This window comes from Micromonospora sp. ZG13 (assembly GCF_059359355.1).
In genome coordinates this window covers 1-57,671 of record NZ_JCADBQ010000010.1, presented here as the reverse complement: position 1 = coordinate 57,671, position 57,671 = coordinate 1, and the positions used below count along the sequence as shown (strand labels likewise).

Below are 57,671 nucleotides of genomic sequence, written 5' to 3'. Positions count from 1 at the left end.
ATCCGGTCGGTCATGCCCGCGTCGTCGACCGGCGCGGTCGGCTTCATCGCGAAGTCCTGCACCCAGGTCATCCGGGTGCCGCCGGGCTCCCGCGTGTACCGCCAGTGGATACGCATGTACTCGAACGGCCCGGTCTCCACCCGCCGGGCGTGGACCTGGCGGGTGGCCGGGTCGGCGGTGCGTTCGCTGACCCAGCTCCACACCGTGCCGTTCTCGTCGGGGTGCATGGTGAGCCGGAACCGCACGGTGTCGCCGTCACGGTGCAGGATCTCCGCGCGGGCGTACTCGGTGAACAGCTCCGGCCAGTTCGCGACGTCGTTGGTGACGTCCCACACCAGCGGCAGCGGCGCGGCGATGAGGACGCTGTTCTCGGTGTGCCCGGGTGTGTCGGCGCGGCGGGCGACCAGCTCGGCCACGCCCGCGATGCTGAGCTGCCCGGCCTGCTCGGGGATCTGCACCTGCCACCGGTCGGCGACCACGGCGGAGAGTTCCAGCAGCGCCAGGGAGTCCATGCCGAGTTCCTCCAGGGAGGCGGCCGGGGCGCGGGCGGCGGCGTCGGCGTCCAGCCCGCAGTTCGCCACCAGGATGTCGGTGATCTCGGCGGTCAGCGGACGGCCATGGGTGACGGTCATCGGTGCCTCCTGTGGTGTGCGTCGGGCGGGCCGGCGAGCAACTGCTCGACCAGGCCGGTGGAGTAGCGGCCCTTGCGGAACCCGGCGTCGTCGAGCACCCGCCGGACGAACGGGATGGTGGTACGGACCCCGGGGCCGGCGACGTCGAACTCGTCGAGGGCGCGTTCCAGCCGGTTGAGCGCGAGCTCCCGGTCCGGGGCCCAGACCGCCACCTTGGCCAGCAGGGAGTCGTAGTGCGGGCCGAACAGGTAGCCGGCGTGCCCGTGCGTGTCGACCCGGGTGAAGGGGCCGCCGGGCGGGGTGAAACGGTCCAGTCGCCCGGGCGTCGGGGCGAAGCCGCGGTCCGGGTCCTCCACGTTGACCCGGCACTCGATGGCCACCCCGTGCGGCCGGACGTCCTCCTGCCGCCAGCGCAGCGGCACCCCGGCGGCGATGTGCAGCTGCTCGTGCACCAGGTCGATCCCGGTGATCATCTCGGTGACGGGATGCTCCACCTGGATCCGGCAGTTGATCTCCAGGAAGTGGAACCGCTCCTCGCCGTCCACGAGGAACTCCACGGTGCCGGCGCCGGTGAACCCCGCGTGCAGGGCGCCGCGCAGGGCGCACTCCGCGATGGCCTCCCCGGTGCCGGCCGACAGCGCCGGCGCGGGGGCCTCCTCCACCAGCTTCTGGTGGCGGCGCTGCACCGAACAGTCCCGGGTGCCCAGGTGCACCCCGTTGCCGTGGGAGTCGCACAGCAACTGCACCTCGACGTGCCGGGCGTCGGTCAGGTACCGCTCCACGTACACCCGGTCGTCGCCGAAGGCGGCCTGGGCGGCGGCGCGGGTGCGCGCGTACGCCCGGGGCAGCTCCGCCGGGGTGGCGACCACCGTCATGCCCCGTCCCCCGCCGCCGGCCGCCGCCTTGACGATCACCGGGTAGCCCACCTCGGCGGCCACCTCCGCCGCCGCGGCGGCGCTGGGCACCGGCGCGACGCTGCCCGGCGGCAGGGGCAGCCCGGCCCGGCGCATCAGCGCCCGCGCGGAGGACTTGTCGGCCAGCACGGCCATCACCTCCGGCGGCGGGCCGATGAACGTCAGGCCGTTGTCGGCGCAGATCTCGGCGAAGTCGGCGTCCTCCGAGAGGAACCCGTAGCCGGGGTGCACCGCCTGCGCGCCCACCTGCCGGGCCGCCTCCACGATCGCGGCGGCGTTGAGGTAGCTGCGCCGGCTGGCCGGCGGCCCGATCCGTACGGCCTCGTCGGCCAGACGCACGGCGACGGAGTCGGCGTCCGCGGTGGAGTAGACCACCGCCGTACGCACCCCCAGCTCGCGGCACGCGCGCAGCACCCGCAGGGCGATCTCCCCCCGGTTGGCGATCAGGACCTTCTCGAACATCGCGGCCCGCCCCTCAGTCCGGATCCAGCGCGACCAGCGGCTGGTCGTACTCGACCGGCTGGCCGTCGGTGGCGAGGACCTCGACGACCCGGCCGCCCCGCTCGGCGCTCACCTCGTTCATCAGCTTCATCGCCTCGACGATGCCGACCACCTGCCCGGGACGGACCAGGTCGCCGACGGCGACGAAGGGCGCGGCGCCCGGCTCCGGGGCGCGGTGGAACGTGCCGACGATGGGCGAGCGCACGGCGTACCGGTCCGGCGGCGGCGCGACGGCCGGCGCGGGCGCCGGGCGCACCGCGTCGGCGGCGGGGACGGGCTCGGCGGGCGTGCCGTGCCACTCCACCTCCAGCACCGTGTCCCCGCCGCGCAGCCGCACCCGCCGCAGCGGGCCAGGAAGCTCGGCGACGAGGTGTCGGGCGTGCCGCCGCAGCCCGGCCAGCACGGCGTCCGTGCCGCGCCCGGCCTCCGCGCCGGCCGCCTGCTCCGGGGCGGGAGGCGACGGCGGGGAGCCGACGGGGCTCGCGCCGGCGTTCACCGGGCACCCGCCCGGGCGCCGAGGCGGGCCGCGCCGAAGCGCCGGAAGCGCTGCCGCCGGCGGCGGACCAGCGTGGCGGGCGGCACGTCGAGCAGCGGCAGCAGCTGTGCCAGCACCGCCTCGCGCAGCGCCCGGGCGGCCGCCCCCGGGTCGTGGTGCGCCGCCGGGGCCGGCTCGGGGACCAGGTCGTCGACGATCCCCAGCCGGCACAGGTCGGGTGCGGTCAGCCGCAACGCGCGGGCCGCCTGCGGCGCGGCGCCCCGGTCGGGCCAGAGGATGGCCGCGCAGCCCTCCGGGCTGATCACCGAGTAGACGGCGTGCTGGAGCATGAGCACCCGGTCGGCCACCGCGAGGGCCAGCGCCCCACCGCTGCCGCCCTCGCCGGTGATCACGGCGACGACGGGGGTGGGCAGCACGGTCAGGGCGAGGATGTTCTCGGCGATGGCCGCCGCCTGCCCCTGTTCCTCGGCCCGTACGCCGGGATCGGCCCCCGGGGTGTCGACCAGGGTGACCACCGGCAGGCCGAGACGGGCGGCGAGGCGCATCAGCCGCAGCGCCTTGCGGTGCCCCGCCGGGCTGGCCATGCCGAAGTTGCGCCCGACCAGCTCGGCGGTGGTGTGCCCCTTCTGGTGCCCGACGACCATGACCGGCCGGCCGTCGAGGCGCGCCAGGCCGCCCACCACGGCCGGGCAGTCCGCGCCGAGCCGGTCGCCGTGCAGCTCGACGAAACCGTCGAACGCCGTCTCCAGGTAGTCCAGAGTGGTCGGCCGGCCGGGGTGCCGGGCCAGCCGTACCGTCTCCCAGGCGTCGCCGGCCGGGCCCGGCGCCGTCGTCGCGGCGGTCCCGCCGGCCGACCGCGCCACCAGCGGTGACGGCTCCTGCCGGGGTACGCCGGTACGGGACGCGGGGCGGCGGCCCGCGCGGGCGGCGGCGAGCAGCGCCACCAGCCGGCCCCGCAGCGCGTGCCGGGGCACCACCATGTCGACCTGGCCGTGCCGGAGCAGGAAGTCGGCGGTCTGGAAGCCCTCCGGCAGGTCCCGGCCGGTGACCTGCCGGATCACCCGGGGACCCGCGAAGCCCATCCGCGCGCCGCTCTCGGCGAGCACCACGTCGGTGTTGGTGGCGAACGAGGCGGCCACGCCCCCGTACGTCGGGTCGGTCAGCACGCTGACGGTGAGCAGGCCGGCCTCCCGCAGCGCGGCGACCGCCTGGCTGACCGTGGCCATCTGCATCAGCGACAGGACGCCCTCCTGCATCCGCGCCCCGCCGGAGGCGGTGACGAGGACCAGCGGCACCCCGTCGGCGAGGGCCCGCTCGGCGGCCAGGGTGATCAGCTCCCCCACCACGCAGCCCAGGCTGCCGCCCAGGAAGCGGAAGTCCATCACCGCCAGCACGCACGGATGCCGCCCGACGGTGGCGGTGCCGCAGACCACCGCCTCGGCCAGTCCGGTGCCGGCGCGGGCGGCGGTGAGCCGGTGCGGGTACGGCAGCAGGTCGACGAAGCCGATCGGGTCGACCTCGGCCGGCCGTTCCGGCAGGGCGGTGAACGACCCCGGGTCGACGAGCTGCACCAGCCGCTCGGGTGCGTCGACGCGGGCGTGCGCGCCGCACTCGGGGCAGACGTCGAGGTTGCGCCGCAGCCGCTTGCGGTACAGCAGGGTGGCGCAGCCGCCGCACCGGGACCAGAGCTGCCCGTCGCGGGGCGCGGTGGCGGTCACGACGGCCGCCCGGCGGGCGCGGCGTCGAAGCGGTAGAAGCAGCGGGCCATCGCGTCGCGCGGCTCCCGCCACGTCGACAGGTACGGCGACACGTACGGCCGCAGCCGGGCGCTCACCCGGGCGAACTCGGGGTGGCCCCGGGCCGCCTCGACGGCCGCCCCGCCCGGCGCCTCCGTCTCCAGCAGGTGCACGTACAGGTCACCCAGCCGGTAGAGCGACCGGTGCGTGACGCCGACCAGGCGCGGCAGCTCGGTCGCGTCGGACTCCGCGAAGATCTCGGCGACGCGCGCCTCGGCGCTCGGCACCACCTTCGCGACGATCAGCGAACGGTCCATGGACCGGCCTCCCTCCACGGCATCCGGCGTCGGTGACGACGGCACCGGCCGAGCCGGACGACTGGCGCCACGATGCGGCCACGGGCGTCACGGCGGCGTCACCGGCGACCGCCGAACGGCGACGCAGCCTTCGTGACGCTGCGTTGACGCAAGCTGTGCATGAGCTGTGCGGCACGAGCTGCACACAGTGGACTCTGTGCAGTTCGGAACGGTTCTCGTGGACGCCGACAGGCAAGCGCGATCCCGCATCGAATATTGACCCAGAGTGACCACTATTGATAATCTTCGTCACGGTCAGCCCGGCGGCCGCGGCGCACGACGCCGTGCCGCGGCGGAGCGATCCGACAGTGGGGTCATGGGCAGCCGCGCCGGGGACAGCAGACGAGTCGGGACGAGCGTTCCGCAGGGGGTGCCGCCGTGGCCGCTGATCCGTCGACGCCGACCACCGGGTGCCGGTCCGACGCCGAGATCTCGCTGCACCTGCTCGGCGGGTTCCGGCTGCTGCACGCCGACGCGCCGGTCGTGGTGCCGCGCGGCCTGCAACGGGTCATCGCGCTGATCGGGCTGCGCCCCGGCGCCACCCGCAGTCACCTGGCCGGCCTGCTCTGGCCGGACGCGCCGGAGGAGCGGGCGCTGTCGTCCCTGCGTACCGCCCTGTGGCGGCTGCGGCAGGACCCCTGCTGCCCGATCATGACCTCCGGCGACACGGTCTGCCTCGCCCCGGTCGTCCGCGTCGACGTCGACGCGCTCGTCGGCACGGCGGCACGGGTACGCGACGGCGACGACCCGTGCGCCGCCGCGGCCCTCGCCGCCGGCCGGCACGACCTGCTCCCCGGCTGGTACGACGACTGGGTGCTGGCCGACCGGGAGCGGCTGCGCCAACTGCGCCTGCACATGCTGGAGGACCTGGCCGGCCAGCACCTGTCGGCGGGCCGCCACGGCGCCGCCCTGGAAGCCGCGCTGGAGGCGATGGCCGCCGAGCCGCTGCGCGAGACGCCGCACCGGCTGGTGGTACGCATCCACCTCGCCGAGGGCAACGCCTTCGAGGCCGTGCACGCCTTCTACGTCTATCGCGACCTGCTGCTGCGGGAACTGCGGCTGGAGCCCTCGGCGGCGATGACCGCCCTGCTCGACGACACCCTCGCGCCCATCCGGGAGGCCACCCGCGAGGCCCCGCCCGGGCCACCCCGGGGCCGTCCACCCGGCTCGCGCCCCGCGCCCACTGACGCGGCGTCACCGGCGCGACGGTCGGTGTGACGGGCAGGTGACAGCCGCCCGGGCACGGTGGGCGCACAACAGTCCGTGGGCTCCGCCATGGTCGCGGAGCACCACCGGCGAGAGGGGTCCCATGAGCCGTCTTCTGATCGTCAGCAGGATCATCCCGGGCGCGGAGGGTCGGGTGGCGCAGATCTTCGCCGAGTCCGACGCGACCGAGCTGCCCGCCCTGACCGGGGTCCGCCACCGGTCCCTGTACTGCCTGCACGACCTGTGCGTACACCTGATGGAGACCGCCGACGTGGCACCGGACGCCCTGGCCGACGCCCGTAACCACCCGCTCTACCGGCAGGTCAACGAGCGGCTCTCCGCGCACACCACGCCGTACCTGCCGACCTGGCGCTCGCCGCGCGACGCGATCGCGGGCTGCTTCTACCGGTGGGACGCCGCCGACGCGACCTCGTCGTCGCATCCGGCCGGCTGAACGGGGCGGTCGCCATGTCGTCCAGACCACCCCACGTACTGATCATCGGGGCCGGCACCGGCGGGCTGTGCCTGGCGCACGGCCTGCGCCGGGCGGGGATCAGCGTCGCCGTGTACGAGCGCTACCGCACGCGCGGCGAGGGGCTGCTCGGCTACCGGGTCGGCATCGGACCGACGGGGAGCCGCGCGCTGCGCGAGTGCCTGCCGCCCGCCCTCTTCGACGTGTACCTCGCCACCTGCGCCCGCTCCCCCCGCTACTTCAACGTCATCACCCAGGGGATGCGCCGCACCGCCTCGTTCACGCTCCGGCCGGACACCGACCCGGTGAACACCGAACGGTCCGTGGCCCGGATGACCCTGCGCCAGGTCCTGCTCACCGGCATGGAGGACGTCGTCCACTTCGACAGGACCTTCACGCGGTACGACCAACGCGACGACGGCACCGTGACCGCGCACTTCGCCGACGGCAGCACCGCCACCGGCGACCTGCTCGTCGCCGCGGACGGCACGCACTCGGCGGTACGCCGCCAGTACCTGCCGCACGCGGTCACCCGCGACGCCGGCACCATCAACATCGCCACCCGGATACCCCTGACCCCGCACACCCGGGGGCTGCTGCCGGAGCGCATCGAGCAGGGCATCTCGCTGATCTTCGGCACCGGCGGGATCATGGGCGTGCTGCACGTGATGGAGTTCAAGTGGGACCGCGACGGGGCACTCAAGCCCGGCGTGGACCCCGCCGACGCCGAACTGCTGCGCGGCTGGCCGGGGCTGCGCCACGACAACACCCGCGACAACATCAACCTGGTCGTGTGGAGCACGGCCCGCCGCTTCCCCGCCGACGTGATGCAGCGGCGCGGCGAGGAGCTGATCCTGCTCGCCCTGCGGCTCACCCGCAACTGGCACCCCCACCTGCGCGAACTGCTCGCCCGCGGCGAGCCGGACAGCGCCCTGCCCATCAAGGTGTCCACCAGCGAACCGGTGCCGCCGTGGAAGAGCAGCACCGTCACCCTGCTCGGCGACGCCATCCACACGATGACGCCGGGACGCGGGGTGGGCGCCAACACGGCCCTGCGCGACGCCGCCCTGCTCTGCCGGCAGCTGCGGCAGGCCGCGACGGGCGACAAGACGCTGCTCCAGGCGGTGGCCGACTACGAGGCCGCGATGGTGCCGTACGGGTTCGCCCGCGTCGCCGACTCGCTCAACCGCAGCGGCACCAACGGCGACGACCGGATGTACAAGCCCGTCGTCGGGCGGCTCGCGCTGCTCGGCGCGCGGGGCTACTTCGGCGTCACCAGTCGGGTGCCCCGGCTGGCGCGCCGGTTCGTCGACGACTTCTACAGCTACCGGGGCGAGGAGGACTGACTGTCCGACGGGGACCCCGGCGCCGCCACGGGTGCCGGGGTCCCCCGCGTACCCGGTCCCGCGGACGACGACCTGACACGTACGCCCCGACGGCGACCCTGCGTCGCCCGCCGGACACCGCCGGTGCGATCCGTCCCGCGCGACGGCGGACATCCGGTCCTGCCCGTCGGCGCCTACGCGCGTGTGCGAAGCTGCGGCGAGTTTTTCTCGCGGGTTTCCGGACGTGAACGATAGGGAGGTTTGCCGTGACGTGGTCTTTCGGGCACTGGCTGATACTGATCGTGGCCCTGGTGGTGGGTGCGGCGGGCGGTTGGTTCTGGCGCGGCCGGCAGGACGCCGCGACCGCCACGCACGGCTCGCCCATGGTGGATGGTGACCCGGTCGCCGGCATGACCGCCGTGGTGGTCGACCCGCCGCCCGTCGCGACCCTCGACGAGGCGCGGCCGGAGGTGACCGTGGATCCCAGGCCGGACGCCGTCGCCGACCGCGTCCCCGCCGCGCCCGGGGCCGACGCCCCGACCGACGCCGACCCGGCGACCGCCCCGTCGGCCACCGTGGTCACGGCCGACGCGTCGCGGGCCGACGACGTCGACCCGGCCGACATGGCCCTGACCGGTGACCCGGTGCCGGCGCCCGACACCGACCCCGCGCCGCCGGCCACCGCCGCCGACGCCCGGCCGGACCACGAGATCGTGCTGCCGGTGGCGGCCGAGGTGACCGGTCCCGTCGACCACCGGCCGGCACGGGAGGCCACCCCGGCCGCCGAGCCGCGGGACGTCCCCGCCGCGACGCAGGAGCCCACCCCGGCCGCCGTCATCCCGACGCCGGCGGACGTGACCGGGCCGGAGACCGCGCCCACCCCCGCCGCCGAGCCGGAGCCGACCCCTGTCGTCGCGGTCGAGCCCGACCCCGCGCCCGCCGCCGCCACCCTCTCCCCGGCCGAGCCGGAGACCGCGCCCGTCGTCGCGGCCGCCTCCCCCGCCGAGTCGCAGCCGGCAGACGCACCGGCCGAGCCGGAGCCGGCCCGCACCGCGCCGGCCGAGCCGGCCACGGCCGTCGCCGTCGAGCCGGCCACGGCCGTCGCCGTCGAGCCGGCCACGGCCGTCGCCGTCGAGCCGGCCACCGCCACCGCTGTCGAGCCGGCCACGGCCGCCGCCGAGGTGGACGTTCCGGCCACGGCGGTCGACGCACCCGTCGAGGCGGAGTCGACGCCGGTCGAGGCGGTCGTCGTGCCCTCGCCGCGCGGCGAGGTGACCGCCCCGCCCGCCGCCGACTCCGACGCCGCCGACGACTTCCGTCGGATCCAGGGCGTGGGCCCGAAGATGGCCGCGGCGTTGCAGGCGGCCGGCATCCGCACGTACCGGCAGCTCGCGGAGCTGGACGAGGCCGCCCTGCGGGAGACGATCCGGGCGGCCGGGCTGCGGGCCGCGCCGAGCCTGGCGACCTGGCCGCAGCAGGCGAAGGTGCTCGCCGGCGCCCCGCAGGAGGCGGCCACCGCCCTGCCGACCCCGGTGGGCGGCACCGACGCCTGACCGGCGTGACCCCGGCCGCCGTACTCGCCGTCGGCGCCGGGGCGGGGGCGCGTACCCCCGCACGATCGAGCCGACATCGCGGCGTCCGTCTCCCGGGCGCCGCGATGTCGTCCTTCCGGCCCGGGGCGCGGGCGGAAGGTGTGCCCGCGTCGGCCGCACGCGTGGTCCCCGGCAGGGCCACCGGCGGGCCGTTAGCCGTTCATCGCGATTGGGTACAACGCCCAGCACCTCGATCCACCACACCCTTGCGGAGGCAGCGATGCGCGGCACGTCGATATTCGGAGTCCTGGTCGTGATCTGGCTGATCATCGGCGCGGTCGCCGCCGGGCAACGCGGCTACTACAACAACGACGACACGAACTGTGCCGAGGCCGGCACGATCCTGGTGACGATCGTGGCCGGGCCGCTCAACTACATCGGCGCCAACCCCAAGGTCGACTGCGAGCTGCCCCAGCCGTCCAAGTAGGACCCACGCCCTCCGGCCCGCGCCCGCTCGGGGCGCGGGCCGCGCCATGTCCGGAGCAGTCCGGGCACTCCCCCCTCCTTTCCGGGCCGTCGTGCCCGCCGCTGTCGTCGCGCTCTCCGCCGCGTCGCGCCGTACCTCGATCCCCTCCGCCCGCCCGGCCGCGCTCCTGGCACCTGCCGGGCAGCACGTGTTGGCGTCGCCGTGGCGGCCCACACACCTCGTAGAGCGTCCTAGGAGGCTGGGGTTGTCGTCCTCGGCGCGCCGCGTGGTGTGGCGGTGCCGATCGACGGTGGCGGTGTGCGGTGCCTGTCGACGGTGGCGGCGAGGTGTCGAGGCGCCGCCACGTGCGGCCGCCGGCGCGGCGCCGCGACGTTTGCCCGCCCCGGCCACGGGAACCGGCGTTGCGCCACCACTGCCGCACGGGACGGGAGCACCGGGATGAGGATCGGCTACAAGCTCGCCGCCGAGGGGTACGGGCCGCAGGAGATCATCCGGCAGGCCGTCCGGGCCGAGCAGGTGGGCTTCGACTTCGTCGAGATGAGCGACCACTTCCATCCGTGGCTCGACACCCAGGGGCACTCGTCGTTCACCTGGAGCGTGCTCGGGGCGGTCGCGGCGAAGACCGAGCGGATCGGCCTGGCCACCGGGGTCACCTGCCCGACCGTCCGCTACCACCCGGCGATCATCGCGCAGGCGGCGGCGACCATGGCGCTGGTCTCCGAGGGCCGGTTCACCCTCGGCGTCGGGGCCGGGGAACGCCTCAACGAGCACGTGGTGGGGCAGGGTTTCCCCAGCGTACGGGGCCGGCACGAGCGGCTCCGCGAGGCGCTGGAGATCATCCGGCTGCTCTGGCAGGGCGGCTACCGGTCGTACGAGGGCAAGCACCTGCAACTGGAGGACGCCCGGGTCTTCGACCTGCCGGAGACCCCGCCCGTGATCGCGGTGGCCGCCAGCGGCCGCTCCTCGGCGACGATGGCCGCCGAACTCGGCGACGGCCTGTTCGTCACCGAGCCGGAGGCGTCCATCGTCGAGCACTACCGGCAGGCCGGTGGCGACGGCCCCCGCTACGCCGAGGTGCCGATGGCCTGGGCGACCGACGACCAGCAGGCCGTGCAGGCGGTGCTGGAGACCAGCCGGTGGATGGTGACCGGATGGAAGGTGATGAGCGAGCTGCCGAACCCGGTCAACTTCGACGCCGCCAGCGCGTACGTCGAGGAGCGGCACGTGCGGGAGCTGTTCTCCGTCGGGCCGGACGCGGAGGCGCACGTGGCGCACGTGCGTGCCTACGTCAAGGCGGGCTACGACCACGTCGTGCTCCAGAACGCCGGCCCCGACCCGGACGGCTTCCTCGACTTCTTCGCCGGCGACCTCGCCGCCCGGCTGCGCGCCCTCGGCTGAGCCGCCCACGCGCCCCGCCGGCCGGCGCCCCCACGACGCGAGAGGGCGCACCCGGCCGCCGCGATCGCGATGATCGACCGGCGGGGCCGGATGCGCCCCGGGCGGCGGGCCGCCCCTGCCGGGACGGCCCGCCGACGACGGGTCAGCGGAAGCAGTTGGCGACCGGCACCCTGCTGCCCTCGCAGTTGGTGGGCTCGTTGTCGATGATGTCGGTCTCGTCGTCGACCCTGACGCGGGCCTTGTCGGCGAAGAGGCCGCCCGGCTTCACGGTGGCGACGTTGCCGGCCACCCGGCTGGAGTAGAGGGAGACCTGGCCCAGCGTCGCGAAGATGCCCCCGCCCGTGGACTTCGCGCCGACGGCGTGGTTGCGCTCGACCTCGCTGCGGCGCACCAGGAGGTTCGACTTCTGGGCGTGGATCCCGCCACCGGAGCCCCGCGCCGTGTTCCCCGAGACGACGCTGTCGTCGAGCGGGACCAGGCCCTGGAAGGTGGAGATGCCGCCGCCGTTGCCCGTGGCGGTGTTGTCGCGTACCTCCAGGCCGCGCAGGAAGATCAACGCGTCCGAGTTGGCGATGCCGCCGCCGGTCTGGGCGGTGTTGCCCACCACCTTCGTGTCGGCGACCCGGGTACGCGCCGAGAAGCTGGCGACGCCGCCGCCCTGCGCCGCGTTGTTGTGCGCGAAGGTGCTCGAGTGCACCTCGGCCGCGCCCCGGTAGTTGGCGAGGCCGCCGCCGTACGCCACGGCGCTGTTGCCCCGGAACTGCGAGGTCTCCAGGCTCAGCACGCCACCGTTGAGCAGGCCCCCGCCCTTGCCCGCGGTGCCGGCGGCGTGGTTGTCGACGAACGTGCTGCCGGCGACCGCCAGGTGCCCGTCGTTGAAGATCCCGCCGCCGCCCCCCTCCGCCGAGAGGGAGGTGCTGTCGACGATCGTGGTGCGCTCGACCACGGCGGAGGCGCCGTGCACGACGTGGATGCTGCCGCCCTCGGCGGCGGAGAGGCCGTTGCGCAGCACCACGTCCGACAGCGTCAGCTCCCCGCCGTCGCGGACGGTGAAGAACCGGAACGCCTCGGCGTGCACGTCACGCACGATGGTCGCGCCCTCGCCCCGGATGGAGATCGGGTGGTAGATGACGGGCAGTCCGGCCCGGTCGTGCTGCGGGTTGCGCGGGGGCGCCTCGGCGTCGCCGGGGTTCTCCGCGCTGTCGGCGGCCTCCCGGGCGTCGCGGATCCCGCCGTCGTACTCGTCGGGCTGCTGGAACGCGTGGGTCAGCTCGTACGTGCACTTCGACGCCAACCGCAGGTCGGCGCCGCCCTCGGCGTTGGCCCGGACCAGCGCCGAGATCAGCTTCGCCGAGTCGCACGGCACCGGGACCTCCGGGCGCTGCCTCTGCCCCGGGCGTGCGGGCCGGCCGTCCGGCTTGCCGCCGCGCCGCTCCTCGCGGGCGTGGTCGCGGTCCTCGACGGCGTCGCCGCGGTGGCCCTCGTCGGAGCGGTCGTCGGCCCGCAGCGCCAGCGCGGGCACGTCCGAGGCGGCGGGCAGGTCCCGGTCGGCGGCCACGGCGGAGACGCCCGTCAGCCCGGCCGCCCCCGCCACCAGGCCGCCCGCCACGAGGCCGCCGGCTAGGAACCACCGCGACCGTCGTCTGGGTGGTGCTGCCCGTCGGCCCCCTTGATTTGTCGTCATCAGGCTTTCCTGCCTCTCGCGCGTGCGTGTCACGGCCGCGTCGAACCGGACGCGGGACGGCTGACGTCGCGACAACCGCCGAAAGCCACGATACGGACGAGAAACGGGCAAGTCCCTTGAACATGAATAAACGTACCATTCGCCTTCACGGGTACGAATGGGCGCGGGCCTCCCGGCGCCGCGGCGGGCGCCGGTCAGCCGCCGACGTGGATGCCGGGCCGACGGGTCGGGTCCGGCTCGGACTTGCGGATGATCTCCCGTACGACGGGCGGGGTGTCGCCACGGCCGAGGATGAGGTAGCGCAACAGGTGCGCCAGCGGGTTGCCCTCCGACCACTCGAAGTGGGCGTGCGGGCGTACGCCGGTGGCGTCGCGCAGCGCCAGCAGGATCGCCGCGATGGCGTTGGGAACCGCCGGGCTGGCGGCCCGCAGCACCCGGAAGCCGCCCACCTGGACGCCGCGCACCCGCAGCACCTGGCTGAACTCCGACGGGTCGACCACGTCGATCTCCAGGAAGAGGATGTCGCCCTCGCCGGGCACCGGGTTCATCCCCCGCTGCGCCCGCTCCTTGACCGTGTACTCCTTGACCGCGCCACCGGCCCGCTTGTGGGCGATGAGGTGCAGCCGGCCGTCGTGCGCCAGCGACTCGGCGATGAACCGGCGGGCCGGCTCGTCGAACTCGATCCGCTCCGTACGCAGCTCGGTGGTGCGGGTCACCCGCGAGACCAGCGAGACGACCACGATGGCGAGGATGAACAGCGCGGAGATGGCGATGCCGTCGGGCTTCGCGACGACGTTCTCGACGAGGGCGTACAGCAGGACCACGGTGAGCACGGCGAAGCCGCCGGCCACGACGCGCTCCCGGCGGCGGGCCGCCGAGATCGTGACCGCCACCGCGGCGGAGACCATCATGGCGAGGATGCCGGTGGCGTACGCCCCCGCCTGGTCGTTGACGTCGGCCCGGAACACCACCGTGATCGCGACGCTGACCAGCGTGTAGACGATCACGACCGGCCGCACGGCCCGGGCCCACTCCGGCGCCATGCCGTAGGTGGGCAGGTAGCGGGGCACGATGTTGATCAGACCGGCCATCGCGGAGGCGCCGGCGAACCAGAGGATCAGCGCGCTGCTGGCGTCGTAGACGGTGCCGAAGCCCTCCCCGAGGCGCTCGTGGGCGAGGTACGCCAGCGCCCGGCCGTTCGCGGCCCCGCCCGGCTCGAACTCCCGGGCGGGGATGAGCACCGTGGTGACGAGGGTGGTCGAGACCAGGTACACCGACATGATCAGCGCGGCGGCGGTGAGCAGCCGGCGGGCGTTGCGGATCCGCGCCGCCAGCCGTGCCTCGCGGTCGGCCCCCGCACCGGCGACCAGCGGCATCATGCTCACCCCCGTCTCGAAGCCGGAGAGCCCGAGCACCAGCAGCGGGAAGGCCAGCACGGCGGTCAGCGCCACCTCGCCGGGGCCGGCACCGGCGGTCAGCGCGGCGGTCCAGTCCGACAACGTCCCCGGGTTCGCCGCGATCCCGGCCAGCCCGTCGGCCACGATCAGCGCGTTCAGGACCAGGAAGACCACGACCAGCGGGACGGCCACCGCGACCGCCTCCCGGAAGCCGAGCAGGAAGACCCCGCCGAGGACGAGCAGCAGCACGACGGTGACCCCGACGGCGACGCCCGTGCCGCCGACGCCCTCGGGCACGTACGGGTTCTCCAGCAGGTGCACGGTGGCGTCGGCCGAGGAGAGGGTGATCGTGATGATCCAGGAGGTCGCCACGAACCCGAGCAGGACCAGCACGAAGATCTTGCCGCGCCAGAACGGCAGCAGCCGCTCCAGCATCGCCACCGAGCCCTGCCCGTGCGGGCTCTCCCGGGCCACCCTGCGGTACATGGGCAGCATGCCGAACAGCGTCAGCGCGACGATGAGCAGGGTGGCCAGCGGGGAGAGCGCCCCGGCGGCCACCGCCGCGATCCCGGGCAGGTACGACAGGGTGGAGAAGTAGTCCACCCCGGTCAGGCACATGACCTGCCACCACGGGTGCGAGCGGGCCTGCCCCTCCGCCGCCTCGGGACCGACCGGCTGCACCCGGTGGGCGAACAGCCAGCGGCGCAGTGGGCTCAGCGGCGCGGCGGGCCGGGTGGGGCTGGCCTGCGCCTCCGGGACGGCGACCGGGCGCCGGGCCCGGCCGTCGGGACGGGTCGGGTCCCGGGCCGCGCGCAGGTCCCGGGGCGGACCGGCGGGCGGCGGGCGGCGACCACGCGTGCGCCGCGACCTCGGCCCGTGCTCGTCACGCATGCCCCGTCCCCACCCTCGGCGGTCCTGACCCGACCGTAGGCGGTCGCCGGCCGCCCGCCCGCCGGAACGGTGAAGCCGGGAGGACTCAGTCGCCGTCGGGCGCGGCCAACGCACGGGCCAGGGCGTCGGGGTCGGCGACGGTCACCGTCGCCCCGGGGTGCCGCAGCCACCCGCCGGGCAGCAGGGCCGGCACCGGCTCGGCGAAGCGGAGGCAGAGCCCGGCGGCGGTGCTGCTGGCGAAGGTGACGCCGGCGTCGGCCAGCGACAGGCGCGTACCGATCCCCCGCCACCAGCGGTACGGCCCGGTGGGCGCGACGCCGACGACGTTGCGCCGGGCGGTGCGCAGCCGCCACGGGCCGAACCGGATCACCAGCTCGGCCGCGTCGACGTCGACCCAGGCCGTCGCCGGCCGCACGCCGACCAGGGCGAGCGCCGGCCGGAACACCGGATTCAAGCGGAACCCGAACCGGCGGGCGCCGCCGGTCATCGCGGGATCGCCCCCACCGGCGCCAGGTGCCCCGCCGGTCATCTCAGGCCGTCCCGCCCGCGCAGGATCCCCTGTCGGTCATCTCGGGACCGTCCCGCCCGCGCCGGATCCCCCGCCGGTCATCGCGGACCGCCCCGGCCGGCAGGGCGGGCCTCGCCCGGGCGGGCGGGGCGGGACGGGGCGGCGGGCCGGGGGCGGGGTCGGGCGGCGGGTCGCCGGGCCGGATCACTCATGGCGCGGGCGTACCCCGTGCGGGCCGGCCGACACCCCCCGGGCCGGCCGACCCGCGAACACCCCGCGCCCCGACCCGGCGTACCCCCGGCCGGTCGGACCGCCTGACCACGGGCCCGGCGCCCCCCGACGGGCGAGCCCTGGTCAGGCGGGGGACGCGTCCCCGCGCTCCGCCGATTGCCGGATGCGAAGCGCGGGGACCCCCCGTCCCGGCTACTGCAGGAACGCCCCGAGGGGCGAGAGCAGCAGCCGGCCGAGCGCCGCGGCGGTCTCGTCCAACCGCGCGCGCTCGCACTCGTGGGCGGCCGGATCGTGCCGGCACCGCCAGATCTTCTGCGCGTTGCGCCAGGCGACGTCGCGGGTGTACTCGACCAGTTCCCCCTGGTACCAGTCGTCGATGTCGCCGTTGAGCATGTCGATGAGCAGCTGCCACCGCTCCAGGTAGCCGCGCCGCAGACCGGGGATCTTGTCCGCGAAGATGTCGTTGATCTTCAGGTAGTCGCGGTGCTGGTCGGTGCCGTCCACCGGCTCCGACTCCAGGCTGTCGAACGTGGTCACCAGCGCGAACGGCAGATCGAAGTTGATGTGCGCGTTCACCCCGGCGGCCGCCGACGGCAGCGGGCGTGCGTCCGGGCCGCGCATCCGCTGGAACAGGCAGGCCCACGCCTTCGGCGTGCCCGGGCTCGCGTCGGTCCACAGCCGCATGGCGTCGAAGTAGCGGGCGGCGAACTCCACGTCCAGCCGGGACAGGAACACCGGGTCGGCGAAGCGGTCGTCGTAGAGGCCGTTCAGCACGCTCTCGGTGATCGTCAGGTACAGCCGGTTGAAGTCGGCCAGCGGGCAGCTCGCCTCCAGCGGAGGCAGCCGGACCAGCAGGTCCTGGAGCTTGGTGAGATGGTCGACGACCGCCGGCACGTCGGCGGGATGATCGGCGAGCAGGTCGACGATGTCCCGATGCACGGGCCCCCACACCGGTTCCGTCATCTCTCCTCCACAGTGGTCCCCGACAGCCCCGTGCCGTCGGCGACGCAGCACAGCCTGCCAGCCGGCGGCAGCCGGCCGGATCAGTAGAACGACGTATCCCCGCCGCGCGTCAGCCGCGCCGGTTGCGTAGGAAGATCGCGCTGGCCTGCACCCGGGTGCGGACGTGCAGCTTGTCGAAGATGTGCGAGACGTGCACGCCGATGGTGCGTTCGCTGATGAACAGCCGCTGGCCGATCTCCCGGTTGGTCAGCCCCTCGGCGACGGCGGCGAGGACCTCCCGCTCCCGGGCGGTCAGCGCCGCCAGCTCGTCGCCGTCCGCGCCGACGGCCGGGCCGCCCGCGGCCGGGCGGTCCTCCAGCGGCACCCGCGCCCGCCCGGCGAGCGTACGGATCTCCGAGGTCAGCGGCACCGCGCCGAGCCCCTGCGCCACCTCGTACGCCTGCCGCAGCAGCTTTGCCGCCGTGGCGCTGCGCTTGCGCCGGGCCAGCAGCGCCTCGGCCTGCCGCAGCCGCGAGTACGCCGCCGGGTAGGGGTGGTGCCGGCGGTCCCACTGCGCCACCGAGCGGGCCCACAGCTCCGGGTCGCTGCTGTCCAGGCGGCTCACCTCGGCGGCGCACAGCGCCAGGAAGCCGTCCACCACGTCGCGCACCGGCCGGGCGGCGTGCTCGCTCTTGCGGGCGACCCGGTCGGCCACCTCCCGCAGCCGCCGTAGCGCCGTCGGGTCGACGGGCACGGCGCGGCTGGCGTGCGCCTCGGCCTCGGCCCGCAGCCCGTGCCAGACCAGCGCCGCGAGGATGCCCACGTCGTCGGAGCGGCTCTCGGTCAGGCCGCGCTGCACCGCCTGCCGGGCCAGGTCGTGCCGGCCCTGCCACATGGCCAGCCCCGCCCGCAGGGTGAGCAGCGGGATCACGTGCCGCGCCCCGCCGCCGGCGAGCACCGTGGCGACCGCGTCCAGGTCGCGGTCGGCGGCCTGGATGTCGCCGTAGCCCACCGACAGCCGGCAGCGCGCCAGCAGCAGTTCCACCGCGTCGGCGCCGGAGGGGCGGTGCCGCAACGCCGCCGCGACGACCTTCTCCGCCTCGGCCCACTGGCCGACCCGGAACAGCCCGTTGGTGGCGATGGCCAGCAGCCGGGTCTCGTACGTGCGGCCCAGGCCGAGCTCGGCCACCCGCTCGGCGCCGCGGCGGGCGACGACGACGCCCTCCTCCAGCACGTTCAGCGGGCCGGTCAGCAGCTCCGCCAGGTGCAGGTACGCGCACGCCACGTCCTCCGGGCGGCCGGCGCGCTCGGCGGTCTCCAACGCGCGGCGCATCACCGCCAGCCCGGCGTCCGGGTCCTCGAGGTAGGCCTCCGAGAAGCCGAGCGCGGCGCTGGCCAGCACCACCTCCGACGCGGAGCCCGGCACCTCGGCGGAGAGCTCCAGCGCCTCCCGGGCCCGCCGGCCCGCGTCGGCGTAGCGGCCGAGGTGCAGCAGCAGCTCGGCCAGGTGCGCTGCGGCGGTGGCCCGTTCCCGAGGGGTGCAGTCGGCGGCCTCCAGGGCCCGCTGGTACTCGGCCTCCGCCGGGGCCGACCGACCGGCGGCGGCCAGGTAGCGGGCCCGGCGGATGTGCAGCGCGCACGCCGACGGGTCGGCGTCGGCGGCGGCCAGCTCCTCCAGCAGCGTCAGCGCCCGGGCGTGCTCGCCGCAGTGGTGGGCGGCCTCGGCGGCGTGCCGCAGCAGGGTGACCCGGTCCACGTCCGGCGCCGCGACGCCCGGCGCGGCGGCCAGCTGCAACGCGACCGACCAGTGCCGGTGCGCCTCGGCCCAGCCGTGCAGCCGCTCGGCCTCGCGGGCGGCGGCCATCGCCGCCGGCAGCGCCCGCGCCGGCTCGCCGGCCAGCCGCCAGTGGTGCGCCAGGCGCGCCTGGTGCAGCTCGGCCGGGGCCGCGGTGAGCGCCTCGGCGTAGCGGCGGTGCAGGGCGGCGCGCTCGGCCGGCAGCAGTTCGTGCTCCAGCACCTCGGCGACCAGCCGGTGCCGCAGCCGGTAGCCGTCGTCCGCGCTCACCAGCAGCCGGTGCGCGACGGCCGCGCGGACCGCCTCGATCACCTCGTCCTCGGGCAGCCGCACCACCCGGGCGAGCAGCCAGTGCTGCACCGGCTCGACGCCGGTCGCCACCGCGTGCACCACGGCGTGCGCGTGCTCCGGCAGCGCGTCCACCCGGGCCAGGAAGATCTCGCGCAGCGTGTCGGAGAGCCCGTGCCTGCCGTCGCGCAGGTCGCGGGCCAGCTCCTCCACCACGAACGGGTTGCCGCCGCTGCGCTGCCACACCAGCTCCGCCGCCTCACCGGCGAGCGGCCGGCCGACCACGGCGGCGGCGAGCTGGTCGGTGCCGGCCCGGTCCAGCGGGGCCAGGTCGAGCACCCGCACCGTACGCAGCCGGCGCAGCTCGGTGAGCACCCGGCGCAGCGGGTGCGCGCCCTGCAACGACTCGGCCCGCACCGCAGCGAGCACGGACAGCTGGAGGTCGCCCAGCCCGGCCAGCAGGTAGAGCAGCAGCTGCCGGGTGCTGCGGTCGACCCACTGGAGGTCGTCCAGGACCAGCACCAGCGGGCGGCCCTCGGCGATCAGGTGCAGCCCCTGCGAGACCCGCTCCAGCAGCGCCCCGGCGCCGTCCGGGCCGGCGGTCTCCTCGGCGAACGTCCGCAGGAGCCCACGGACCGCCGAGGAGGTCTTGGCGTGGGCGCCGGTCAGCTCGACGTCGAGGCGGCGCAACGCCTGCAGCAGCGGGTGCAGGGGCGACGCGTCGCCGATGTCCAGACAGGAGCCGGTGAGCACGAGGGCCCCGGCGTCGCGCAGCCGGTCGCCCACCTCGCGCAGCAGGCGGGTCTTGCCGACGCCGCTCTCGCCGGTGAGGAACACGGCGGCGGTGTGCCCCTGCGTGACGTCGTCGAGCAGCACGGACCGTACCGTCGTCACGAGGTCGGCCCGGCCGACGAGTGGTGCCGTGTCCACGTCGCTGGCCATGGCTCGCAGCCTAGTCACAGGTCCCCGCACCGTTCTACGGGTCTTTCGCGCCTGTGGTACTCCTCGCGTCGACTTTACGACCGAAGGTTGCGCACGGTCGACATACGTCGTTCGGCAGATCCCCCACCGGCCGATCGGTGACAGTGTCCGAGGCGTCGTCAGCCACCGCGGGGAAAGGCGGGTGCGATGCCCATACCCACCATCGTCGCTGGTCCGCAGCGGGTCACCTCGGCAGGCTGGCCGGTGCCGGAGGAGAGACGCCTGGTCACCGTGCTGTTCGTCGACATCGTCGGGTCGACCACGCTCGTCGACCGGCTCGACCCGGAGGACGTGCGGGCCCTGCAACGGGCGTACTTCCACACTGTCGGCGGGGTGCTGCGCCGCTGGCAGGGGGTGGTCGAGAAGTACGTCGGCGACGCGGTGCTGGCCCTGTTCGGGGCCCGCCGCTCCGACGGCTTCGACGCGTACCGGGCCGTGCGGGCGGCACTGGAGATCCAGGGCGCCCTCGACCGGCGGCCGCCGCCCGGGGCGCCGCGCCTGCGGGTCCGGGCCGGGGTGGCCACCGGCGAGGCGCTGGTGGACCTCGCCGCCGCGCGCGACGGCTGGCACGGCGTGGCCAGCGGCGCGGTGATCACCACCGCCGCCCGGTTGCAGGAGTACGCCCCGCCGGGCGGGGTGGCGCTCTGCGCGGCCACCCACCGCGCCACCGTGGGCCTCGTCGCGCAGCACCGGGTGCCGCCGGTGGCCCTGGCCGGCAAGGCGCTGCCGGTCGACGTGTGGCACGCCACCGGCGCGATCCGGCCGGCCCCGGCCCGGCACGAGGGACCCCTGGTCGGGCGGCGGCGCGAGCTGGCCGCCGCCCGGGACCTCATCGTCCGGGCCGTGCGGGACCGCAGCCCGCGCTGGCTGTCGCTGGCCGGTCCGGCCGGTAGCGGACGCAGCCGGCTGCTGCACGAGCTGACCCGGGCGGTACCGACCGTGGACGGGGCGCCGGTGCGGTGGTGCGTCGCGCACTGCCCCCCGTACCCGCAGCCCCTGGCGCCCGTCGCGGACCTGGTGCGCGGGCTCGCCGACCTGCGCGACGACGACGCGCCGGCGACGGTCCGGCGCCGGCTCACCGCCGCCCTCACCGACCTGGTGCCGCCCACCGGCCTGACCGGGGCGGTGTCCGCGCTGGAGGCGCTGCTGGCCGCGCCGGACGAGTCCCGCGCGGCGGTCCGGGGCGCCGAGGTGGCCCGGGAGGTGCTCCTGGGGCTCGCCGCCCGGCAGCCGGTGCTGGTGGCGGTGGACGACCTCGACCGGGCCGCGGTGGCGCTGAGCCACTTCCTGCGCCGGCTCTTCGCGGCGGCCAGCGCGCGGTCGCTGCCGCTGGCGGTGGTGACGCTGCACCGTCCGGAGTGGGCGGACGTCCTGCCCGAGCCCCGGGACCGGTGGCACCGGTTGACGGTGCCGCCGTTGCGCCCGGTGGAGACCGGACGGCTGCTGCGCCACCTGCTCCAGCGGGCCGGGCGGCCGACCACGGCGGTGGCCCGGCTGCTGCCGCTGGTCGGGGGCAATCCGGGGCGGGCCGCCGCGTACGTCGCGTCGCTCGGCGCGGCGCAGTCCGTGCCGGAGGAGGTACGCCGGGAGGTCGACGCCCGGCTGGACCGCCTCGACGGGGCGCGCCGGGCCGTGCTGATGGCCGCCGCGACGGTCGGCGCGGGGCTTCCCGCCGCGACGGTGGCGCGCCTGCTCGACTGGGCGCCCGGGCGGGCCGCCCCGGTGCTGCGCGCCCTGGTCTCGGCGGGTCTGCTGGTCACCCGCCCGGACGGCCGGTACGCCGTCGCCGACGCGGTGGTCCGCGAGGTCGCGTACGCCCGGCTGCCGAGGGCGGCGCGGGCCGCGTTCGCCCGCCGGGCCGGACGGTCGGCGGAGGCGGGCGCACCGCCGGTGCCCGCGGTCGTCGCCGACCCCACCGGCCGGCCGCCCGGTCCGGCGGGGTGTCCCGCGCCCGCGCCGGTGGTGGCCGCTACCGGGCAGCGCGGCGGGGCGGAGCGGGTGGTGCGGCTGCGCGGTTGGACCCCGATCCGGGGTCGCAGCCTGTCGTCCGACCCCGACCGGGTCGTCGTCCCGGGTCGCGCGGCCCCGCCGGACGGTGCGGCGGATGGTCGGGGCGTCGCGGCCGCCGCCCGGCCAGGCGGCTCGGCGCGGCGACAGGGTCGCTGGCGACGGCGCAGCTGGATCCTGCCGCGCGGTACGCCGATCGCGGCGTGAGCGGGCACGCGCCGGACGGGCGCACCTCCCCCACGATCCAAGCTAACAGGGGCCGGAACCGGGCGGTATCGGGCGCCCGGCCGAGTGCGCGGGGCACGCCGGCTGGCTAGGTTCGCCCGATGCCTGTCAAAGAAGTCACCGCCTCCGCCGCCGGCACCTGGACGCTCGGGGACCGGACCGTGCGCCGGATGGGGTTCGGTTCCATGCGGCTCACCGTCCACCCGGACCGGGCGCGCGCCGTGCGCGTCCTGCGCCGGGCCGTCGAGCTGGGCGTCAACCACATCGACACCGCCGCCTTCTACGTCTCGCCGGGCGGACCGCTCGGCGTCGGCACCGGCTCGCCCCGCTACGCCACCGAACTGATCCGCGAGGCCCTCGCGCCGTACCCGGACGACCTGGTCATCACCACCAAGGTGGGGCCGTCCTTCGACGAGGCGAGCCGGCACCGCGAACTGACCCCGTCCGAGCTGCGCCGGGAGGTGGAGGAGAACCTGCGCCGGCTCGGCCGGGACCACCTGGACGTGGTGAACCTGCGGATCGTCCGCAAGCCCGGGCGGGACTCGGTGGCGGAGCGCCTCGCCGCCCTCGCCGAGCTGCGCGACGCCGGCCTGATCCGGCATCTCGGACTGTCCAACGTGCGGGTGGACCACCTGGACGAGGCACGCGACATCGCGCCGGTGGTGTGCGTGCAGAACGCGTACGCCCTCGACGTGAACCGGTGGGCCGACGAGCTGCTGCGGGTCTGCGGCGAGCGGGGCGTCGCCTTCGTGCCGTTCTTCGCGATCGCGGGCGCCAGGCGGGAGGCGGGCACCGGCGACGACCACGACGAGGCCCTCCGGGCGGTGGCGCGCGCGCACGGCGCGACCCCGCAGCAGATCCGCCTGGCCTGGACGCTGCACCAGGGGCCGCACGTGCTGGCCATCCCCGGCACCGGCGACCCCGCGCACCTGGCGCAGAACGTGGCGGCCGGGGCGATCCGGCTCACCCCCGAGGACCTGGCCCGCCTCCGCTGACGCCCGGCCGGCTGGCGTGGCGGGGTGGCGGGATGACGGGGGTGACGGCGGTGACGGGGGTGGCGGGGGCGCCGGGTCAGCGCAGCGACTCCAGGCGCCGCACCAGCTCGTCGGGACCCGGCATGGCGGCGATCTCGGCGCCGACCTGCCGCGCCGCGTCGCGCAGCCCGGTGTCGGTGACGAGCCGGGCCAGGGTGTCGGCGGTGATGTCGCGGGCCCGGGCCGCGATGCCGGCGCCGCGCGCGGCCACCAGCTCGGCGTTGTGCCGCCGGTCGCCCGCCCCGACGGTGGCCAGCTGCGGCACCCCGGCGATCAGCGCGCTGAGGACGCTGCCCGCGCCGCCGTGGTGCACCAGCGCCGCGCTCGCCGGCAGGGCCGCGGGGATCGGGATCCAGTCGACCGTACGCACGTTGCCGGGCAGTCTCCGGCGGGCCAGCCGCGCGTCCGGGCGGACCAGCACGAACTCGGCGTCGACCCGGTCGGCGACGGCGACGACGGCCGGCATCGGCCCGGCGCTGCCGGGGCCGGCGAGGGTGCTGCGGCTGACCAGCACGCGTGGCCGCTCGCCCGGCTCGCGCAGCCAGTCGGGCAGCTCGCCGCCCGCTTCGGTGGCGTAGCGCATCGGCCAGCCGTGCTGACGCAGCACGCTGGGCGGGGCGACGGCGATCGCGGCGGCCGGGGGCGGCAGCTCGGCGAGGCCGTGCCGGCGCAGGGCCGGGCCCAGCCGCGCGAGGGTGGCCCGGGCCAGCTCGCGGCCGTCGAAGAGGGCGTTCTCCTGGCGTACGGCGGGCACGTCGAGCGTCGCGGCGGCGAGGGCCCCGGCCACCGCGAACGGCTCGTGGACCACCAGATCGGGCCGCCACTGCCCGGCGAGGGCGACCACCGCGTCGGCGAGCTGGTCGTTGACCGCGCCGAAGAGCAGCCCGGCGCCCCGGGTGCCGGCGGTGCCGGCCAGCTCGGCCCGGGCGATCAGCGGGTGGCGCAGCAGCACGCGGCGGGCGATCCGGCCGAAGTCGAACCCCGGCGCGACGTCGCGCGACGCCAGGCCGGGCCGCACCGCCCGCAGGCCGTCGGCGGCGGTGGCGACGAGCACCTCGTGCCCGGCGTCGCGCAGCGCGGCGGCCAGCGGCAGCAGCGGGGCGACGTGCCCGATCAACGGCGCGGACACCACCAGTACTCGCACGGCGCCGATGCTAGCGGCGGCGCGGCCCGTCGTGGGGGCACGCGGTGCGGCCCGGCCGGCGGCGAGGGTTCAGCGCGCGGTCGGGGGCAGGGTGCGGCTGCGGCCCCGGAACTCGGCCACCACCTCGCCGTCGTCGCGGGTGACGGTGACGTCGTAGATGCCGCTGCGGCCGTAGCGGGTGCGCTCGGTGGCGTGGGCCGTGAGCAGGTCACCCTCGCGGGCGGGACGCACGAAGGTGATCTCGCCGCCAGCGGCGACGGTGGCCGGCCCGTGGCTGTTGCAGGCGAGCGCGAAGGCGGTGTCGGCGAGCAGGAACAGGAAGCCGCCGTGGGCGATGGCGTGGCCGTTGACCATCGCGCCGGTCACCCGCATGCGGGCCACCGCCGCGCCGGCGGCGGCGTCCACCAACTCGATGCCGAGGCCGCGGGAGGCGACGTCGGCGGCGAACATGTCGTACGCGGCGTTGCGCCCGGCCACCTCAGCCGTCCCGCCGCTGCTCGACGATCCGCCCATCGGCCCGCCGCACCCCCGTCCACAGGCGGTCCCCGCGACCGCCGACCCCGTACCGTACGCCAGCCCGGGCCGTCGCGGGGCGCACCGGTCACGGACGTGCGGACCACCGGGCGCGGCTTGTTGCAACTTCTTGGCAACAAGGTCTGGACGCGCGTCGACTCCGTAACTAGCCTGACCCACATGAGTCCTTACATCACGGATGCGGCGGCCTGGCAGGAGAGCTGGGACCGCCAGCAGGAGGCCTACCTGCCGGACCGGGAGCACCGGTTCACGGCGATGCTCGACGCCGTCGACGCGGTCCGCGACGACGACCGGCCGCGGCTGCTCGACCTGGCCGGCGGCACCGGCACCATCTCCGAGCGGGCGCTGCGCCGCTTCCCCCACGCCCAGGTGACCCTGGTGGACCTCGACCCGGCGCTGCTCGCCCTCGCCCGTGCCTCGCTCGGGGACCGGGTCACCGTCGTCACCGCCGACCTGGGCCGTCCCGACTGGCACGCCGCGCTCCCCCACCGCGACTACGACGCCGTCCTCACCGCCACCGCGCTGCACTGGCTGCCGGCCGAACGGCTCGAACGGCTCTACGCCGAACTGCGGGACCTGCTGCGGCCGGGCGGCATCCTGGTCAACGCCGACCACATGCCCGACGACGCGCTGCCGCAGCTCACCAAGCGCCTGCTCGACCGGGCCCGGGACCGGCGGGCGGCCCGGTACGCCGCCGGCGCCGCGCTGTCCTGGTCGGAGTGGTGGGACCGGGCGGAGGCCGACCCGGCGCTGCGGCCGCTCGTCGCGCAGCGGCGCGACATCTACCCGAGCGGGCACAGCCCGGAGTGGACCCCGCCGGTCTCCTGGCACCTGTCCGCGCTGAGCGCCGCCGGCTTCGCCGAGGTGGGCACGGTGTGGCGGGGCGGGCCCGACGCCGCCGTCGCCGGCGTGCGCTGACGCCGCCGGACGCCCCGCCGGGCGCTAGGCTGACGGGCGCGCACCGGGTCCCCGCCGAGGCACCGGTGGGGAGGACGAGGTGACCGGACCGGATCCGCGGGTCGACCCCGACGTCGACCTGCGCGTACCCGCCGACCGGGGCGAGCTGGCCGCCCGCCCCGGCGCGGTGCTCGGCTCCGTCGCGGCCGGCGGCGCGCTCGGCGCCCTGGCCAGGGCCGGCCTCCAGCACGCCGTCCCACACGCCCCGGCGGGCTTCGCGTGGGCGACCTTCGCCGTCAACCTGACCGGGTGCCTGCTGATCGGCGTCCTGATGGCGGCGCTCGAGCGCTCCGGTGGTGGCCGACCGCTGCTGCGCCCGTTCCTCGGGGTGGGGGTGCTCGGCGGCTACACCACCTTCGCCACGTACGCGGTGGACATCCGGCTCGCCGTCGGCGCCGGCGCACCGCAGGTGGCCCTCGGCTACCTGGCGGCGACCCTGCTCGGCGCGCTGGTCGCCGTCTGGCTCGGCGACGCCGTGACCGGCCGGCTGCTCGACGCCGCCCGCCACCGCCGGCCGGGACCGGGGGCCGGGCGGTGACCGTCCTGCTGATCGCCCTCGGCGCGGCCGTCGGCGCGCCCCTGCGCTACCTCACCGACCGGACCGTCCAGGCCCGGCTCGGCGGCGTCTTCCCGTGGGGCACGCTGACGGTCAACGTGGCCGGATCGCTCCTGCTCGGCCTCCTGGCCGGGCTGCCCGTCGGTCCGACCGCCGGCGCGCTGCTGGGCACCGGTTTCTGCGGCGCGCTGAGCACCTACTCCACCTTCGGGTACGAGACGCTGCGGCTGGCGCGCCGGGGCCGGCGGTTCCTCGCGCTGGTCAACGTGCTCGCCAGCGTGGCCGCCGGCCTCACCGCCGCCGCCGTCGGCTTCGCCCTGGCCCGGGCCGCCACCGGCTGAGCCGCCAGCCACGGCGGCACCCCAGACGGACCGGCGGCCGCCCCACCGCCGGCGTCCGGTGGCGGGCCGATCCGGGCGGGTCAGCGGTCCGGGTCCGGCGGCGCGGCCGGGAGGCGCACGTCGACCACCGGGCCGAGGACGAAGACGGCCGGCGGGGCGATCCGCTCCCGGACGGCCACCGCGCCGATCTCGTCCAGCCGGGCGGTCACGGCGCGCTGGTCGGGATGCCCCGCGTCCTGCACCGCGAGGACCGGGGTGTCCGGGGCCCGGCCGTGCTCGACCAGCACCGCGGCGATCTTGTCGACGGTGTCCACGGCCATCAGCAGGACCAGGGTGCCCCGGGCCCGCCCGAGCGCCGCCCAGTCGACCAGCGAGTCGGGGTGCCCGGGCGGCAGGTGCCCGGAGACGACGGTGACGTCGTGCGCCACGCCCCGGTGGGTGACCGGCACCCCGGCCAGGGCCGCCGCGGCGACCGCGCTGGTCACTCCGGGAACCACCGTCACGTCCACCCCGGCCGCCACGCAGGCCTGCACCTCCTCGTGGCCGCGCCCGAAGACGTACGGGTCGCCGCCCTTGAGCCGGACCACCCGCCGCCCGGCGCGGGCGTGCGCGACGAGGGTGGCGTTGATCGCGTCCTGCCCCATCGACGGCCCCCGGGGCACCTTCGCCGCGTCGACCACCTCGACACCCGGGCGCAGCCCGGCGAGCAGCCCACGCGGGGCGAGCCGGTCTACCACCACCACGTCCGCCGCCTCCAGCAGCGCCCGGCCCCGTACGGTGATCAGATCGTCCGGCCCGGGACCGCCGCCGACGACGGCGACCTGGCCGGGGCGCGGAGCGTGCTCGTGGTGCTCCCCCGGCCCGTGCCGATGCTCGTGCCCGCCGTGCCCGTGACCGCCATGCTCGTGCCCGCCGTGCCCGTGGCCGCCGTGCCCGTGCGCATGACCCCCGTGTCCGTGGTCGTGGTCGTGGTGGTGGCCGCCGACCGGGTCGTCGGGGTGGTCGTGCGGGGTCTGCGGCCGGCCGACCTTGTCGGCGAAGCCCGGCATCAGCACCCGGTACGCGCAGGTGTCGCAGTTCATCCGGATGTCCCCGCGACGCGCCTCGGCGTGCCGTTCGAGGACCAGGTCGGCGAGGGCGTCGCAGTCGCCGATCAGGTCGGCCACCCGCACGTCCAGGTCGGGGTGGGCGGCGGCGAACGCGGCCGACTGGGCGACGATCCGGTCCGGCAGCACCCCGGCGAAGAGGAAGTACGGCGCGACGACGATCCGCCGGGCGCCGAGCCGGCGCAGCCGCTCCAGCACCGCCGGCACCGACGGCTCGGCCAGCGAGACGAAGCCCGGCTCGACGCCGGCGTAGCCGCGCCCCTCCCAGAGCAGCCGGGCCACCTTGGCGACCTCGGCGTTGGCGTCCGGGTCGGTCGAGCCGCGCCCGATCAGCGCCACCCAGGTACCGGCCCGGTCGGCGCCGGCCAGCGCGGCGTCGACGCGCTGCTCCAGAGCGGTGTGCAGCAGCGGGTGCGGGCCCAGCGGCCGGCCGTAGACGTAGCTGAGGCCGGGATGGCGCTCCCGCTCGCGGGCCAGCGCGGCGGGGATGTCGCCCTTGCCGTGCCCGGCGGCGGTCAGCACCAGCGGCAGCGCCACCAGCGAGCGGTGCCCCCGCTCGACGAGCGCGCCGACCGCGTCGGTGAGCGGCGGCCGGGACAGCTCGATGAAGCCGCCCTCGACGTCGCCGAGGGTGCCGGCGGCGCGGCGGCGTACCCGCTCGACGAACGCGATGAACTGCTCGACCCCGGCCGCGCTGCGCGTGCCGTGCCCGACGATGACCAGAGCGGTCACTGCTCCTCCTCCACGTACAGCAGGGCGTTGAGGGCGGCGGCGGCGACCGCCGAGCCGCCCTTCTCGCCCCGGTTGGACACCCCGGGCAGGCCGCTGGCCCGCAGGGCCGCCTTCGACTCGGCGGCGCCGACGAAGCCGACCGGCAGCCCGACGACCAGCGCCGGTCGGGCGTCCAGGGTGATCAGTTCCTCCAGTGCGGTCGGCGCGCAGCCGACCACCCACACCGCGCCCGGGCCGACCCGCTCCAGGGCGATCCGCACCGCCGCCGCCGACCGGGTGATGCCGGCCGCGCGGGCCAGCTCGGCGGCGGCGGGCTCGGCGACCGGGCAGACCGTCTCCCGGCCGGTGATGCCCGCGGCGACCATCGCCACGTCGGTGACCACCGGCGCGCCGGCGCGCAGGGCGGCCAGCCCGCCGGCCAGGGCCGCCTCGTCGCAGACCAGGTCGGCGACGTAGTCGAGGTCGGCGCTGGCGTGCACCACCCGCTCGGTGACGGCCCGGGTCAGCGGCGGCAGGTGCGCCAGGTCGACCCGGGAGCGCAGGATGCGGTACGACTCCCGCTCGATGGGGTGCACGACCCGGCTCACGCCCGCACCTCCGTCGCGGCCACGCCGTAGCGCTCGTCGTAGCGGCGCAGCTTCCACAGCGCCACGGCCCCGGCCCAGGCGAGCACGAACAGGGCCACGACGGCGTATCCGAGCTGCTCGAAGTGCCCGGCGATGCCCGCGTACCCGGACAGCACCGACACGCCGAGATGGTCGACCAGCAGGCCGGCGGCGTAGACGCTGGCGACGAGGGCGCCGACGAGCACCGTGACGGCGGTGGTCGCCAGGTTGTAGTAGAGCCGGCGGGCCGGCTGCCGGTACGCCCACGAGTAGGCGCGGCTCATCAGCAGGCTGTCGGCGGTGTCCATGGCCGACATCCCGGCGGCGAAGAGCAGCGGCAGGGTGAGCAGGGCCAGCACCGGCAGGCCGCCGGCGGCGGCCGTGCTCGCCGACAGGGCGAGCAGGGTCACCTCACTGGCGGTCTCCAGGCCCAGGCCGAAGAGGAACCCGACGGGCGCCATGTGCCACGAGGAGCGCACCAGCGCCCGGGCCCGGGAGCCGAGGACCCGCTGCACCAGCCCCCGGTTGAGCAGGTGCAGGTCCAGCTCCCGCTCGTCCAGGTCGCCGTGGCGCAGCCGCCGCCAGAGCCGGGCCAGGCCGGCCAGCACCGCCGCGTTCAGGGCCGCGACCAGGGCGAGGAAGACGGTGGCGGTGAGGATCGCCACCGTGGCGCCCACCTCGCGCGCCTCGGCCAGCCCCGGCCCGGCGAGATTGGCCGAGGCGAGGCCGACGACCAGGGCCAGCAGCAGCACCACCGCGCTGTGCCCGAGCGCGAAGAAGAAGCCGACGCCGACCGGGCGCCGCCCGCGCAGCAGCATCAGCCGGGTGGTGTCGTCGATCGCCGCGATGTGGTCGGCGTCGAAGGCGTGCCGCACCCCGAGCAGGTACGCCAGCGTGCCGGCCCCGGCAAGGCCGCCGGCCGCGGCGGGCTGGTCGTTCCAGTACAGGTAGAGGCTCCAGCCGGCGACGTGCAGCACGGCGACGGCGAGCACGATGCCGCCGAGGCGTACCCGTTCGGCGCGGCCCCACGGTCCGGCCGGTGGTGCGGTGCTGAGCGCGGTCGAACTCATCGGGTCCCTCCACGTTCGTCGGTGTCCGTGGCGCGGATCGCGTCCACCGGGCAGATCTCCAGGCATTCCAGGCAGCCCGTGCAGCGGTCGGCGCGTACGGCGAGGCCGCCGGGCACCGGCCGGATCGCGTGCGTCGGGCAGGTGAGCAGGCAGGCGCCGCAGCCCTGGCAGGCGCCGATGGTCACGGCCGCCACCGGTACCCCCTCGGGGTGACCATCCGGCCGGCGACGATGCGGGTCTGGCTGCTGCCCACCACCACGACGCTGTACATGTCGACCAGTGCCGCGTCGAGGGTCGCCAGGGTGGCCAGGTGCACCCGCTCGCCGGCCCGGCTGGCGTTGCGCACCACCCCGACCGGGGTGTCCGGCGGCCGGTGCGCGGCGAAGACCTCCAGCGCCGCGCCGAGCTGCCAGTCCCGGGCCCGGCTGCGCGGGTTGTAGAGCAGCGCCACGAAGTCGCCCTCGGCCGCGGCGGCCACCCGGCGGGCGATGACCTCCCACGGCGTGTGCAGGTCGGACAGGCTCAGGTAGGCGTGGTCGTGGCCCAGCGGCGCGCCGAGCAGCGCCCCGGCGGCCAGCGCGGCGGTCACCCCGGGCACGCCGAGCACGTCGATCCGCTCGTCGGCGTACTCGAGGGCGGGGCTGGCCATCGCGTACACGCCGGCATCGCCGGAGCCGACCAGCGCCACGGCGTGACCGGCGGTGGCCTCGGCGACGGCGGCGCGGGCCCGTTCCTCCTCGGCGCCGAGCCCGCTGGCGAGCACCCGGGTGCCGGGGCGCAGCAGGTCGCGGACCTGGTCGACGTACTGGTCGAGGCCGACGACCACGGCGGCGCGGCGCAGCTCGGTCACCGCGCGGGCGGTGCGCAGGTCCGGCGCGCCGGGCCCGAGGCCGACGATCGCCAGCCGGCCGCGCGGGGCGTGCCGGGCGACGGCGACGGTGGCCATCGCCGTCGCGGTCTTAAACACCAGCAGCTCGGCGCCGCCGCCGAGCAGCGCCGCCGCCTCGGCGACGCTGGGGGTGCCGACGGCGGCGCGGACCACCTCGCTGGGGTGCGGCACGTCGACCGCCGCCAGCGCCGCCGCCGGATGCGTCACCAGCGGTACGCCGAGCGCGTCGACGGTCGCCCGGATGCCCGCCTCGTCGGCCTTGATGTCGGCGCTGGCCAGGTGCCGCAGGCTGGCCGGGCTGAGGCCGGCCTCGGCGAGCACCCGCGCCAGCAGGCCGCGCACCTCGTCGGCTTGTACGCCCCGGCTGGCGCCGACGCCGACGACCAGCGACGGGGGCCGCAGCACGGCGGTCCGGTCGTCGAGCGGCACCACCCGGTCGGTGACCAGCAGCCGGTACCCGCCGCCGTCCCCGGGCGGCCCGTCGGGGGCGGGCCGCCCCTCGGAAGCGGACACCCCGGACGCCCCGGGTGCCCCGGCGGGAGCGGGCGGCCCGGCGGGGCGCACGTTGTCGGGCAGGGCGGGCAGCGGCCAGGTGGCGTCGGCGACGAGGGTCACCGGCTCGCCGTCGAGGATGGCACGGCTGACGGCCGCGACGGCGCCCTCGACGGGCCAGCCGAGGGTGTCCAGCCCCGGCAGGCCGGCGGCGTCGGTGGCGGTGGTGACCACCGGGGCGGCGTCGAGCAGCGCGCCGACCTGCCCGGCGAGGTCGTTGGCGCCCCCGGCGTGGCCGCCGAGCAGCGCGATCGCGTGCCGGGCCGCCTCGTCGACCACCACCACGGCCGGGTCCGTGCGCTTGTCGCCGAGCAGGGGCGCGAGGACGCGTACGACCGCCCCGGTGGCCAGGAACGCCACCACGGCGTCGTACCCGGCCCAGGCGGCGCGCAGCGCGTCCGCGACGGTGTCCGCCGTGACGACGCGGGCGTGCGGCCAGGCGTCGGCGAGGGTGCGGGCGTGCCGCCGGCCGGCGGCGGTGGCGGCGACGAGCCCGATCCGGGTCGGCTGGTCCGTGGCGGCGGGCGGGTGGTTCACGGGCGCTCCCCGGTGAGGACGACCACCGGGTTGGTGGCCGCGAGTCGGATGGAACCGCCGGGCAGGTCGGCGAGGCGGGCGGCGGAGAGCTGGACGCCCTGCACCGCGTAGCCGGCGGCGCGCAGCAGCCCGAGGGCGGGGGCGACCCGGTCGACGGCGGCGAGGGCGGCCACCACCCGGTCGGGCCGGCGGTGCGTCACGGCGGCGAGCACGTCGGTGCCGCCGCCCCCGACGAAGACGGCGTCGGGATCGGGCAGCCCGTGCAGCGCCCCGGGGGCGGCGCCGACGACCACCCGCACGTCGACGCCGTGCCGGGCGGCGTTGGCGCGCACCGGTGCCGCCGGGTCACGCTCCACCGCGATCACCGCCGCGCCGAGCAGGGCGCACTCGATGCCGACCGAGCCGCTGCCCGCGCCGACGTCCCAGACCAGCCGGCCGAGGCGGGGACGCAGCCGGGCCACGGCGAGGGCGCGTACCTCCGACTTGGTGATCATGGAATCGCGGTGCGCGTAGGCGGACTCGGGCAGCGCCCACCCGCCGGGCGGCGCGGCGGCCGGCTGGTTGTCCGCCCGCATCCCGGCCGCGCCGGGCTCGCCGGCGAGGCTGAGCAGCACGTGCGGGTCGACCCAGTCGCGCCCGGCGGCCTGCTCGGGGGTGGTCTCGGTGAGCCGTTCGGCGTCGGTGCCGAGGTGTTCGGCGACGACCAGGCGGCGGGTCCAGCCGACCAGCCCGGCGCCCAGCTCGGCGGCCCCGGCGCCCGGGGCGGTGAGCACCGCGACGGCGGGCAGCGCCCGGCAGGCGTTCAGCGCGGGTCGCGGGTCGCGGCCGTGCGCGGTGACCACGGCTGCCCCGTCCCAGGGCAGGCCGGCGCGGGCGAACGCGGCGGCCACGCTGGACACGGCCGGCAGCACCCGCAACGGCAGCCCGGCCGCCCGCAACGCCCGGACCACCCCGAACAGCCCGGGATCGCCGCTGGCCAGGACGACGGCGGGACTCCCGGCGGCGACGGTGTCGGCCAGCCGCCCCAGCGCGGGCGCCAGCGGCCCGAGGGCGACGGTGTCGGCATCGGCCGGCAGGCGTACGGCGGCCAGGTGCCGCGCCGCGCCGACCACCAGCCGGGCCGCGGCGAGCGCGGGCGCGGCGGCGGGGTGCGCGGGCCCGCCCGCGGCGTCGATCCCCACCACGGTCACCGCCGGCCCCGTGGCACCGCCCGGCCGGTCGCCGGTCACGCCGCCCACCGCCCGGACGAGGCGACCACCCGGTCGCCGGCGAAGTCGACCATGGCGACGTCGACGGTGACGGCGTCGCCGGCGAAGCGCAGCAGCACCTGGCGCACCCGGCGGCAGAGCAGGTCGCCGGCGGGGCCGAGCAGCCCGGCGGCCTCCCACAGCTCGTACGCGTGCCGCCCCGTGTTCGCCGCGGTGACCGCCGCCACCAGCGCGGGGTCGCCGCCCGCCTCGGCGGTGACCGCCCCGAGCAGCGACAGGTCCACCTTGGACCGGGTGTAGTGGGTCATCAGGATGCCGGCCGCGAGCTTGGCCAGCTTGCCGGCCATCCCGACGAAGACCACGCCGGTCATCCCGTCACCCACGGCGGCGGTGACGGCCGCGCCGGTGAAGTCGCCGACCTCCACGAAGCACACCTCGGGCAGCTCCGGCAGCAGCGCGCGGGCGGCCCGCTCGGTGCGCCCGCCGGTGCAGAGCACCACGGTCCGCTCCCCCTGGGCGGCCATCACGTGCACCGCCTGCACCACGCTGGCCCGCCAGGAGGCGGTGGAGAACGGGCGGACGACGCCGGTGGTGCCGAGGATGGAGATGCCGCCCAGGATGCCGAGCCGGCGGTTGGTGGTCTTGCGGGCCATGATCTCGCCGCGCGGCACGCTGACCACCACCCGCACACCCACCTCGCTCAGGTCGACGACCTCGGCGACGGCCTGGCCGATCATGCGGCGCGGGGTGTCGTTGATGGCCGGCCCGCCGACGGGCAGGCCGAGGCCCGGCCTGGTGACCGTGCCGACGCCCGGCCCGCCGTCGAGGCGCAGCCCGGGCGCGTCGTGCCAGCTCACGGTGGCGGTCAGCTCCGCACCGTGCGTGACGTCCGGGTCGTCGCCGGCGTCCTTGACCACCACCGCCTCCGCCCACGCGCGGCCGTCGACCTCGCAGCGGGCCACCGGGAAGCTGACCCGCCGCCCGGCGGGCAGCCCGATCTCCACCTCCCGCTGCGGCACGCCGGTGACCAGGGCGGTCAGCGCCGCCTTGGTCGCCGCCGTCGCGCAGGCACCGGTGGTCCACCCGGTGCGCAGCGCGGTGGGCCGGACCTTCGCCGTACGCGGCAGGTCCGGCTCACGCAGCGGCGGCTCGGCGTACGTCATCAGGCGCGCCCGTCCCCCGGTGTCCCGCCGCCCGCGCGGGCGCGGCGCAGGTCGGCGCGGGCGGCCGGCTCGGCCCGGCGGAAGGTGTGGAAGTGCCCGGGGTGGTAGAGGTGCGAGCGGGTGCCGACGGCGGCGAGCGCCGGGCCGACCAGGAAGAGGGTGTGCTTCCAGAGCTTGTGCTCCTTGACGGTGGCCTCCAGGTCGCCGAGCGCGCACCGCACCACCAGCTCGTCGGGCCAGGTCGCCTGGTACGCCACCACGACCGGGGTGTCGGCCGGGTACCCGCCGGCCAGCAGCTCGGCCTGCGCCTGGCCGGAACGGGCGGCGGAGAGGAACAGCGCCATGGTGGTGCCGTGCCGGGCGAACTCGCGGACCCGCTCCCCCGGCGGCATCGGGGTCTTCCCGCCCTCCAGCCGGGTGAGGATCACCGACTGGGCGACCTCGGGGATGGTGAGCTCCCGGCCGACGATCGCCGCGACGGCGGTGAACGACGACACGCCGGGGACGATCTCCACGGCCAGGCCGAGCGCCCGGCACAGGTCGAGCTGCTCCTGCACCGCGCCCCACAGCGCCGGGTCGCCGGAGTGGATCCGCGCCACGGTCAGCCCGTCGGCGGCGGCCCGCTGGTAGAGCGGCAGCACGCCCTCGATCGGCAGCCGCGACGAGTCGACGATCTCCGCGTCACCGCGGGCGTGGGCGAGCACGTCGGCGTGCACCAGGCTGGCGGCCCAGACCACCACGTCGGCCGCGCCGATAACCCGGGCGGCGCGCAGGGTCAGCAGGTCCGCCGCGCCGGGGCCGGCCCCGACGAACCACACCTTGCCCGTGCTGGTCGGCGTGCCCTCGTCGGCGTGCCCCGCGATCGGCGTGGTGCTCAAAGCTTTCCTCCCCTACGGTCCCGGCGGGCCGGGACGAGCAGCGTCGACAGGTACGGCAGGTCGTCGGCCGGGTCGGTGACCGGGCCGATCCGCTCGCCGGGCAGCCCGAGGCCCCGGCCCAGCACGGCGTCGCCGAGGCGGCCCTGCCGGCGCAGCTCGGCGACCAGCTCGGCGTGCCGCCGCCAGCCCTTGTAGGCCACGACGGTGCCCGGGCCGGCGAGCGCGTCGGCGAAGAGCGCCAGCCCGGCGGTGGCCGGCAGCAGGGTCAGCGGCTCCCGGCCCTCGCACAGCGGCACGCCGCTGCGCGCCGCGAGGTCCTGCATGGCGGTGATGCCGGGGACCGTGCGCACCCCGACCCCGGGGCGCAGGGCGCGCACGCCCTGCGCGAGGTAGCCGAAGGTGGAGTAGACGTTCGGGTCGCCGATGGTGGCGAAGACGATCGCGCGGGCGCCCCCGTCGACCGCGTCGGCCACCGCCCGGGCGGCGTCGTCCCAGGCGCGTTCCCGGCGGGCGGTCACCCCGCCCCGGTCGTCGAGGGCGAACGGCAGCCGGCGCAGCCGCCCCGGCGCGACGTGCGCGGCCACGGTGACCTCGGCCCGGCCCGGGGGCGCGTCGCCGTCCGCGGCGAGCCGGTCCATCACCGGTACGAACACCACGTCGGCCTCGGCCAGCAACCGGGCCGCCCGCAGGGTGAGCAGTTCGGGGTCGCCGGGACCGACCCCGACCCCGGTCAACGTCGCCGCGCCGTCGCGCCCGACCACCGGCACGCCCCTCTCGCGCGCGGTCCCCGGGTCGCGGCTGCCGTGGCCGGCCGCCTGGTCGCGGCTGTCGTGGCCGGTCACCGGGTCGCGGCCCTCGGCCGCCGGCATGCCGCCGTCGTGCCCGCTCGCCGGCACGCGGCCGTGGCGCCCGGTCACCGGGCCGCCGCCTCGACCAGGCGGCGGGCGGCGTGCGGGTGGCCGGCCCAGTGGGTGTGCAGGTAGGAGGCGTGCACCCGGTCGGTCACGAAGCCGTGCTCGGCGCCGTCCCAGCGCCAGGCCGGCCGGTCGCCGTGCCCGGGGTCGGTGACGGTGCGGTGGAACTCGTGGCCGCGTACGGGGTCGCCGGGGCGGTGCAGCGGGGAGCCGGTGACGGCGACGGCGTCGCGGTAGCCGAGGGTGAGCCGGTCGGTCATCCGGGCGGTCAGGTCGAGCCGGCCGCACATGGGCACCCCGTCGAGCTGCCGGCCGAGGTAGAGCAGGCCGGCGCACTCGGCGACGACCGGGCCGTCGAAGTCGGCCAGCTCGGCGCGGAGCGTGGCGTTGTCGGCGAGCTGCGGCGCGTACGCCTCGGGGAAGCCGCCGCCGACGACCACCGCCCGGGTGCCGGCGGGCAGGCCGGGGTCGCGCAGCGGGTCGAAGGAGACCACCGTGGCGCCGGCCGCGGCGAGCAGTTCGGCGGTCTCGGCGTACGAGAAGGTGAAGGCCGGCCCGCCCGCGACCGCGACCACGGGACGCCCGGTGCCGGCGGGGCCGCCGACGGCGGCGACCGGATCCCAGGCCGGCGCGTGCAGGGGGCCGGCGGTACGCGCCAGGTCGAGCACGGCGTCCAGGTCCACGGTGGCCGCCACGAGGTCGGCGAGGGCGGCCACGATCGCCACGGACTCCGGTGCCCGCTCGGCGACCGGCACCAACCCGAGGTGGCGCGCCGGGGCGGCGACCTCGGCGGCGCGGGCGACCGCCCCGAGCACCGGTACGCCCACCTCGGCGAGCGCGTCGCGCAGCAGCGACTCGTGCCGGGGCGAGCCGACCCGGTTGAGGATCGCGCCGCCGATGCGCACGTCGGGGTCGAACGCGGCCATCCCCAGGGCGAGCGCGGCGGCGGAGCGGCCCTGCGCGGTGGTGTCGAGCACCAGCAGGACCGGGGCGTCGACCAGGCGGGCGACGTGCGCGGTGGAGGCGTAACCCCGACGGCCGACCGCGCCGTCGTGCAGCCCCATCACGCCCTCGATCACGGCGACGTCGGCGGGCGTCGGGCTGGCGGCGCCGTGGCGCAGCAGCGGCGCGACCCGCTCCTCGCCGACCAGCCACGGGTCGAGGTTGCGCCCGGGGCGACCGGCGGCGAGGGCGTGGTAACCGGGGTCGATGTAGTCGGGGCCGACCTTGTGCGGGCTGACCACCAGGCCGCGGCGGCGCAGCGCGGCGAGCAGCCCGGTGGCGACGGTGGTCTTGCCGTGCCCGCTGGCGGGCGCGGCGACCACCACGCGCGGCAGCGCCCACGGCGCGGCCGGGTCGAGGGGAGGCGCGGCGGCGGCCGGACCGGCGGGCGGGTGCCCGGCGGGCGCGGCGGGCCCCGAGGGGCGCCGCTGGTCGGCGCGCCGGCCGGGGGCGGTCACCATTCGATGCCCTTCTGACCCTTCTGGCCGGCGTCCATCGGGTGCTTGACCTTGGTCATCTCCGCGACCAGGTCGGCGGCGTCGACCAGGCGCGCGTCGGCGTCCCGGCCCGTGATGACGACGTGCTGGAAGCCGGGACGGTTCGCCAGGGTGTCGACGACCTCGTCCACGTCCACCCAGCCCCACTTCATCGGGTAGGTGAACTCGTCGAGCACGTACAGGCCGTAGCGCTCAGCGGCCAGGTCGCGCTGGATCTGCCGCCAGCCCTCCAGGGCGTCGGCGGCGTGGTCGGCCGCGCCGCCGCGCTGGATCCAGGACCAGCCCTCGCCCATCTTGTGCCAGGCGACCGGGGCGCCCTGTCCGGTGCGCTCGTGCACCTCGCCGAGGGCGCGGAAGGCGTTCTCCTCCCCCACCCGCCACTTGGCGCTCTTGACGAACTGGAACACCCCGATCGGCAGCCCGGCCGTCCAGGCCCGCAGCGCCAGCCCGAACGCGGCGGTCGACTTTCCCTTCATCTGTCCGGTGTGCACCATCAGCAGCGGCCGGTGGCGCCGCTGCCGGGTGGTCAGCCCGTCGGCGGGCACGTGGGACGGCTTGCCCTGCGGCATCAGGCAACGCTCCTGTTCTCCCCGCCGCCGACGCCAACGACGGCGGTGGTGGTGGTCGCGGCGGTCGAGGTCGCGGCGATCTTGGTAGGAAAGGGCCCCTCTGGGGGCCGTTTCTCGCCAAGATCTGCGGCGGACCGCCCGTGCGGGGCTCGGCGGGACGCCGGCGCGGGGGTGGGGCGGGCGGCGGCGAGGGTGGTGAGGGGGGCGGTGGTCACCTCGTCGAGGCGGTGGTGGGCGGCGTCCAGTTGGGCGGCGAGGCGACGGGCCAGGCCGAGGCGCACGGGACCGCTCTCGCAGTCCACGACGACGCAGGGCGCCCCGGTCGCGGCCAGCACACCCGCCGCGCGGGCCGCCCGGTCGAGCGGGCGGTCGCCGGCGGTGGCCCGGCCGTCGGTGACGACCAGCACCAGGGGACGGCGGCGCGGGTCGCGCAGCCGCTCGACCCGCAACAGCTCGGCGGCGGCCAGCAGGCCTTCGGCCAGCGGGGTGCGCCCGCCGGTGGGCAGCTCGGCCAGCCGTGCGGAGGCGGCGAGCACCGACGAGGTGGCCGGCAGCAGGGTCTGCGCGGCGGCGCCCCGGAAGGCGACCACCGCGACCTTGTCCCGGCGCTGGTAGGCGTCGGTGAGCAGCGCCAGCACGGCGCCCTTGACGGCGGCCATCCGCGTGCGGGCGCCCATCGAGCCGCTGGCGTCGACCACGAAGAGCACCAGGTTGCCCTCGCGTCCCTCGCGGACGGCCTCGCGGACGTCGTCGGGGCGCAGCCGCAGCGGCCCGCCGACCCGACCCCGGGCGGCCTGGTGCGGGGCGGCGGCCCGGACCGTCGCCGGCAGGTGCAGCGCGCCGGACCGGCCGGTCGGCACCCGCGCCCCGGTGGTGCGGCCCCGCCCGGTGCGGGCCCGGGAGCGGCGGCCGGGCACCCCGTCACCGATCCCGGGCGCGGTGAGCAGCCGCGCCTTCAGCCCCTGCCGGGGTACGGCCACGGCCTGTCCGGCGGCACCTGGCCGGGCGGGGACGTCCTCGACCGTGTCGCCCCCGCCGGCGCCGGGTGGGCCGGCCGAGGTGTCCCGCCCGGGCGCGGGGTCGCCGCCGGGCCGGTCCGGCCAGTCGCCCTCGCCCGGCCGGTCCGGCCACGTGTTGTCGCCGCCGTCCCGGCCCGGGTCGCCGTCGCGGCCGAGGCCCGGCCCGTGGGCGGCCTCGCCGTGCCCGCCGGCACCCGCGCCCCCACCGGCCGGCGCGGAGCCATCCGCGTCGCCGTCGTCCGGGGCGCCGCCGCCCGCACCCGGGCCACCGGATCCGCCGCCCTCCGGGCCGGAGTCCGGACGGCCGCCGGGGCCGCCGGAACCGCCCGGGTCGTCGTCGGGGTCGTCGTCGCGGACCCGGTCCAGGGCCTCGTCGAGTCGCTTCTCGTCCAGGCCGGGCGTGTCGAACGGGTCCCGGCGGCGTCGGTGCGGCAGCGCCAGCCGGGCGGCGACCCGCACGTCCTCCACCGTGACCGCGTCCCGGCCGTGCCAGGCGGCGTGCGCCAGCGCGGTACGGGCGGTGACGATGTCGGCGCGCATGCCGTCCACATCGAACGCGGCACACACCTCGGCGATCTGGCGCAGCGCGGCGTCGGGCAGCAGCACGTGCGCCAGCCGCTGCCGGGCGACCGCCACCCGGTGGGCCACCTGCGCGTCCGCCTCGGCCCAGCGGGCGGCGAAACCGGCCGGATCGGCGTCGGCGGCCAGCCGTCGGCGGACCACCTCGACGCGTACGGCCGGGTCGCGGCTGGCGCCGACCTCGACGGTGAGTCCGAACCGGTCCAGCAGCTGGGGGCGCAGCTCCCCCTCCTCCGGGTTCATCGTGCCGACCAGCAGGAACCGCGACGCGTGGCTGACCGAGACGCCCTCGCGCTCCACGTGGCAACGGCCCATGGCGGCGGCGTCGAGGAGGAGGTCGACCAGGTGGTCGTGGAGCAGGTTGACCTCGTCGACGTAGAGCAGCCCGCGGTGGGCGGCGGCGAGCAGGCCCGGCTCGAAGGCACGTACGCCCTCGCCGAGGGCCTTCTCCAGGTCGAGCGAGCCGACCACCCGGTCCTCGGCCGCGCCGACGGGCAGCTCCACCAGCCGGGCGGGACACCGCTCGGCGGCCGGGGCGCCCGGGTGCGGGCCGTCCGGGCAGGACGGGTCGGGCGCGGCCGGGTCGCAGGCGAAGCGGCAGCCGGCCACCCGGTCGACCGGCGGCAGCAGCGCCGCCAGGGCCCGTACGGCCGTGGACTTGGCGGTGCCCTTCTCGCCGCGCACGAGCACCCCGCCGATCGCCGGGGAGACGGCGTTGAGCAGCAGGGCCAGCCGCATGTCGTCCATGCCCAGCACCGCGCTGAACGGGTAGGTGGTCATGAGCGTTCCTCCAGGTCGCCCTCGCTGGCCAGGTACGTCTCCCGGAGCCGGTCCAGGGTGGCCGGCTCGGGCTCGGCCCACAGGCCCCGGTCGGCCGCCTCCAGCAGCCGCTCGGTGATGCCGCGCAGCGCCCACGGGTTCGACCGCTCCAGGAACTCCCGGGTGGTGTCGTCGAAGACGTACGCGGCGGCCAGGTGCTCGTACATCCAGTCGTCGACGACGCCGGCGGTGGCGTCGTAGCCGAACAGGTAGTCGACGGTGGCGGCCAGCTCGAAGGCGCCCTTGTAGCCGTGCCGGCGCATCGCGGCGATCCACTTCGGGTTGACCACCCGCGCCCGGAACACCCGCCGGGTCTCCTCGCCGAGCGTGCGGGTGCGTACGTCGTGCGGCATGGCCGAGTCCCCCACGTACGCGGCCGGAGCGGCCCCGGTGAGGTGGCGGACCATCGCCACCATCCCGCCGTGGTACTGGAAGTAGTCGTCGGAGTCGACGATGTCGTGCTCGCGGGTGTCCTGGTTCTTCACCGCCACGGCGATCCGGGCGAAGGAGCGTTCCATGTCGGCGCGCGCCTCCCGCCCGTCCAGCCCCCGGCCGTAGGCGTAGCCGCCCCAGACGGCGTACACCTCGGCGAGGTCGGCGTCGCTGCGCCAGTTGCGGGCGTCGATCAGCGGCAGCAGCCCGGCCCCGTACGCGCCCGGCTTGGAGCCGAAGACGCGGGCGGTGGCCCGCCGCTCGTCGCCGTGCTCGGCGAGGTCGGCGGCGACGTGGGCGCGCACGAAGTTCTCCTCGGCGGGCTCGTCGAGCGCGGCCACCAGCCGCACCGCGTCGTCGATGAGCGCGACCACGTGCGGGAAGGCGTCGCGGAAGAAGCCGGAGATGCGTACGGTCACGTCGACGCGGGGGCGGCCCAGCTCCGCCGTCGGCACCACCTCGACGCCGGTGACCCGCCGGGACCGGTCGTCCCAGGTGGGGCGGCAGCCGAGCAGGGCCAGCACCTCGGCGATGTCGTCGCCCTGGGTGCGCATGGCGCTGGTGCCCCAGACGGTGAGCCCGACCGAGCGGGGGTACTCGCCGGTGTCGGCGAGGTGCCGGGCGAGCAGCGAGTCGGCCAGGGCCACGCCGACGTCCCAGGCGTTGCGGCTCGGGACGGCCTTCGGGTCGACGGAGTAGAAGTTGCGGCCGGTGGGAAGCACGTTGACCAGCCCCCGGGTGGGCGAGCCCGACGGGCCGGGCGGCACGAACCGCCCGTCCAGCGCGCCCACCACCCGCTCGATCTCGTCGGTCGTACGGTCCAGGCGCGGCACCAGCTCGGTGGCGGCGAAGCGGAGCACCGCGGCGGCGTCCGGCACGGCCCGCCCGGCCACCTCCTCGACCACCGCGTCGACGGCGTCGGCGTCCCAGCCGAGGGTCTCCATCCCGACGACCAGCCGGCGGGCCAGCGCCTCGATCAGGTCGACCGCGTCGGCGGCGGTGACGCCCGGCCCGTCCACGGTCTCGGTCAGCGCCTCGGGCACGGCCAGCCGCTCCCCCGGGGCGGCGAGCAGCGCCTGCTCGTCCAGCCCGTACGCGGCGGCCAGGGCCTGCCGCAGCCCGGGCAGCGCGCGGGCGCCGCCCCACACCTGCGGGGCGCGCAGCACGGCGAGCACGAGGTTGACCCGGGCCTCGCCGGTGGGCGCGGCGGCGAGGACGTGCAGGCCGTCGCGGATCTGCACGTCCTTGACCTCGCACAGGTAGCCGTCGAGGTGCAGCACGAAGTCGTCGAAGTCGTCGGCGTCGGGCATGGCCTCGGCGTGCAGGTCGTGGTGCAGCTCGGCGGCGCGCACCAGGTCCCAGATCTGGGCCCGCACGGTCGGCACCTTGGCCGGGTCGAGGGCCTGCACGGTGGCGTACTCGTCGAGCAGCTGCTCCAGCTTCGCCAGGTCGCCGTACGTCTCGGCGCGGGCCATCGGCGGCACGAGGTGGTCGACGACCACGGCGTGCGCGCGCCGCTTGGCCTGGGTGCCCTCGCCGGGATCGTTGACGATGAACGGGTACACCAGCGGCAGGTCGCCGAGGACGGCGTCCGGGGCGCAGCCGGCGGCCAGCCCGAGGCCCTTGCCGGGCAGCCACTCCAGGGTGCCGTGCTTGCCCAGGTGCACCACGGCGTCCGCGCCGAACCCGCCGTCCGCGACGGGCGCGGCCAGCCAGCGGTACGCGGCCAGGTAGTGGTGGCTGGGCGGCAGGTCCGGGTCGTGGTAGATGGCGATCGGGTTCTCCCCGAAGCCGCGCGGCGGCTGGATCAGCAGCACCACGTTGCCGAAGCGCAGCCCGGCGAGCACGATGTCGCCGCCGTCGGTGTAGAGCGCGCCGGGCGGCTCACCCCAGTGGGCGAGCATCCGTTCCCGCAGCTCCGCCGGCACCTGCGCGAACCAGCGCCGGTAGACCTCCCCCGGCACCCGTGCCTCGGCGGCGCCGAGCTGCTCCGGGGTGAGCCACTCGACGTCGTGGCCGCCGGCGGCGATGAGGGCGTGGATGAGCGCGTCGCCGTCGTCGGGTGCCGGGGCGTCGCCGAGGTCGTAGCCGGCCTCGGCCAGGGCGGCGAGCAGCCGCACCGCCGAGGCGGGGGTGTCCAGGCCGACGGCGTTGCCGACCCGGGAGTGCTTCGTCGGGTACGAGCTGAGCACGACCGCGAGCCGCTTGTCGGCCTGGGGCACGTGCCGCAGCCGGGCGTGCCGCACGGCGATGCCGGCCACCCGGGCGGCCCGCTCCGGGTCGGCGGCGTAGGTGGAGAGCCCGTCGGCGTCGATCTTCTTGAACGAGAACGGCACGGTCACGATCCGGCCGTCGAACTCGGGGATCGCCACCTGCATGGCGGCGTCCAGCGGGGACAGCCCGGCGTCGCTGTCGGCCCACTGCTCGCGGGTGCTGGTCAGGCAGAGCGCCTGGATCACCGGCACGTCGAGAGCGGCGAGCGCGCCCACGTCCCAGGCGTCCTCGTCGCCCCCGCCGGAGGCGTCGGCGGCGACCGCGCCGCCGGCGGCGAGCACGGTGACCAGCAGGGCGTCGCAGCGGGCGAAGAGCCCGAGCGGGCCCGCGCCGGCGGTGAGGCCGCGCAGCGAGCCGCAGTAGATGGGCAGCGGGTCCCCACCGGCCGCGTCGACGGCGTCGGCGAGGACGTCGACGAACCCGGTGTTCGCGGCGAGGGCGTGCGCCCGGTAGAAGACGATCCCGACGGTCGGCCGGTCCGGCCGCGCGGGCCGCTCGCCGTGGATGCCGTACGTCGGGGTGGGCGAAGGCGGCGCGAACCCCTCGCCGGTGAGCAGCACCGTGTCGGAGAGGAAGCGGGCGAGCTGCGCGAGGTTCTCCGGCCCGCCCTCGACCAGGTAGGCCAGGGCCTGGGTGGCCACCCCGGAGGCCACCGTGGACGCCGCCATCAGCTCCGCGTCCGGCACGTTCTCGCCGCCGAGCACGACCGTCGGCACGCCGGAGGCCAGCACCGCCGCGAGCCCGTCCGGCCACGCCTGCCGGCCGCCGAGCAGGCGTACGACGGCGAGGTCCACGCCGTCGAGCAGCGCGAGCACGGCGTCGGCGGCGACCCGGGCGGGGTTGGCGAGCCGGTAGTCGGCGCCGCTGGCGCGGGCGGCGAGCAGGTCGGTGTCGGCGGTGGACAGCAGCAGGATGCGCACGCGTGGCTCCGGAGAGTGACGCCCGGGTCGGCGCGGGGACGACCGGGCGGGGCGAGGGGTGGGCGCGGTTCAGCGGGTACGGCGCGCCGGCGGCCGACTCACGGGCGGGTCGGGCGACGCGGCGCGGGCGTCAGCGGCAGGTGGCGGGGGCGCGCGGGGGAACGGCGGCGGGCTGGCCGGGGGCGGTGCGGACCGGCTGCGCGGCACGGCGACCTGCCTGCCACACGTAGGCGTGGCCGCCTGCGGCGCTGCCACGGCCGGGCACGATGCGACGATGATCGTCGATGGCGGAGACGCGGTGCGTCATCGGGTCCTCCTCGGGTGTCCACGCCCTGGGGTCACTCCGACGGCCGAAGTATCCTGGCTCCCGGATCGACGCTCACCCCCGGCCTTCCAACCGCGCACGCACGGCCGTGACTCACGAGGGGGGATCGCTCCCCGGTGACAGTGGCGGGACCGCGCCGGAATCGCACCGGCTTCCTTCACTGCCGTCAGGCCGCGAATGCTGCCACACCCCCGGGCCGCCGGTCAACGCCGCCCCACCCGGCCGCGACGGGGCAACGATCGATCGACAGGTGACGATCAACCTTCCGGCGGCGTCCGTTCCCGCAATGTCGCCGGTCGATGGGCCGACAATTTCCGTCGGGCCGGTTCCGGTCCCCGGAAAAGGCGCCCCGGCGGCCCGCGCGCGGGCCGGGGCGCCCCCCGCACGCGCCCAGCGTGGCGGGGACCGTTCCGTCTCCCACCAGGCGCGGCGCGACGTTCGGGGACGGCCCCGCGCCGCCGCCGAGACGTCGCGGCATTTCACGGCGGCCGATGTCGCCGCTCACCGGTCGGCGAGCCCCGATCCGTAGCCGGCGATCACCAGTTGCGCCCGGTCGTGGGCGGCCAACTTCGTCAGCAACCGGCCGGTGCGCCTCCTGACCGCGCCCCGGCTGAGAGCACCGGGAAGTTGGCGCGGAAGGTGTCGTGCGGGTCGTGGCGGCGCTTGATGTCGCCGAGGCGGTCCAGTACGTCGGAATTGAACGCGTCGGCGACGGTCTCGTTCGGATTGAGGAAGGTCAGGGGTTTGCGCCCGCTGGTGGGCAGCGCGTCGGCGAGGGCGCGTTGTCTGGCGGTGACGGCTTCGGTACGGCCTGGGTCGGCGGGCAGTCCGAACATGTACAGCGCGTAGGGCTCGGTGAGCGGACCGTGTGGGCTGTCCGACGGGCCGGCGAGCGCGCCGCCCAGGTGCCGTAGCTGCGCGCTGAGCAGCGGCTCAATCGGATCGTCCAGCAATGTCCTGACCGCCTTGTCGTCCAGCACGGTCAGCAGCTCGGTGTGGGACAGCCCGGCGCTCGGGTCGGTTGGTTCCGCGGTGATGGCGCCGAGTTCGGCCACCGACATGGGGCGTCGGCTGTCGGACAGCGGCGATGGCAGGCGGTCCAGCGGGGCCAGCAGGCTGTGGGCCTCGGCGGGGTCGCCGAGGTAGGTGGCGTCGACGGCGACCATCGGCTCGGCGCCGGGGAAGTGCAGGAGGTCCAGCCAGACGGTCAGTTCGTCCGGTGCGGTGGCGGTGATCGTGCGGTACGCGTCCATCACCGCCCAGGCGTGCCGGACGGGCCACAGCATCCTGCCTCCGTACAGGCTCGGTGCGGGGTGCAGGGCGAGTTCGAGGGCGGTGACGATGGCGAAGCTGCCGCCGCCGCCGCGCAGCGCCCAGTACAGCTCTGGTTCGGTGTCGGCGGTGACATGTCGTTCGTGGCCTTCGGTGTCGACGATGTCGAAGGCGGTGACGCTGTCGGCGACCCAGCCGTGTGCCCGACCGAACCAGCTCAGTCCGCCGCCGAGCGCGACGCCGGCGACGCTGACCACCGGCGAGCTGCCGGGTAGGCCGGTCAGGCCGTGGGGTGCGGCGGCTGCCTGGAGCAGGCCGGACGCCACGCCCGCGCCGACGCGGGCACGGCGGGTGGCGGGGACGACCTGGAGGGTGTCCAGGCGTCGGGTGCGCAGCAGGATCGTGCCGGCGGTACGGCCGGAGGCGCCGTGCCCGTTGGGTTGGGTGGTGATGCTCAGCCCGGCGGCGCGGGCGTGACGGACGAGCGCGACGACGTCGGCGGCGTCGGCGGCCTCGACCACGGCGTCGACCTGCTGTTCGATGGCGAGGTTCCAGGGTCGGCGGGCGGTGTCGAAGGCGGGCTCGCCGGGCAGCCACACTTGGCCGCGGAGGACGGCGCGCAGACCGTGCAGGGCGTTCATGCGTTCCTTCTCTCGTGGGTTCAGACGGCGACGCGCGCGAACGCGGCCAGGGCGTGGCTGTCGGTGACGTACATGGCTGCTCCCGCAGTTTGATCGGGTGTTTCGGTGCCTCAACCCTGCGGCTGGCCCGGACGACGAACAATGCCGACCTGTGCCACGATCGTGAAGCTGGCGTTAACGATGCAGGGAGATGGGGATGCTGGAGCGGCACGAGTTGGAGGCGTTTCTCGCCGTCGCCGAGGAACTGCACTTCGGCCGCGCCGCCGAACGGCTACGGGTCTCCACCGCGAGGGTCAGCCAGACCATCCGCAAGGTGGAACGGCGGGTCGGCGTCGCACTGTTCAACCGGACCAGCCGGCGGGTCGAACTGTCCCCGGTCGGGCGCGCGCTCTACGACGAGCTCCGACCGGCCTGGGATCAGATTGCCGCGGCAGTCGGCCGAGCGGTCGAGGCCGGCCGCGGATTCACCGGAACCCTGCGGGTCTGCTTCACCGGCGCGGCCGGTGGCCAACTGCTGGTCAGCATCACCGAGGTGTTCCGGCGGCGGCATCCCGAGTGCCAGACCCAGATCCGCGAAGCGCAGATGGGTGAACTGATGCCCTGGCTGCGCGGCGGCGAGGTCGACCTCGCCCTGGCCACCTTCCCCGTGGACGAGCCCGGCATCGTCACGGGTCCGGTCCTGGTGTCCGAGGCCCGGTTTTTGGCCGTGCCGGTCGGGCATCCCTTCGCCCGTCGCGACGCTGTCTCGGTCGAAGACCTGGCCGATGTCGCCATGCTGCAACTGCCCGACACACTGCCACGGTCTCTGCGCGCCGACCGCACCCCACACGTCACCCCGGCCGGACGACCCATTAGGGCCGGTATCTCCGCCGCGACGTTCCACGAGGTTCTCACACACGTCGGCGCCGGTCTCGGCGTCTTCCCTGTCGGCGCCAACGCCAGGCGCTACTACGCCCGCCCCGACGTCGCTTATGTGCACCTCGGCGACGCGCCACCCCTGCAGTGGGGCCTGCTCTGGCGCGCCGACGGCGCCACTGCCCGCGTCCGCGCCTTTGCGGAGGCCGCCCACACGCTCACCTTGAAAGACCGGTAAGAGGACAACACCGGCGGTGACCGACGCGGGGCGGGCCGGCGGGCGGCGGACCCGTCAACGGGCGTGGCGCTCCGGGTGGGCCCGGTTCCACACCCGCATCCGCTCCGGGTAGCCGGTGCGGGTGGCCCCGTACAGCGGCACCGCGTGCTTGCGGGCGACGGACCCGGCGGCGCGCGGCGAGCCGGTGCGACGGCGGATCCACTCGCCGTCGTGGGCGGTGGCGACCACGGTGGTGTCGGTCGCCGTGGCCTCAGCGGGCCCCGTCAGGCCGGGTCGCCCGGTGCGGTAGGGCGGGACGCGACACGCCAGGCAGCGGTCGCGGCGACCGCCACCGTCGCGCTGAACAGGAAGGGTGCCCGCATGCCCAGGCCGGCGGCCAGCGCGCCGCCGGCGAGCGCCCCGAGCGCGGCGCAGCCGTAGGAGAGCATCCGGGAGGCGGCGACCACCCGGCCGAGCAGGTCGCCGGGCACGAGGCGTTGCCGCAGCGACAGCGCGGCCACGTTGAGGACGGCGAACGCCGCGCTGGTGCCGACGACGACGGCCACGGCGGCGAGGCGGTGCGGCGCGACGACCAGGAGTGCCGGCGCTCCGGCGGTGACCGCCATCGACCAGGTCAGCACGTGCCGGTGCCGGAAGCGGGCGATCAGCCGGTCGGCGGCGAGGGAGCCGCCGAGGCCACCGCCCGCGCCGGTGGCCAGCAGCAGGCCGAAGCCGAGCGCGCCGAGGCCGAGGCTGTCCCGCGCGTACAGCACGAAGATCGCGAACCAGGCGCTGTCGGCGGCGGCGACGGCCGCGCCGACGAGCACGAGCGTACGGAGCACGGGTTGCCGGGCCAGCCACCGCAACCCGGCGAGCGCCCCACCCCGCGCGGGGGCGGCCGCCCCGACGGGCGGCTCGCCGGGAGCCGACCGTCCCGGGGCCGGGCGGGCGAGGGTCAGCGGCAGGGACAGCACGAGCATGACGGCCAGCGCGAGCGAGGCCCCGTTGACGGCGAAGGGCAGCGCCGCGCCGACGACGAACAGCAGCGCGCCGACGGGCGGGCCGACGAACTCGTTGCCCACGATCTCGCCCGCCACCAGCCGCCCGTTGGCCCTCTCCAGCTGCGCGTCGTCCACCAGCCGGGGGATCGCGGTCTGCGCGGCGGTGTCGCGCAGGGTCTCGCCGACACCGAGCAGGAAGGCGGCGGCGACCACGAGCCCGACCGAGGCCACTCCCGTCGCGACGGTCGCGGCCACCGCCGCCAGCACCACGACCCGGCCGGCGTCGGCGGCGGCGATCAGCGTGCGCGCCGCCCGGCGGTCGGCCAGCGCGCCGGCCAGCAGGCCGGTGACCAGCCACGGCAGGAACTGCGCCGCGGCCACCGCGGCGACCGCCACCGGATCGTCGCTCAGGGCGGCGGCGAGCAGGGGAAAGGCGGCCACCCGGATGCCGTCGCCCAGATTGGCCAACGCCGCGGCGGTCCAGAACGTCCAGAAGGGCCGGCCGAGCGACCGGGACCTATCAGCCACGCAGGGCACCATATCGCCCTCGGTCGGCGGGCGGCGGACCCGTCAGCGGGCGTGGCGCTCCGGGTGGGCCCGGTTCCACACCCGCATCCGCTCCGGGTAGCCGGTGCGGGCGGCCTCGTACAGCGGCACCGCGTGCTTTCGCGCGATGGAGCCGGCGGCGCGCGGCGAGCCGGTGCGACGGCGGATCCACTCGCCGTCGTGGGCGATGGCGACCACGGTGGTGTCGGTCGCGGTGGTCTCCGGTTCCAGGTAGAACTCCACGCCCTGGCGGCTGGTCACGAACGCCTCCAGCGCGGCCAGGTCCTCCCGGGTCGCCTCCCGGTCGAGCTTCGTCGGGGTCGGGTCGGCGGCCCGCGACCGCCGGTTGAACCAGCCCATGTCCCGCTCCTCTCCTCCGGGTCCTCCCAGTGCAGCACCCTTACCTGCGAGGCGGCTGCGAGCGGGGTGTGAGTGCCCTGCCAGGCGACCTCAGCGCACCGGCGGGCGGGTGGCCGGCACCAGGGCGAGGGTGGGCAGCAGCAACAGCGGCACGACGAGCAGTGCCCGCAGGGTGCCGACCCGGTCGCCGAGCAGGCCCAGCAGCGGCGGGCCGGCGAGGAAGGCGGTGTAGCCGATCACGGCGACCACGCTGACGCGGGCCGGCGCCCGCCGCTCGTCGTCGGCCGCCGCGCTCATCCCGACCGGGAAGCCCAGCGACGCGCCGATGCCCCAGAGCGCGACGCCGGCGATCGCCACCGGCCCGGAGCCGGCGAGCACCGCCACGGCCGCGCCGACCGTGGCAAGCACGATGGTGCCGGACAGCACGGGTACCCGGCCCCACCGGTCCAGCGCGACGGTGCCCAGCGTGCGCCCCAGGGTCATGCCGACGACGAAGACGCCGAAGACCGCCGCCCCGGCCGCCTCGCCGAGGTCGTGGCCGTCGATGAAGGCGACCGCCAGCCAGTCGTTGGCGCTGCCCTCGGCGAACGCCGCCACCAGCACCAGCAGTCCGATGAGCAGGGTACGCGGCTCCCGCCAGGCGGCCAGCAGCTCGCGGCGACGCTCGGCCGGGGCGGCCGACGCGGAGGCGGTGCCGCTCTCGGCCGCCGGCAGGAACGACCGCACGGCCAGCAGCGTGCCGAGCAGCACCACCGCGGCCAGCGCGGCCAGGTGCGCGGCGACCGGAACGCCGAGGCGGGCCGCCCCGGCGCCCAGGCCGGCGCCGGCCACGGAGCCGAGGCTCCACGCCGCGTGGAAGCGGGGCATGACCGTACGCCCCAGCCGCCGCTCGACCGCCGCGCCCTCGACGTTCATCGCCACGTCGCAGATGCCGGAGCCGTAGCCGAGGGCGCACAGCCCCACCGCGACCCCGACCGGGGAGCCGGCCAGGGCCCCGACCCCCGTCACGGTCAGCCCGGTCGCGACGACCAGGGTGGAGAGGGCGACGGTGCGGGCCGCCCCGAGCCGCTGGGTCACCAGGCCGGCGGTGGGCATCGCGAGGAGCGCGCCGACGGACATGGCGAGCAGCAGCAGCCCGAGCCGGCCCGCGCTGAGCCCCAGCGCGTCCCGGGCGGCGGGCACCCGGGAGAACCAGGTGGCCACGGCCAGGCCGTTCAGCGCGAACACCACGGCCACGCCGGTACGGGCGGCGAGCACCGGGCGCGGTACGACCGGCGGCGGCGCGGCGGGCGGGGCGACGGTACGGCTCACGGGGGCGTCCTCTCGCCTCGGGTGCTCTCCCGCCCGATCCCACACCTGAGAGCGCTTTCAGGACAACCTGGCCGCGCCCCTTACCGTGGACACGTTCCAGGGGCATGATTCGGTCGACCGTCCACGCCGCGACGGCCGACCACGGGGAGGACCGGGATGACGACGACGCACCGACCACCGACCCTGGAGGACGTCGCCCGGGCGGCGGGCGTCTCCCGGGCCACCGCCTCGCGGGTGCTCGCCGGCACCGGCTACGCCTCCCCCGCCGCCCGCGAACGGGTGAGCGTCGCCGCCGACCGGCTCGGCTACGCGCCGAACCCGGCCGCCCGCGCGCTCGTCCAGGGCACCGGCTTCCGGCTGGTGGTTGCGGTGACCGGCACCGCCGCGACGGTCCTCGACGACCCGTACGTCCACCGGGTCCTCGGCGCGTGCGCCCGGGTCTGCGCGCCGCACGGACTCGGGGTGGCGCTGCACTGGCTGCCCACCCGTGCGCCGGGCGTGGTGCGCCGGCTGGCCGAGGACCGCAGCGTCGGCGGGATCATCCTGATCAACACCACCGAGACGGTGCTGGACGCCGTCCCGGTGGGACTGCGCGGCCGGGTGGCCTCGATCGGCATCGGCTCCGCCCTCGTACCGGCCTTCGACGTGGACAACGGCGGCGGCACCGAGGCCGTGGTCCGGCACCTGTACGCCAGCGGGCGCCGCCGCATCGCCATGGTGACCGGGCCCCGCTGGCTGTCGTGCGCCGGCCGCTCCGTCGGCGCGTACCGGCGGGTGGTGCGCGACGCCGCCCTGCCGGTGCGCCTGGTCCCGGGGGACTTCAGCGCCGACCGGGGCCGGGCGGCGGCCCGGGAGGTCCTGGCGCGCTGGCCGGACACGGACGCGATCGTCGGCAGCAGCGACGCCACCGCCCTCGGGGTGATCGACGGGCTGCGCGGCGACGGCGTCCAGGTGCCCGGGGACGTCGCGGTGACCGGTTTCGACGACATCCCGCTCGCCGCGATGACCACCCCCGCGCTGACCACGGCCACCCACCCGGTCACGCAGATCGCCTCGGCGGCGGCGACGGCCGTACTGGGCGGGCGGCCGGTGCCGCCGGCGACGATGTTCCCGTCCCGGCTGGTCCGCCGGGTGAGCGGCTGAGTCGTCGGGCGGCCGGTGGGATTGACCGTCGGGCAGGCGGGTAACCGCCGGCGCACGCCCGCCGAGGACGAGGAGCGGTAACCCGTGGTCGAACCCGCGCCGCCGCACCGGCAGCCGGAGGAGAACCCTCGGCACGGCCGGCTGGCCGCGCGGCCGGCGCCGCCGACCGCCCTGGCCGCCGCCGGGCTGACGTCGCTGACCGACCCCGGGGGCGCCCCGCTGGCGCTGGCGTACGCCCCGGAGCCCGTCGGCGGCCCGCCGTACCGGCTGGTGCTGCTCCTGCACGGGGCCGGCGGCTCGGCCCGGCAGGGGCTCGACCTGCTGCTGCCGGTGGCCGACGCGCACCGGCTGCTGCTGGTCGCCCCGCAGGCGGTGGCGAGCAGCTGGGACCTGGTCGGTGAGGGCTTCGGGGCGGACGTACGGCGCATCGACGCCCTGCTGGCCATGGCCTTCGCCGGTTACCCCGTCGCCCGGGTGGCGTTCGGCGGGTTCTCCGACGGCGCCTCGTACGCCCTCTCCCTGGGCCTGACCAACGGCGACCTGGTCGACGCGGTGGTGGCCTTCTCCCCCGGTTTCGCCGCGCCGCTGGTCACCCACGGCCGGCCCCGGATCTACGTCTCGCACGGCACCCGGGACCCCGTCCTGCCGGTCGACGTGTGCAGCCGCCGCCTGGTCCCCCGCCTGCGCTCCCTCGGCTACGACGTCACCTACGACGAGTTCCCCGGCCACCACGAGATCCCCCCGACCATCCGCACCCGCGCCACCACCTGGCTGGCCCCCTGACCCACCCCCCTCTCCGCGCCCCACCCTCTCCCGCGGAGATCAGGGAGTCCTGGTGGGCGTCATCGCGCCCTTCCCGACTTTCGCGGGACACCCCACCTGCATGCTCGACGCCGACTCGGGGGGTGCGGGTCGGGTCACGTCGATGGACGGTTCAAGCCGTGGCCGGTTGGGGAAAGTCACCCCGGCGGGACGATGAGGGGCAGGGCTCGACGGCTGCCTGCGACCCGGACACCAGGGCGGCGACAGGGGGCCGGGACGTGGAATCGAAGCAGCGCGCCGAACCGGCGGGCGCCGGGGCGGCCGTCGACCTCTTCGCCGGCGACGATCCGACCAGCGCCGCGCACCGGGCCACCGACTGGGCGGCCACTCCCCTGGGTCCCGTGGAGACCTGGCCGCCGGAGCTGTGCGCGGCGGTGCGCACCGTGCTGCCGTCGAAGATCCCGATGCTGCTGTGGTGGGGCCCCGAGCTGGTGCAGATCTTCAACCACGCGTACACGCCGGTCCTCGGCGACAAGTACCCGGCCGCGATCGGTCAGCCGGGCGCGCGGTGCTGGCAGGAGGTCTGGGCCGAGTTGGGTCCGCTGACCGACCAGGTGCTCGCCGGCCACGGCGCCACGTACGCGGAGAACCAACTGCTGATGCTCGACCGGCACGGCTACCTGGAGGAGACGTACTGGACCTTCTCCTACAGCCCGGTGCGCGCCGACGCCGGCCGGATCCCCGGCATCTTCGTGGCCACCACGGACGTCACCGCGCGGGTGCTGGGTGACCGGCGGCTGGAGACGCTGCGCGAGCTGGGTTCGGTCTCGATCGCGGCGGCGGACACCACCCGCGACGCCGTGCGGGCGTCGGCCCGGGTCCTCACCGGCAGCCCCGCCGACCTGCCCGCCGTGATGATCTACCTGCGCCCCGAGGGGACGACGCCGGACGAGGGGCCGGCCGCAGCCGGCGACGGTGGAGAAACCGGCCCCGGACCGGACGACGGCGCGTCGGCGGACGCGGACGAACTGGTCCTGGCCGCCTCGGTCGGCGTGGCCGACGACGCCGCCGCGAGTGCCGGGTGGCTGGCGCAGATCGGCGAGGTCGCGCGGACCGGCCGCCCCGCGCGGGTCCGGGGCGTGGCCCTGCCCGGCGACCCCCGCGCACACGCCGGGGCGGTCGTCGGGGTGCCCGTGGACGAGGTGGTGGTGCTGCCCCTGCCGGCCACCGGACAGGCCCGCCCGACCGGCGTGCTGGTCGCCGGCGTCAGCCCCTTCCGCAGGCTGGACGAGGCGTACGCCGGCTTCCTCGACCTGGTGTCCAGCCGGGTCTCGACGGCGCTGGGCGACGTGCTGGCGTACGAGGCGCAGCGCCGCCGGGCCGCGGCCCTGGCCGAGCTGGACGCGGCGAAGACGGAGTTCTTCACCGACGTCAGCCACGAGCTGCGCACCCCGCTGACACTGATCGCCGGGCCGGTGCGCGAGAGCCTCGCCGACCGCCGCGAGCCGCTCCCGCCGGGCCAGCGCGAACGCCTGGAGCTGGTGCACCGCAACACCGGCCGACTGCGCAAGCTCGTCAACGACATGCTCGACTTCGCCCGCATGGAGGGCGGCCGGCTGGACCCGGAACGCGTGGAGACCGACCTTCCGGCGCTCACCGCCGGCGTCGCCGAGTCCTTCGCGTACGCCATGCGCGAGGCCGGGCTGACCTACCGGGTCGACGTCGAGGCGCTGCCGCGCACCGCGTACGTGGACCGCGACATGTGGGAGAAGGTGGTCGTCAACCTGCTCTCCAACGCCCTGAAGTACACCCTGGCCGGCACAGTGCGCCTGCGGCTGCGCGGCGACGGCGAACGCGTCACGCTGTCCGTCGACGACACCGGCGTCGGTGTCCCCGCCGACCAGCAGCCGCTGCTGTTCCGCCGCTTCCACCGCGTACGCGGCGCCGGCGGCCGGTCGCAGGAGGGCACCGGCATCGGGTTGGCGCTGGTGCAGGAGATGGCCAGTCTGCACGGCGGCGAGGTCAGCGTGCGCTCGGTCGAGGGCGAGGGCTCGACGTTCACCATCCGCCTGCCGTACGGCCGGGCCACCGCCACCGCCACCGCCACGCGCCGCGAGCGGGCCCACGAGCCGGCACACGAGGCGTACGTCGCCGAGGCCCTGCGCTGGCTGCCGGAGGCCGCGCCCGCCCCCACGGACCGGGCCGACGACGACGCCCGGGACGCCGCCACGGTGCTGGTGGTCGACGACAACGCCGACCTGCGCGCCTTCCTGGCGAGCCTGCTCGCGCCCCACCACCGGGTCGTCGTCGCGGCCGACGGCCGGGAGGCGCTCGACCGCATCGCCGATCGGGTGCCGGACCTGGTGCTGACCGACGTGATGATGCCCCGCCTCGACGGTTTCGGGCTGGTCCGGGCGCTGCGCGCCGACCGGCGTACGGCCGGGTTGCCGATCATCGTGCTCTCCGCCCGCGCCGGCGAGGAGGCGGCGGTGGAGGGACTGCGGACCGGGGCCGACGACTACCTGGCCAAGCCGTTCTCCTCCGAGGAACTGCTGGCCCGGGTGGGCGCGCACCTGGAGCTGGCCCGGTTACGCAACGAGGAGGCGACCTGGCGGGCGGCGCTCATCGAGTCGTTGCAGGACGCGTTCGCCGTGGTCGACGCCGACGGGGCGCTGATCGAGGCGAACGAGGCGTTCTGCCGCCTGGTCGGCGCCGACCGGCTGGCGACACCGGTCGCGCCGCCGCACGCCTGGTGGCCGGAGGCCGACGCCGCGCCCGCCGACCGACTGCTGCTGCTCGACGTGCTGCGTGCCGCGCGGGACTCCGACCGGGGGCGGGTCACCGTGCCGCTGCGGCACGCCGACGGGCAGCGGATCTGGGCCGAGGCGGTCTACAACTCGCTGCGCGAGCCGCGAACCGGCCGCCGCCTCTACGTCGCCACGCTGCGTGAGGTGACCGCCGAGGTCCGGGCCGCCGCGCGACAGTCCGCCCTGGCCGCGCTCTCCGGCCGGCTCGCCCGCGCCACCGACGTGGCCGAGGTGCTCGACGCCGGCCTCTCCGAGCTGTGCACCCTGCTGGACGGCACGCGCGGCCTGGCGGTCTGCGCCGACGCCGCCGGCACGCCGCTGGTGGTGACCCAGGGACTGACGCTGACCCGGCAGGTGCAGCGGGCCCTCGACGGGCTGCCCGCGGACGGCGACCCGCAGCTGGCCGTCGACGACGCGGGTCGGGTCACCGCGATCGGGGCCCGCATCGAGCCGGGCGGGGCACCCGGCGGGGTGTGGCTGGAACTGGATCCGCCCCGGTCGGTACCGACGGTGGACCGGCCGCTGGTGCGGCAGCTCTGCGCCGCGCTGGCCCAGGCGCTGGTCCGCGCGCGGGCCTTCGAGACCCAGCGGACGGTCGCCCTGGCCATGCAGCGGGCGATGCTCGGCCCGGTCGACCTGCCGACCGGGTTCGCGACCCGCTACCAGCCGGCGGTGGCGCCGCTCGAGGTCGGCGGAGACTGGTACGACGTGGTGCAGCTTCCCGGCGACCTCGTCGGCGTGGTGGTGGGCGACGTGGTGGGGCGGGGCCTGCCCGCCGCCACCGTGATGGGTCAGCTGCGCAGCGCCTCACGCGCCCTGCTCCTGCAGGCCAAGAGCCCCGCCGAGGTGCTCAGCGCGCTGGACGACTTCGCCCGCATGGTGCCCGGCGGCGCCTGCACCACCGTCTTCTGCGCCATCATCGACCGCTCGCTGGGCCTGCTCCGCTACTCGTCGGCGGGCCACCCGCCGGGCATCCTGGTGCACCCGGACGGCTCCGCCGAGCTGCTGACCCGCGCCGGTTCGGTGCCGCTGGCCAGCGTCGCGGTGCCCGGCCGGCCGGAGGCCGGGGCGCGACTGCGGCCCGGGTCGACGCTGCTGCTCTACACCGACGGGCTCATCGAGCGCCGCCGGGAACTGATCGACGCCGGCATCTCCCGGGCCGTCGCCGCGCTCACCCAGGGCCGCGAGCTGCCCGAGGGGGCACTGGCCGACCGGATGGTCCGGGACCTGCTGCCCGACACCCGCAACGACGACGTGGCGGTGCTGGTCTACCGGCACCGCGAGCCGGCGGCCTTCGACGCGACGCTGACTGCCGACCCGGGGCAGCTCGCGCCGACCCGCGAGGCGCTGCGGGAGTGGCTCACCGGCCTCGGCATCGGCGAGGCCGACGTCGACGCGGCGCTGATCGCGGCCGGCGAGGCGTGCGCCAACGCGATCGAGCACGGCTACCGGTTCGCCCCGGACGTGTCCGTCACCGTACGGGGGCGGCTGCGCGCCGACCGGCTGGAGATGGTGGTCACCGACACCGGCGGCTGGCGGGAGGCGACCCCCGACGACGGAGAGCGCGGCCGAGGTCAGCTGATCATGACCCGGCTGATGGACGAGGCCACCGTGGACGGCAGCGCCGACGGCACCACCGTACGCCTGGTCAAGCGCGTCTCCGGCGCGTGACCGCCGGCCCGGCCTGCTGGCCGGTTCCGGCTGAAGCTGCACGCGTTCGACGAGGCCGCCCTGGGGCGGCTCACCGACGCCCTCGGCCTGGCCGCCGAGGTGCACCGTGACGACCGGCGGGTACGCGAGCCCTACCTGAACCACCTGCTGCAGGTGGCGATCCGATTGATCGAGATGCGTAGCGCGCAGACCTTCGGCCTTAGCCCGTGTTTCATATGTCCCGGAGGTACTGGTTGATGGCCGCGATGGTCAGGGTGGCCTCGTAGCGCACGGCTAGTTTGTCGTAGCGGGTGGCCATGGCGCGGTGTTGCTTGAGCTGGTTGATGCCGCACTCCACGGCGTGACGCTGGCGGTAGACGTCAGGGCTGAAGGCGGGTGGCCGGCCGCCGCGGGAGCCTTTCGCGAGGCGGTGGGCGTCTTGGTCG

General features: G+C 76.6%; 43 protein-coding genes, 5 pseudogenes and 1 riboswitch (1 of these 49 running past the window's edge). Of the genes and pseudogenes, 16 read left to right on the top strand and 32 right to left on the bottom strand.

All coding sequences use genetic code 11. From position 1 onward, the window contains the following. The 5 genes in view from AC5L34_RS20455 to AC5L34_RS20435 are tightly spaced (at most 13 nt apart) and all read right to left on the bottom strand, a layout consistent with a single transcriptional unit that may run on beyond the window. Positions 1-632, bottom strand: partial view of an SRPBCC family protein gene (locus AC5L34_RS20455; protein WP_441176635.1) — the 5' portion only. 94 nt of this gene lie to the left of the window's left edge; the window shows 632 of its 726 coding nt (coding positions 1-632); the start codon lies at positions 630-632; the stop codon falls past the left edge of the window. Continuing rightward, a complete protein-coding gene (locus tag AC5L34_RS20450; protein WP_441176636.1) occupies positions 629-2,008 on the bottom strand; it encodes an acetyl-CoA carboxylase biotin carboxylase subunit in 1,380 nt (459 codons plus the stop codon). Before AC5L34_RS20450 ends, AC5L34_RS20455 begins: the two co-directional genes overlap by 4 nt. A gap of 13 nt (positions 2,009-2,021) precedes the next feature. Further along, a complete protein-coding gene (locus AC5L34_RS20445; protein ID WP_441176637.1) occupies positions 2,022-2,543 on the bottom strand; it encodes an acetyl-CoA carboxylase biotin carboxyl carrier protein in 522 nt (173 codons plus the stop codon). After that, complete coding sequence (locus AC5L34_RS20440; protein ID WP_441176638.1) at positions 2,540-4,261, bottom strand: acetyl-CoA carboxylase carboxyltransferase subunit alpha; 1,722 nt, start codon at positions 4,259-4,261, stop codon at positions 2,540-2,542. Before AC5L34_RS20440 ends, AC5L34_RS20445 begins: the two co-directional genes overlap by 4 nt. Then, entirely contained in the window at positions 4,258-4,596 is a 339-nt protein-coding gene (locus AC5L34_RS20435) for a TcmI family type II polyketide cyclase (RefSeq protein WP_088999958.1), read from the bottom strand. Before AC5L34_RS20435 ends, AC5L34_RS20440 begins: the two co-directional genes overlap by 4 nt. 417 nt (positions 4,597-5,013) lie before the next feature. Here AC5L34_RS20435 and AC5L34_RS20430 point away from each other — a divergent pair, with 417 nt between their 5' ends. The 6 genes from AC5L34_RS20430 (at position 5,014) to AC5L34_RS20405 (ending at position 11,055) form a co-directional block, all read left to right on the top strand. Continuing rightward, positions 5,014-5,853, top strand: a complete 840-nt coding sequence (locus AC5L34_RS20430; protein ID WP_441176639.1) for an AfsR/SARP family transcriptional regulator — start codon at positions 5,014-5,016, stop codon at positions 5,851-5,853. A 91-nt stretch (positions 5,854-5,944) separates the two neighbouring features. Further along, on the top strand, positions 5,945-6,295 hold the full coding sequence (locus AC5L34_RS20425; RefSeq protein ID WP_101410495.1) for a TcmI family type II polyketide cyclase: 351 nt from the start codon (positions 5,945-5,947) through the stop codon (positions 6,293-6,295). 14 nt (positions 6,296-6,309) lie between these two features. Further along, the gene (locus AC5L34_RS20420) at positions 6,310-7,659 is read left to right on the top strand and encodes an FAD-dependent oxidoreductase (protein WP_441176640.1); all 1,350 of its coding nucleotides are present in this window, start codon (positions 6,310-6,312) and stop codon (positions 7,657-7,659) included. A gap of 245 nt (positions 7,660-7,904) precedes the next feature. Beyond that, a complete protein-coding gene (locus tag AC5L34_RS20415) occupies positions 7,905-9,191 on the top strand; it encodes a helix-hairpin-helix domain-containing protein (protein ID WP_494826451.1) in 1,287 nt (428 codons plus the stop codon). A gap of 259 nt (positions 9,192-9,450) precedes the next feature. After that, entirely contained in the window at positions 9,451-9,657 is a 207-nt protein-coding gene (locus AC5L34_RS20410) for a hypothetical protein (RefSeq protein WP_101410499.1), read from the top strand. Positions 9,658-10,095: 438 nt separating this feature from the next. After that, positions 10,096-11,055 carry a TIGR03557 family F420-dependent LLM class oxidoreductase gene (locus tag AC5L34_RS20405; protein ID WP_494826449.1) on the top strand — a complete coding sequence of 320 codons (960 nt, stop codon included), beginning with the start codon at positions 10,096-10,098 and terminating at the stop codon, positions 11,053-11,055. Positions 11,056-11,197: 142 nt separating this feature from the next. Here the strand turns inward: AC5L34_RS20405 and AC5L34_RS20400 are convergent, their stop codons facing one another. From AC5L34_RS20400 to AC5L34_RS20380, 5 genes are all read right to left on the bottom strand, one after another. Continuing rightward, entirely contained in the window at positions 11,198-12,739 is a 1,542-nt protein-coding gene (locus tag AC5L34_RS20400) for a hypothetical protein (RefSeq protein WP_494826447.1), read from the bottom strand. Between the two features lie 194 nt (positions 12,740-12,933). Next, positions 12,934-15,027 (bottom strand): APC family permease, encoded by a 2,094-nt coding sequence (locus AC5L34_RS20395; RefSeq protein ID WP_441176644.1) that lies wholly within the window; start codon positions 15,025-15,027, stop codon positions 12,934-12,936. Between the two features lie 85 nt (positions 15,028-15,112). Further along, positions 15,113-15,514, bottom strand: coding sequence for a hypothetical protein (locus tag AC5L34_RS20390; protein ID WP_494826445.1), 402 nt, complete (start codon positions 15,512-15,514; stop codon positions 15,113-15,115). Between the two features lie 444 nt (positions 15,515-15,958). Further along, entirely contained in the window at positions 15,959-16,729 is a 771-nt protein-coding gene (locus tag AC5L34_RS20385) for a DUF5995 family protein (protein ID WP_441176646.1), read from the bottom strand. Positions 16,730-16,838: 109 nt separating this feature from the next. After that, positions 16,839-19,733: a helix-turn-helix transcriptional regulator gene (locus tag AC5L34_RS20380; RefSeq protein ID WP_494826442.1), complete on the bottom strand. Its 2,895-nt coding sequence runs from the start codon at positions 19,731-19,733 to the stop codon at positions 16,839-16,841. A gap of 186 nt (positions 19,734-19,919) precedes the next feature. Between AC5L34_RS20380 and AC5L34_RS20375 the strand changes: the two genes are divergently transcribed. Further along, entirely contained in the window at positions 19,920-21,986 is a 2,067-nt protein-coding gene (locus AC5L34_RS20375) for an AAA family ATPase (RefSeq protein WP_494826440.1), read from the top strand. 119 nt (positions 21,987-22,105) lie between these two features. Continuing rightward, positions 22,106-22,999, top strand: a complete 894-nt coding sequence (locus AC5L34_RS20370) for an aldo/keto reductase (protein ID WP_441176649.1) — start codon at positions 22,106-22,108, stop codon at positions 22,997-22,999. A gap of 76 nt (positions 23,000-23,075) precedes the next feature. Here AC5L34_RS20370 and AC5L34_RS20365 read toward each other — a convergent pair whose 3' ends face one another. Both AC5L34_RS20365 and paaI read right to left on the bottom strand, forming a co-directional pair. Further along, positions 23,076-24,182 carry a nucleotide disphospho-sugar-binding domain-containing protein gene (locus tag AC5L34_RS20365; RefSeq protein WP_494826438.1) on the bottom strand — a complete coding sequence of 369 codons (1,107 nt, stop codon included), beginning with the start codon at positions 24,180-24,182 and terminating at the stop codon, positions 23,076-23,078. A gap of 69 nt (positions 24,183-24,251) precedes the next feature. Continuing rightward, entirely contained in the window at positions 24,252-24,695 is a 444-nt protein-coding gene (paaI, locus tag AC5L34_RS20360; RefSeq protein WP_441176651.1) for a hydroxyphenylacetyl-CoA thioesterase PaaI, read from the bottom strand. Between the two features lie 180 nt (positions 24,696-24,875). Between paaI and AC5L34_RS20355 the strand changes: the two genes are divergently transcribed. The 3 genes from AC5L34_RS20355 to crcB all read left to right on the top strand — a co-directional run bounded on the left by AC5L34_RS20355 (position 24,876) and on the right by crcB (position 26,570). Further along, positions 24,876-25,634 (top strand): class I SAM-dependent methyltransferase, encoded by a 759-nt coding sequence (locus AC5L34_RS20355; RefSeq protein ID WP_441176652.1) that lies wholly within the window; start codon positions 24,876-24,878, stop codon positions 25,632-25,634. 79 nt (positions 25,635-25,713) lie between these two features. Continuing rightward, entirely contained in the window at positions 25,714-26,211 is a 498-nt protein-coding gene (locus AC5L34_RS20350; RefSeq protein ID WP_441176653.1) for a fluoride efflux transporter FluC, read from the top strand. Beyond that, positions 26,208-26,570 carry a fluoride efflux transporter CrcB gene (gene crcB / locus AC5L34_RS20345; protein WP_441176654.1) on the top strand — a complete coding sequence of 121 codons (363 nt, stop codon included), beginning with the start codon at positions 26,208-26,210 and terminating at the stop codon, positions 26,568-26,570. Before AC5L34_RS20350 ends, crcB begins: the two co-directional genes overlap by 4 nt. An 80-nt stretch (positions 26,571-26,650) precedes the next feature. Here the strand turns inward: crcB and cobA are convergent, their stop codons facing one another. The 15 genes and pseudogenes from cobA to AC5L34_RS20270 all read right to left on the bottom strand — a co-directional run bounded on the left by cobA (position 26,651) and on the right by AC5L34_RS20270 (position 46,573). Then, positions 26,651-28,408 (bottom strand): uroporphyrinogen-III C-methyltransferase, encoded by a 1,758-nt coding sequence (gene cobA, locus AC5L34_RS20340; protein ID WP_494826434.1) that lies wholly within the window; start codon positions 28,406-28,408, stop codon positions 26,651-26,653. After that, positions 28,405-28,995, bottom strand: a complete 591-nt coding sequence (locus tag AC5L34_RS20335; RefSeq protein WP_441176656.1) for a precorrin-8X methylmutase — start codon at positions 28,993-28,995, stop codon at positions 28,405-28,407. Before AC5L34_RS20335 ends, cobA begins: the two co-directional genes overlap by 4 nt. Continuing rightward, positions 28,992-29,990: a HoxN/HupN/NixA family nickel/cobalt transporter gene (locus tag AC5L34_RS20330; protein ID WP_494826605.1), complete on the bottom strand. Its 999-nt coding sequence runs from the start codon at positions 29,988-29,990 to the stop codon at positions 28,992-28,994. The genes AC5L34_RS20335 and AC5L34_RS20330 overlap by 4 nt, the downstream gene beginning before the upstream one ends. Before the next feature lie 63 nt (positions 29,991-30,053). Continuing rightward, a pseudogene (locus AC5L34_RS20325) lies at positions 30,054-30,277 on the bottom strand (DUF362 domain-containing protein); the annotation flags it as partial. Next, positions 30,265-32,061 (bottom strand): precorrin-3B C(17)-methyltransferase, encoded by a 1,797-nt coding sequence (gene cobJ / locus AC5L34_RS20320; protein WP_494826432.1) that lies wholly within the window; start codon positions 32,059-32,061, stop codon positions 30,265-30,267. The gene cobJ and the pseudogene AC5L34_RS20325, both read right to left, overlap by 13 nt. Next, positions 32,058-33,299, bottom strand: coding sequence for a precorrin-6y C5,15-methyltransferase (decarboxylating) subunit CbiE (gene cbiE, locus AC5L34_RS20315; RefSeq protein ID WP_494826430.1), 1,242 nt, complete (start codon positions 33,297-33,299; stop codon positions 32,058-32,060). Before cbiE ends, cobJ begins: the two co-directional genes overlap by 4 nt. Continuing rightward, entirely contained in the window at positions 33,287-34,432 is a 1,146-nt protein-coding gene (locus tag AC5L34_RS20310; protein ID WP_494826428.1) for a cobalt-precorrin-5B (C(1))-methyltransferase, read from the bottom strand. Before AC5L34_RS20310 ends, cbiE begins: the two co-directional genes overlap by 13 nt. Further along, the gene (gene cobM / locus AC5L34_RS20305) at positions 34,432-35,310 is read right to left on the bottom strand and encodes a precorrin-4 C(11)-methyltransferase (RefSeq protein ID WP_441176660.1); all 879 of its coding nucleotides are present in this window, start codon (positions 35,308-35,310) and stop codon (positions 34,432-34,434) included. The genes AC5L34_RS20310 and cobM overlap by 1 nt, the downstream gene beginning before the upstream one ends. Beyond that, on the bottom strand, positions 35,307-36,227 hold the full coding sequence (cobI, locus tag AC5L34_RS20300; RefSeq protein WP_494826426.1) for a precorrin-2 C(20)-methyltransferase: 921 nt from the start codon (positions 36,225-36,227) through the stop codon (positions 35,307-35,309). The genes cobM and cobI overlap by 4 nt, the downstream gene beginning before the upstream one ends. Next, positions 36,224-37,687 carry a cobyrinic acid a,c-diamide synthase CobB gene (locus AC5L34_RS20295; protein ID WP_494826424.1) on the bottom strand — a complete coding sequence of 488 codons (1,464 nt, stop codon included), beginning with the start codon at positions 37,685-37,687 and terminating at the stop codon, positions 36,224-36,226. Before AC5L34_RS20295 ends, cobI begins: the two co-directional genes overlap by 4 nt. After that, positions 37,681-38,292, bottom strand: coding sequence for a cob(I)yrinic acid a,c-diamide adenosyltransferase (gene cobO, locus AC5L34_RS20290; RefSeq protein ID WP_494826422.1), 612 nt, complete (start codon positions 38,290-38,292; stop codon positions 37,681-37,683). The genes AC5L34_RS20295 and cobO overlap by 7 nt, the downstream gene beginning before the upstream one ends. 179 nt (positions 38,293-38,471) lie before the next feature. Further along, positions 38,472-40,670: pseudogene (locus tag AC5L34_RS20285) on the bottom strand (VWA domain-containing protein); the annotation flags it as partial. Then, on the bottom strand, positions 40,667-44,335 hold the full coding sequence (gene cobN, locus AC5L34_RS20280) for a cobaltochelatase subunit CobN (RefSeq protein ID WP_494826421.1): 3,669 nt from the start codon (positions 44,333-44,335) through the stop codon (positions 40,667-40,669). The pseudogene AC5L34_RS20285 and the gene cobN, both read right to left, overlap by 4 nt. A 130-nt stretch (positions 44,336-44,465) precedes the next feature. Further along, positions 44,466-44,642, bottom strand: a complete 177-nt coding sequence (locus AC5L34_RS20275; RefSeq protein WP_494826419.1) for a hypothetical protein — start codon at positions 44,640-44,642, stop codon at positions 44,466-44,468. 46 nt (positions 44,643-44,688) lie between these two features. Beyond that, a riboswitch (cobalamin riboswitch) is annotated at positions 44,689-44,818 on the bottom strand. 414 nt (positions 44,819-45,232) lie between these two features. Beyond that, positions 45,233-46,573 carry an FAD-binding oxidoreductase gene (locus tag AC5L34_RS20270; protein WP_494826417.1) on the bottom strand — a complete coding sequence of 447 codons (1,341 nt, stop codon included), beginning with the start codon at positions 46,571-46,573 and terminating at the stop codon, positions 45,233-45,235. A 196-nt stretch (positions 46,574-46,769) separates the two neighbouring features. Between AC5L34_RS20270 and AC5L34_RS20265 the strand changes: the two genes are divergently transcribed. Beyond that, positions 46,770-47,666, top strand: coding sequence for a LysR family transcriptional regulator (locus AC5L34_RS20265; protein WP_494826416.1), 897 nt, complete (start codon positions 46,770-46,772; stop codon positions 47,664-47,666). A gap of 54 nt (positions 47,667-47,720) precedes the next feature. Here AC5L34_RS20265 and AC5L34_RS20260 read toward each other — a convergent pair. The 4 genes and pseudogenes from AC5L34_RS20260 to AC5L34_RS20245 all read right to left on the bottom strand — a co-directional run. Next, positions 47,721-47,918 (bottom strand): annotated as a pseudogene (locus tag AC5L34_RS20260) (hypothetical protein); the annotation flags it as partial. Between the two features lie 11 nt (positions 47,919-47,929). Next, positions 47,930-49,186, bottom strand: coding sequence for an MFS transporter (locus AC5L34_RS20255; RefSeq protein ID WP_494826414.1), 1,257 nt, complete (start codon positions 49,184-49,186; stop codon positions 47,930-47,932). Between the two features lie 30 nt (positions 49,187-49,216). Continuing rightward, a complete protein-coding gene (locus tag AC5L34_RS20250) occupies positions 49,217-49,552 on the bottom strand; it encodes a hypothetical protein (protein WP_441176669.1) in 336 nt (111 codons plus the stop codon). 90 nt (positions 49,553-49,642) lie between these two features. Continuing rightward, positions 49,643-50,863, bottom strand: coding sequence for an MFS transporter (locus tag AC5L34_RS20245; RefSeq protein ID WP_441176670.1), 1,221 nt, complete (start codon positions 50,861-50,863; stop codon positions 49,643-49,645). A gap of 156 nt (positions 50,864-51,019) precedes the next feature. Between AC5L34_RS20245 and AC5L34_RS20240 the strand changes: the two genes are divergently transcribed. The 4 genes and pseudogenes from AC5L34_RS20240 to AC5L34_RS20225 form a co-directional block, all read left to right on the top strand. Continuing rightward, on the top strand, positions 51,020-52,006 hold the full coding sequence (locus AC5L34_RS20240; protein WP_494826412.1) for a LacI family DNA-binding transcriptional regulator: 987 nt from the start codon (positions 51,020-51,022) through the stop codon (positions 52,004-52,006). An 84-nt stretch (positions 52,007-52,090) separates the two neighbouring features. Further along, positions 52,091-52,789 (top strand): alpha/beta hydrolase, encoded by a 699-nt coding sequence (locus AC5L34_RS20235; protein WP_494826410.1) that lies wholly within the window; start codon positions 52,091-52,093, stop codon positions 52,787-52,789. A gap of 257 nt (positions 52,790-53,046) precedes the next feature. Next, positions 53,047-57,246, top strand: a complete 4,200-nt coding sequence (locus AC5L34_RS20230) for a SpoIIE family protein phosphatase (protein WP_494826408.1) — start codon at positions 53,047-53,049, stop codon at positions 57,244-57,246. A 30-nt stretch (positions 57,247-57,276) separates the two neighbouring features. Next, a pseudogene (locus AC5L34_RS20225) lies at positions 57,277-57,417 on the top strand (HD domain-containing protein); the annotation flags it as partial. Between the two features lie 40 nt (positions 57,418-57,457). Here the strand turns inward: AC5L34_RS20225 and AC5L34_RS20220 are convergent. Beyond that, positions 57,458-57,671: pseudogene (locus tag AC5L34_RS20220) on the bottom strand (IS5 family transposase); the annotation flags it as partial.

Bases quoted from the DNA above. Each gene is read 5' to 3' on its own strand.
- AC5L34_RS20450 (WP_441176636.1), bottom strand. From the start codon at position 2,008: ATGTTCGAGAAGGTCCTGATCGCCAACCGGGGGGAGATCGCCCTGCGG.
- AC5L34_RS20435 (WP_088999958.1), bottom strand. From the start codon at position 4,596: ATGGACCGTTCGCTGATCGTCGCGAAGGTGGTGCCGAGCGCCGAGGCG.
- AC5L34_RS20425 (WP_101410495.1), top strand. From the start codon at position 5,945: ATGAGCCGTCTTCTGATCGTCAGCAGGATCATCCCGGGCGCGGAGGGT.
- AC5L34_RS20420 (WP_441176640.1), top strand. From the start codon at position 6,310: ATGTCGTCCAGACCACCCCACGTACTGATCATCGGGGCCGGCACCGGC.
- AC5L34_RS20410 (WP_101410499.1), top strand. From the start codon at position 9,451: ATGCGCGGCACGTCGATATTCGGAGTCCTGGTCGTGATCTGGCTGATC.
- AC5L34_RS20405 (WP_494826449.1), top strand. From the start codon at position 10,096: ATGAGGATCGGCTACAAGCTCGCCGCCGAGGGGTACGGGCCGCAGGAG.
- AC5L34_RS20400 (WP_494826447.1), bottom strand. From the start codon at position 12,739: ATGACGACAAATCAAGGGGGCCGACGGGCAGCACCACCCAGACGACGG.
- AC5L34_RS20395 (WP_441176644.1), bottom strand. From the start codon at position 15,027: ATGCGTGACGAGCACGGGCCGAGGTCGCGGCGCACGCGTGGTCGCCGC.
- AC5L34_RS20390 (WP_494826445.1), bottom strand. From the start codon at position 15,514: ATGACCGGCGGCGCCCGCCGGTTCGGGTTCCGCTTGAATCCGGTGTTC.
- AC5L34_RS20385 (WP_441176646.1), bottom strand. From the start codon at position 16,729: ATGACGGAACCGGTGTGGGGGCCCGTGCATCGGGACATCGTCGACCTG.
- AC5L34_RS20380 (WP_494826442.1), bottom strand. From the start codon at position 19,733: ATGGCCAGCGACGTGGACACGGCACCACTCGTCGGCCGGGCCGACCTC.
- AC5L34_RS20375 (WP_494826440.1), top strand. From the start codon at position 19,920: ATGCCCATACCCACCATCGTCGCTGGTCCGCAGCGGGTCACCTCGGCA.
- AC5L34_RS20370 (WP_441176649.1), top strand. From the start codon at position 22,106: ATGCCTGTCAAAGAAGTCACCGCCTCCGCCGCCGGCACCTGGACGCTC.
- paaI (WP_441176651.1), bottom strand. From the start codon at position 24,695: ATGGGCGGATCGTCGAGCAGCGGCGGGACGGCTGAGGTGGCCGGGCGC.
- AC5L34_RS20355 (WP_441176652.1), top strand. From the start codon at position 24,876: ATGAGTCCTTACATCACGGATGCGGCGGCCTGGCAGGAGAGCTGGGAC.
- AC5L34_RS20310 (WP_494826428.1), bottom strand. From the start codon at position 34,432: ATGACGTACGCCGAGCCGCCGCTGCGTGAGCCGGACCTGCCGCGTACG.
- AC5L34_RS20295 (WP_494826424.1), bottom strand. From the start codon at position 37,687: ATGGTGACCGCCCCCGGCCGGCGCGCCGACCAGCGGCGCCCCTCGGGG.
- cobO (WP_494826422.1), bottom strand. From the start codon at position 38,292: ATGCCGCAGGGCAAGCCGTCCCACGTGCCCGCCGACGGGCTGACCACC.
- AC5L34_RS20275 (WP_494826419.1), bottom strand. From the start codon at position 44,642: ATGACGCACCGCGTCTCCGCCATCGACGATCATCGTCGCATCGTGCCC.
- AC5L34_RS20270 (WP_494826417.1), bottom strand. From the start codon at position 46,573: ATGAACGCCCTGCACGGTCTGCGCGCCGTCCTCCGCGGCCAAGTGTGG.
- AC5L34_RS20265 (WP_494826416.1), top strand. From the start codon at position 46,770: ATGCTGGAGCGGCACGAGTTGGAGGCGTTTCTCGCCGTCGCCGAGGAA.
- AC5L34_RS20255 (WP_494826414.1), bottom strand. From the start codon at position 49,186: ATGGTGCCCTGCGTGGCTGATAGGTCCCGGTCGCTCGGCCGGCCCTTC.
- AC5L34_RS20250 (WP_441176669.1), bottom strand. From the start codon at position 49,552: ATGGGCTGGTTCAACCGGCGGTCGCGGGCCGCCGACCCGACCCCGACG.
- AC5L34_RS20240 (WP_494826412.1), top strand. From the start codon at position 51,020: ATGACGACGACGCACCGACCACCGACCCTGGAGGACGTCGCCCGGGCG.